Origin of the sequence: Trichocoleus sp. AS-A1, assembly GCF_039962015.1 — a bacterium.
In the GTDB taxonomy this organism is placed as follows: Bacteria; Cyanobacteriota; Cyanobacteriia; order Cyanobacteriales; family FACHB-T130; genus FACHB-T130.
This window is the reverse complement of the sequence record NZ_JAMPKG010000025.1, coordinates 1-57671: the sequence shown is the minus strand read 5'-3', so window position 1 is coordinate 57671 and position 57671 is coordinate 1. Positions and strand designations below refer to the sequence as shown.

General features: G+C 45.3%; 54 protein-coding genes, 1 tRNA gene and 1 pseudogene (1 of these 56 running past the window's edge). 29 read left to right on the top strand and 27 right to left on the bottom strand.

What is annotated here, in order from left to right:
- On the bottom strand, positions 1-52 hold the 5' portion of the coding sequence (locus tag NC994_RS18745; protein ID WP_190414855.1) for a hypothetical protein. Its footprint begins 104 nt before the window's first position; the window shows 52 of its 156 coding nt (coding positions 1-52); its start codon is at positions 50-52; its stop codon lies beyond the left edge, outside the window.
- Positions 53-71: 19 nt separating this feature from the next.
- Here NC994_RS18745 and NC994_RS18740 point away from each other — a divergent pair, with 19 nt between their 5' ends.
- The 4 genes from NC994_RS18740 (at position 72) to NC994_RS18725 (ending at position 5123) form a co-directional block, all read left to right on the top strand.
- The gene (locus NC994_RS18740) at positions 72-653 is read left to right on the top strand and encodes a PAP/fibrillin family protein (RefSeq protein ID WP_190438285.1); all 582 of its coding nucleotides are present in this window, start codon (positions 72-74) and stop codon (positions 651-653) included.
- Between the two features lie 211 nt (positions 654-864).
- Complete coding sequence (locus NC994_RS18735; RefSeq protein WP_190438283.1) at positions 865-1689, top strand: PD-(D/E)XK nuclease family protein; 825 nt, start codon at positions 865-867, stop codon at positions 1687-1689.
- A 21-nt stretch (positions 1690-1710) separates the two neighbouring features.
- Positions 1711-2385, top strand: a complete 675-nt coding sequence (locus tag NC994_RS18730) for a GNAT family N-acetyltransferase (RefSeq protein WP_190438281.1) — start codon at positions 1711-1713, stop codon at positions 2383-2385.
- Positions 2386-2594: 209 nt separating this feature from the next.
- Positions 2595-5123, top strand: a complete 2529-nt coding sequence (locus NC994_RS18725) for a sigma 54-interacting transcriptional regulator (protein ID WP_190438280.1) — start codon at positions 2595-2597, stop codon at positions 5121-5123.
- A gap of 146 nt (positions 5124-5269) precedes the next feature.
- On the opposite strand, the gene NC994_RS18720 is transcribed toward NC994_RS18725, so the two are convergent.
- The 15 genes from NC994_RS18720 to NC994_RS18650 form a co-directional block, all read right to left on the bottom strand.
- A complete protein-coding gene (locus tag NC994_RS18720) occupies positions 5270-6730 on the bottom strand; it encodes a serine/threonine-protein kinase (RefSeq protein WP_190438278.1) in 1461 nt (486 codons plus the stop codon).
- Between the two features lie 145 nt (positions 6731-6875).
- Positions 6876-7646, bottom strand: coding sequence for a hypothetical protein (locus NC994_RS18715; protein WP_190438276.1), 771 nt, complete (start codon positions 7644-7646; stop codon positions 6876-6878).
- Between the two features lie 327 nt (positions 7647-7973).
- Complete coding sequence (locus NC994_RS18710; RefSeq protein WP_190438273.1) at positions 7974-8174, bottom strand: hypothetical protein; 201 nt, start codon at positions 8172-8174, stop codon at positions 7974-7976.
- A 175-nt stretch (positions 8175-8349) separates the two neighbouring features.
- The gene (locus NC994_RS18705) at positions 8350-9750 is read right to left on the bottom strand and encodes a serine/threonine-protein kinase (RefSeq protein ID WP_190438272.1); all 1401 of its coding nucleotides are present in this window, start codon (positions 9748-9750) and stop codon (positions 8350-8352) included.
- A gap of 120 nt (positions 9751-9870) precedes the next feature.
- Positions 9871-11256: a serine/threonine-protein kinase gene (locus NC994_RS18700; RefSeq protein WP_190438269.1), complete on the bottom strand. Its 1386-nt coding sequence runs from the start codon at positions 11254-11256 to the stop codon at positions 9871-9873.
- A gap of 262 nt (positions 11257-11518) precedes the next feature.
- Positions 11519-14209, bottom strand: coding sequence for a tetratricopeptide repeat protein (locus tag NC994_RS18695; RefSeq protein WP_190438267.1), 2691 nt, complete (start codon positions 14207-14209; stop codon positions 11519-11521).
- A gap of 210 nt (positions 14210-14419) precedes the next feature.
- Positions 14420-16609 (bottom strand): caspase family protein, encoded by a 2190-nt coding sequence (locus NC994_RS18690; RefSeq protein WP_190438265.1) that lies wholly within the window; start codon positions 16607-16609, stop codon positions 14420-14422.
- Positions 16610-16722: 113 nt separating this feature from the next.
- The gene (locus tag NC994_RS18685) at positions 16723-19293 is read right to left on the bottom strand and encodes a CHAT domain-containing tetratricopeptide repeat protein (protein ID WP_190438264.1); all 2571 of its coding nucleotides are present in this window, start codon (positions 19291-19293) and stop codon (positions 16723-16725) included.
- A 95-nt stretch (positions 19294-19388) separates the two neighbouring features.
- The gene (locus NC994_RS18680) at positions 19389-20150 is read right to left on the bottom strand and encodes a DUF928 domain-containing protein (protein WP_190438262.1); all 762 of its coding nucleotides are present in this window, start codon (positions 20148-20150) and stop codon (positions 19389-19391) included.
- Positions 20143-22608, bottom strand: coding sequence for a CHASE2 domain-containing protein (locus tag NC994_RS18675; RefSeq protein WP_199299721.1), 2466 nt, complete (start codon positions 22606-22608; stop codon positions 20143-20145). Before NC994_RS18675 ends, NC994_RS18680 begins: the two co-directional genes overlap by 8 nt.
- A gap of 64 nt (positions 22609-22672) precedes the next feature.
- The gene (locus NC994_RS18670; RefSeq protein WP_190438260.1) at positions 22673-24028 is read right to left on the bottom strand and encodes a DUF1822 family protein; all 1356 of its coding nucleotides are present in this window, start codon (positions 24026-24028) and stop codon (positions 22673-22675) included.
- Positions 24025-25404 carry a hypothetical protein gene (locus NC994_RS18665; RefSeq protein ID WP_190438258.1) on the bottom strand — a complete coding sequence of 460 codons (1380 nt, stop codon included), beginning with the start codon at positions 25402-25404 and terminating at the stop codon, positions 24025-24027. Before NC994_RS18665 ends, NC994_RS18670 begins: the two co-directional genes overlap by 4 nt.
- A 199-nt stretch (positions 25405-25603) precedes the next feature.
- Positions 25604-26584 (bottom strand): HetZ-related protein 2, encoded by a 981-nt coding sequence (locus NC994_RS18660; RefSeq protein WP_190438256.1) that lies wholly within the window; start codon positions 26582-26584, stop codon positions 25604-25606.
- A 359-nt stretch (positions 26585-26943) separates the two neighbouring features.
- Entirely contained in the window at positions 26944-27540 is a 597-nt protein-coding gene (locus NC994_RS18655; RefSeq protein ID WP_190414872.1) for a DUF6658 family protein, read from the bottom strand.
- A 100-nt stretch (positions 27541-27640) separates the two neighbouring features.
- Entirely contained in the window at positions 27641-28195 is a 555-nt protein-coding gene (locus NC994_RS18650; protein ID WP_190414873.1) for a DUF6658 family protein, read from the bottom strand.
- Between the two features lie 202 nt (positions 28196-28397).
- Here NC994_RS18650 and NC994_RS18645 point away from each other — a divergent pair, with 202 nt between their 5' ends.
- Together NC994_RS18645 and NC994_RS18640 are read left to right on the top strand one after the other, a co-directional pair.
- Positions 28398-28649, top strand: a complete 252-nt coding sequence (locus NC994_RS18645) for a hypothetical protein (protein ID WP_190414874.1) — start codon at positions 28398-28400, stop codon at positions 28647-28649.
- 37 nt (positions 28650-28686) lie between these two features.
- Positions 28687-29691 (top strand): lysylphosphatidylglycerol synthase domain-containing protein, encoded by a 1005-nt coding sequence (locus NC994_RS18640; protein WP_190438255.1) that lies wholly within the window; start codon positions 28687-28689, stop codon positions 29689-29691.
- Positions 29692-29814: 123 nt separating this feature from the next.
- On the opposite strand, the gene NC994_RS18635 is transcribed toward NC994_RS18640, so the two are convergent.
- From NC994_RS18635 to NC994_RS18625, 3 genes are all read right to left on the bottom strand, one after another.
- Positions 29815-31173, bottom strand: coding sequence for a hypothetical protein (locus NC994_RS18635; RefSeq protein WP_190438250.1), 1359 nt, complete (start codon positions 31171-31173; stop codon positions 29815-29817).
- A gap of 154 nt (positions 31174-31327) precedes the next feature.
- The gene (locus NC994_RS18630; RefSeq protein ID WP_190415030.1) at positions 31328-32302 is read right to left on the bottom strand and encodes a M48 family metallopeptidase; all 975 of its coding nucleotides are present in this window, start codon (positions 32300-32302) and stop codon (positions 31328-31330) included.
- Positions 32303-32496: 194 nt separating this feature from the next.
- Positions 32497-32832 (bottom strand): (2Fe-2S) ferredoxin domain-containing protein, encoded by a 336-nt coding sequence (locus NC994_RS18625; RefSeq protein WP_242030661.1) that lies wholly within the window; start codon positions 32830-32832, stop codon positions 32497-32499.
- Positions 32833-33023: 191 nt separating this feature from the next.
- Between NC994_RS18625 and arsM the strand changes: the two genes are divergently transcribed.
- The 9 genes from arsM to NC994_RS18580 all read left to right on the top strand — a co-directional run bounded on the left by arsM (position 33024) and on the right by NC994_RS18580 (position 39759).
- Positions 33024-33992, top strand: a complete 969-nt coding sequence (arsM, locus tag NC994_RS18620; protein ID WP_190414877.1) for an arsenosugar biosynthesis arsenite methyltransferase ArsM — start codon at positions 33024-33026, stop codon at positions 33990-33992.
- Between the two features lie 59 nt (positions 33993-34051).
- Complete coding sequence (locus tag NC994_RS18615) at positions 34052-34375, top strand: metalloregulator ArsR/SmtB family transcription factor (RefSeq protein ID WP_190414878.1); 324 nt, start codon at positions 34052-34054, stop codon at positions 34373-34375.
- Between the two features lie 87 nt (positions 34376-34462).
- Positions 34463-35179, top strand: coding sequence for an MIP/aquaporin family protein (locus tag NC994_RS18610; protein ID WP_242029176.1), 717 nt, complete (start codon positions 34463-34465; stop codon positions 35177-35179).
- Between the two features lie 13 nt (positions 35180-35192).
- Entirely contained in the window at positions 35193-35606 is a 414-nt protein-coding gene (gene arsC / locus NC994_RS18605) for an arsenate reductase, glutathione/glutaredoxin type (RefSeq protein ID WP_190438247.1), read from the top strand.
- Positions 35607-35678: 72 nt separating this feature from the next.
- Entirely contained in the window at positions 35679-36305 is a 627-nt protein-coding gene (gene arsH, locus NC994_RS18600; RefSeq protein ID WP_190438244.1) for an arsenical resistance protein ArsH, read from the top strand.
- 759 nt (positions 36306-37064) lie between these two features.
- A complete protein-coding gene (gene arsS / locus NC994_RS18595; protein WP_190438230.1) occupies positions 37065-38066 on the top strand; it encodes an arsenosugar biosynthesis radical SAM (seleno)protein ArsS in 1002 nt (333 codons plus the stop codon).
- A gap of 85 nt (positions 38067-38151) precedes the next feature.
- Positions 38152-38871: a TVP38/TMEM64 family protein gene (locus tag NC994_RS18590; RefSeq protein ID WP_242030659.1), complete on the top strand. Its 720-nt coding sequence runs from the start codon at positions 38152-38154 to the stop codon at positions 38869-38871.
- Between the two features lie 20 nt (positions 38872-38891).
- Positions 38892-39020, top strand: a complete 129-nt coding sequence (locus NC994_RS18585; protein ID WP_277879709.1) for a hypothetical protein — start codon at positions 38892-38894, stop codon at positions 39018-39020.
- A 121-nt stretch (positions 39021-39141) separates the two neighbouring features.
- Positions 39142-39759 (top strand): hypothetical protein, encoded by a 618-nt coding sequence (locus NC994_RS18580; RefSeq protein ID WP_190414884.1) that lies wholly within the window; start codon positions 39142-39144, stop codon positions 39757-39759.
- 113 nt (positions 39760-39872) lie between these two features.
- Here the strand turns inward: NC994_RS18580 and NC994_RS18575 are convergent, their stop codons facing one another.
- Entirely contained in the window at positions 39873-40235 is a 363-nt protein-coding gene (locus NC994_RS18575) for a single-stranded DNA-binding protein (protein WP_190414885.1), read from the bottom strand.
- Positions 40236-40532: 297 nt separating this feature from the next.
- On the opposite strand from NC994_RS18575, the gene NC994_RS18570 reads away from it, so the two are divergent.
- The 3 genes from NC994_RS18570 to mreD all read left to right on the top strand — a co-directional run bounded on the left by NC994_RS18570 (position 40533) and on the right by mreD (position 43063).
- Positions 40533-41540 (top strand): rod shape-determining protein, encoded by a 1008-nt coding sequence (locus tag NC994_RS18570; RefSeq protein WP_190414886.1) that lies wholly within the window; start codon positions 40533-40535, stop codon positions 41538-41540.
- Between the two features lie 125 nt (positions 41541-41665).
- Positions 41666-42400, top strand: coding sequence for a rod shape-determining protein MreC (gene mreC, locus NC994_RS18565; protein WP_190438227.1), 735 nt, complete (start codon positions 41666-41668; stop codon positions 42398-42400).
- A 111-nt stretch (positions 42401-42511) separates the two neighbouring features.
- On the top strand, positions 42512-43063 hold the full coding sequence (gene mreD, locus NC994_RS18560; protein WP_190438224.1) for a rod shape-determining protein MreD: 552 nt from the start codon (positions 42512-42514) through the stop codon (positions 43061-43063).
- A 47-nt stretch (positions 43064-43110) separates the two neighbouring features.
- On the opposite strand, the gene NC994_RS18555 is transcribed toward mreD, so the two are convergent.
- Positions 43111-43923 (bottom strand): HAD family hydrolase, encoded by an 813-nt coding sequence (locus NC994_RS18555; protein ID WP_190414889.1) that lies wholly within the window; start codon positions 43921-43923, stop codon positions 43111-43113.
- A 481-nt stretch (positions 43924-44404) separates the two neighbouring features.
- Between NC994_RS18555 and ribD the strand changes: the two genes are divergently transcribed.
- A complete protein-coding gene (gene ribD, locus NC994_RS18550) occupies positions 44405-45481 on the top strand; it encodes a bifunctional diaminohydroxyphosphoribosylaminopyrimidine deaminase/5-amino-6-(5-phosphoribosylamino)uracil reductase RibD (protein WP_347276151.1) in 1077 nt (358 codons plus the stop codon).
- An 85-nt stretch (positions 45482-45566) separates the two neighbouring features.
- Positions 45567-46178, top strand: a complete 612-nt coding sequence (locus tag NC994_RS18545) for a hypothetical protein (protein ID WP_190438221.1) — start codon at positions 45567-45569, stop codon at positions 46176-46178.
- 64 nt (positions 46179-46242) lie between these two features.
- On the opposite strand, the gene NC994_RS18540 is transcribed toward NC994_RS18545, so the two are convergent.
- Positions 46243-46476, bottom strand: a complete 234-nt coding sequence (locus tag NC994_RS18540; RefSeq protein WP_190415034.1) for a hypothetical protein — start codon at positions 46474-46476, stop codon at positions 46243-46245.
- A 637-nt stretch (positions 46477-47113) separates the two neighbouring features.
- Between NC994_RS18540 and NC994_RS18535 the strand changes: the two genes are divergently transcribed.
- Complete coding sequence (locus NC994_RS18535) at positions 47114-47668, top strand: Uma2 family endonuclease (protein WP_190414891.1); 555 nt, start codon at positions 47114-47116, stop codon at positions 47666-47668.
- Positions 47669-47857: 189 nt separating this feature from the next.
- Here the strand turns inward: NC994_RS18535 and NC994_RS18530 are convergent.
- From NC994_RS18530 to NC994_RS18520, 3 genes are all read right to left on the bottom strand, one after another.
- Positions 47858-47930, bottom strand: a tRNA-Ala gene (locus NC994_RS18530).
- A gap of 114 nt (positions 47931-48044) precedes the next feature.
- On the bottom strand, positions 48045-48767 hold the full coding sequence (locus tag NC994_RS18525) for an HAD family phosphatase (RefSeq protein WP_190438217.1): 723 nt from the start codon (positions 48765-48767) through the stop codon (positions 48045-48047).
- Positions 48764-49669: a class I SAM-dependent methyltransferase gene (locus NC994_RS18520; RefSeq protein WP_190438213.1), complete on the bottom strand. Its 906-nt coding sequence runs from the start codon at positions 49667-49669 to the stop codon at positions 48764-48766. Before NC994_RS18520 ends, NC994_RS18525 begins: the two co-directional genes overlap by 4 nt.
- A 245-nt stretch (positions 49670-49914) precedes the next feature.
- Between NC994_RS18520 and NC994_RS18515 the strand changes: the two genes are divergently transcribed.
- Positions 49915-52062: an RtcB family protein gene (locus NC994_RS18515; RefSeq protein ID WP_190438347.1), complete on the top strand. Its 2148-nt coding sequence runs from the start codon at positions 49915-49917 to the stop codon at positions 52060-52062.
- 568 nt (positions 52063-52630) lie between these two features.
- Positions 52631-53548: a hypothetical protein gene (locus tag NC994_RS18510; protein ID WP_199299720.1), complete on the top strand. Its 918-nt coding sequence runs from the start codon at positions 52631-52633 to the stop codon at positions 53546-53548.
- A 54-nt stretch (positions 53549-53602) separates the two neighbouring features.
- Here the strand turns inward: NC994_RS18510 and NC994_RS18505 are convergent, their stop codons facing one another.
- Positions 53603-53986: a hypothetical protein gene (locus tag NC994_RS18505; protein ID WP_190438210.1), complete on the bottom strand. Its 384-nt coding sequence runs from the start codon at positions 53984-53986 to the stop codon at positions 53603-53605.
- Positions 53987-54111: 125 nt separating this feature from the next.
- Between NC994_RS18505 and NC994_RS18500 the strand changes: the two genes are divergently transcribed.
- The 4 genes from NC994_RS18500 (at position 54112) to NC994_RS18485 (ending at position 55457) form a co-directional block, all read left to right on the top strand.
- Positions 54112-54522: a hypothetical protein gene (locus tag NC994_RS18500; RefSeq protein WP_190438207.1), complete on the top strand. Its 411-nt coding sequence runs from the start codon at positions 54112-54114 to the stop codon at positions 54520-54522.
- Between the two features lie 3 nt (positions 54523-54525).
- A complete protein-coding gene (locus NC994_RS18495) occupies positions 54526-54852 on the top strand; it encodes a hypothetical protein (protein ID WP_190438205.1) in 327 nt (108 codons plus the stop codon).
- 165 nt (positions 54853-55017) lie between these two features.
- Positions 55018-55242, top strand: coding sequence for a type II toxin-antitoxin system HicA family toxin (locus NC994_RS18490; RefSeq protein ID WP_190430446.1), 225 nt, complete (start codon positions 55018-55020; stop codon positions 55240-55242).
- Positions 55239-55457, top strand: a complete 219-nt coding sequence (locus tag NC994_RS18485) for a type II toxin-antitoxin system HicB family antitoxin (RefSeq protein WP_190438202.1) — start codon at positions 55239-55241, stop codon at positions 55455-55457. Before NC994_RS18490 ends, NC994_RS18485 begins: the two co-directional genes overlap by 4 nt.
- A 231-nt stretch (positions 55458-55688) precedes the next feature.
- Here NC994_RS18485 and NC994_RS18480 read toward each other — a convergent pair whose 3' ends face one another.
- A complete protein-coding gene (locus NC994_RS18480) occupies positions 55689-56426 on the bottom strand; it encodes an SIMPL domain-containing protein (RefSeq protein ID WP_190414914.1) in 738 nt (245 codons plus the stop codon).
- 6 nt (positions 56427-56432) lie between these two features.
- Here NC994_RS18480 and NC994_RS18475 point away from each other — a divergent pair, with 6 nt between their 5' ends.
- Together NC994_RS18475 and NC994_RS18470 are read left to right on the top strand one after the other, a co-directional pair.
- A complete protein-coding gene (locus tag NC994_RS18475) occupies positions 56433-56609 on the top strand; it encodes a hypothetical protein (protein WP_190425244.1) in 177 nt (58 codons plus the stop codon).
- Positions 56610-56786: 177 nt separating this feature from the next.
- Positions 56787-57557: pseudogene (locus tag NC994_RS18470) on the top strand (cation:proton antiporter); the annotation flags it as partial.
- Between the last annotated feature and the right edge of the window lie 114 nt (positions 57558-57671).

Genomic DNA, 57671 nt, shown 5'->3' with positions numbered 1-57671 from the left:
TGCCATCTGCGTATTGAACAAAAGTTAAGCTGGGGGTAGAGAAGTCACCCACAAGAGAGGTCTAGGAGGAAATGAGGAAAGCAGCACTGTTGGAAGCGATCGCTTCTCAAAATCGCGGACTGCTAGCAACCGAAACCGACAAAATAGCGATTCTCTCAGCGGTTGCCCGATTGGAAGACCTCAACCCTACTCCCCGTCCGGTTGAGGCAACTGACCTACTAGATGGAAATTGGCGACTACTTTACACCACCAGTCGCGGTTTATTAACCATTGACCAACTGCCATTTCTCAAACTCGGTCAAATCTATCAATGCATTCGAGCCAAAGACGCCAAAGTTTACAATATTGCTGAAGTTTATGGTTTACCCTATCTGGAAGGATTTGTTAGCGTTGCTGCTCGGTTTGAACCAGTTTCTGAACGTCGTGTCTTGGTAAAATTTGAGCGGTCTATTTCTGGTTTACAGCGTCTCATTAACTATCAGTCGCCTTCAGCATTTATTCGGCAAATTGAAAGCGGTCAGCGATTTCCAGCTTTGGATTTTGGTATCGACAGCAGCAACCAGCAAGGTTGGCTGGATACTACTTATCTAGATGAGGATTTGCGGATAGGCCGAGGCAATGAAGGCAGCGTGTTTGTCTTAACAAAAGCTTAGGTTAATGGCTAGTGGCTAATGGTTAATGACTATTAGCCATTAGGAAGATAAATTCCTGCAAAATAGGGCGGGGTTAGTCTTTTTTTTACGAACCACTAAGAACGCGAAGGATGCCAAGGAAGAAAAAGAGGATTTGACGAATTAATTGGGATTACTACACATAAATAATATCCAGTTATCTAAAAATCATTAGCCGTTAGCAATTAATCAGATGGAATCTACGCAAGAAGTTTTATTCCGCTTGTCCCAAGGACAATTAAATCTACTACAAACTTGTCCTCGAAAGTTTCAACAAATCTACTTAGATAAACTGAGTTCACCCACCAATCCAGAACAACTAGAACGGCAAAATTGGGGCAGTCGCTTTCACTTATTGATGCAGCAGCGAGAACTGGGATTGCCGGTAGAATCTTTGGTGCAAGAGGACGCCCAATTACATCGTTGGGTGACGGCATTGGTGGATGCAGCGCCAGAAATCTTGAGATCTAACCCGAAAACCTTCCGCCAAAGCGAACATTGTCGCACGCTGAATTTTCAGGGATATTTATTGACAGTCATCTATGATTTGTTCATTGAAGACACGCAATCTGCTGAAATTTTGGATTGGAAAACTTATCCTCAACCAAAAAATCGGCGTTGGTTAGAAAAAGATTGGCAGACTCGCTTGTATCTTTATATTTTGGCAGAAACTAGCGATTATTTGCCAGAACAGATTTCTATGACTTACTGGTTTGTCCAGTCTCAGCCTCAACCAGAAAGCCTCAAATTTACTTATAATGCCGTTCAACACGAGCAAACGAAAAGGGATTTAACAGAACTGTTGACGCAGCTAACCGATTATTTGCAACGTTATCAGCAAGGAGAAGATTTCCCTCAAGTTCCAGAAAACGCTAATCGTTGCCCTGACTGTAATTTTGCGATTCGGTGTCAGCGCGATCGCAATTTTTCAAATGCTTCGCATCTTACCAGTGAAGAAAATTTCTCTCATCAAGATTGGCTACCCAATTTAGCGAATATTCAGGAAGTTTCCCTGTAAACAAATAAAAAATCAAAATTTATGACAAATCCTGATAAAAACGAGCCTGCATCTAACTACTCTTCTATCTATATCCGCGACCTTGAAATTGACGATCTTGCCCCGGTTTACCACTTGGGAGAAGCTGTATTTACAAGCAATTTGTACCCTTATTTATATCGCACTTGGGATGAATGGGAGGTGATTGGACTTTACAATACCGATCCGGAATACTGTCTGGTTGCTGAAATCGACGAACAACTGGCAGGGTTCATTTTGGGAACCGTGATTAGCAAAGCATCCTGGACTTATGGATACATTATTTGGCTGGGTGTGAATCCGAATTTTCAGCGTCGAGGCGTCGGGGACAAGCTCGTTGATAAGCTGGTAGAACGGATGATTGAAGATGGGGTGCGGTTCATGCTGGTGGATACCGATCCCGCAAATGTCCCAGCCGTGAAGTTTTTTAGCCGCAAAGGTTTTGGCAATACTCGCCAGCACATTTTCTTGTCGATGAATTTGAGCAAGCACGAGTATTATGGCAGGCTGATTGCCTACGAGCGCGAAAAAGCTGAGAGGGCTGCTTATAAACGATCGCGCCGCCGTCCTTCCACTCAAACCCAAGGAATTGCTAGCGAAGCAGCGACAAAAGTTATGGTGACTGACACTCCATCAACTCCTGTCGAACCTCCGAATTTCTCCAATCCCGAAAGTTAACCTTCTTTTTGATAAGGATTTTCCTTAGCTACTGCTGCGGCTAAAGAAAATCGCCGCTAAGACTATCAAACCCAATAAGGCTAGGGGAACCCACAGATTGACAAGCTCGCTCATCTCAGTTGTTTTAATCTTGGCAATCAACTTAACTAATTAATATTTTTTATAAAAAATGGCTAAAATGTAAAGCGAAATTTATTTTTAAGGCAACCATGACATCAAAAGACACGGTGACATGGCTACAAGAGAGAACGGCACTGGGTGTACTATCGGCAGAAGTATTAGAAGCGATCGCGCAACTTCTGGAAGAAAAAGTCGTACCAGCGCAAACGACTTTAGTGGCGGAGGAAACGCCCCCCGAAGGACTCTATATTCTCAAACAAGGGCAACTAGAAGGCGACCGCACCAATCAAACAGGTTTAGCCTGGGTGATTAGCTTTCTCCCCGGAGCCACCATTCACTTACAAGAGCTACTGTTAGACCAGCAGGCTCAAAGAACTATCAAGACGCTCAGCGAATGCACGCTGTTGCTTATTCCCGCAGAGCAATTTCGGCAAATAGTCGCTCAATATCCCGAAATTACCCAAGCCTTCTCCCAGCAGTTGGCTCAAGAACTCGCTCAACTATCGTCTCAACTGAACTACGAACAAGAGCGTCAAACCGCCTTGCGCCCTTATCTAGTATCAAAGGCAAGACGCGGGGTGGTGGGAAAAAGCCGCTATGCAGTCCGGCTGCGCCAGCAAATCAAAGAGGCGGCTGAGTCAAGGCGTCCAGTGTTGATTTTCGGGGAACCGGGACTAGAAAAAGACAATACCGCTGCTCTGGTTCACTTCGGTTCTTCCTATCGACGCGAACCGATTGTTAAAGTAGACTGTAGTGCGCTGCAAGCAAGTGGTGCAGAACTATTTGGTCGTGCTAGTGGCAAACCAGGGCTAATTGAATCCCTAGGGACAGGCACTTTAGTCCTCAACAACATTCAAGAACTTCCGCCAGAGTTAACGCCTAAGCTGGCTCAATTATTAGAAACTAATACGTACACCCCCCTCAGCCGTTCGGAAGATCCCCCCGCGCCCAGCCGCACGTGTCAAGCCCGGATTATGATGATTGCGGAAAAGCACCTGCCGACAATTGAGCGTCAAGTTGGTCATTTAATTAAAGTGCCGCCGCTGCGGGTGCGAAAAGCGGACATTGAAGACCAGGTAGAATACTACATTCGCCTGTTCTGTCGAGCCAAGGGCACTCGCAAACCCAAAGTCGCTCCAGAAGCTATACGCCGCTTACAAGCCTATGATTTCCCCGGCAACCTGAAAGAGTTGCAAAGTCTCGTAGAACGGGCACTCGTTCAATGTGCCGGTGTGAATCTGCTCACCGAAGAAGTATTCTGGTCAGCCGAAACCCATAAAAAGCGATTTCGCGTCAATCTTTTAAATGCCTATCCCGACTTGCGGCGATTTCTCCGCAGTTCTTGGTGGCCCGACCGAATTAACTACGGCTTTACTTTGGGTGCTTTTGCGCTTGTCGTCGCCCTATTATTTTTGGGTCCCCAGCATCGCTCCGAAAATGTAGCTCTAAACCTATTTTGGGCGTGGTGGTGGCCTTTGATATTGATCGGTTTTCCCTTTGTCGGACGCCTGTGGTGCGCTGTTTGTCCCTTCATGATTTATGGGGAAGTCACCCAAAAGCTTTCTCAGTGGCTTTTTCCCGGGCGATCGCTGAAGCGTTGGCCCCGACAATCTGCCGAGAAGTGGGGCGGATGGTTTTTGTTCGGGCTATTTGTCCTCATTTACCTGTGGGAAGAACTCTGGCATTTAGAAGATACTGCCTACCTATCCGCTTGTTTGCTGTTATTAATTACCGCTGGGGCAATGATTTTCTCCGCAATTTTTGAGCGGCGGTTTTGGTGTCGGTATCTATGTCCAATTGGCGGGATGAATGGGCTTTTTGCAAAACTATCGATGACTGAACTCAGAGCGCAACAGGGTACTTGTTCGGCGGAATGCACTACCTATCAATGCTACAAAGGTGGCCCTAAAAAAGGGGAAGGTTTAGAAACCAACGGGTGTCCGTTGTACTCTCACCCCGCTCAGTTGGAAGAGAACAAAGACTGCGTTTTGTGCATGACTTGTCTCAAAGCTTGTCCCCACCGTTCGGTCGAGTTAAATTTGCGCCCGCCTGGGATTGAATTGTGGACAACTCATGTGCCCCATGATTCGGAAGTGGCGCTGTTACTGTTGCTATTAGGAGGCGTCTATCTCCATCGGTTGCCGGAATTGCAATCAACTTTGGGATTGCATCTGGATTTAACCCAGTTTTGGCAACATTTCGGATTTTCCTTGGTAGCTTTAATCGTCCCTGCGACTGTGCCGTTTTTAGCTTATAGCGCTATTAAACTCTTTAAGGGTTCCGTAAAGCCTCGCTCGTTTATAGAGTTGGCTTATGGATATTTGCCGCTGGTGCTGGGGGCAAATTTAGCTCACTATTGGCGGCTGGGTTTAGGGGAAGCGGGACGCATTTTGCCGCTAACAATGGCAACTTTCGGTCTTAGCGGTGAAGGGTTGCCTGTGTTGGTCGCACACCCGGCTGTGATCGAGTTTTTGCAAGGTACAACGCTAATTTTCTCACTCCTGTTGACGATGCTATTAACCCAAAAAATCGCTCGTCAATCTTTCCGAGCGCTGTTGCCTCAACATCTGGGCGCGATCGCTCTATTTGTGAGTCTCTGGGCAATTATTGTGAGATAGTCGGCGCAGTAAATCACTCTTATAATTCCGATACCCGACTTCTCTAAGAAGTCGGGTATCTCACCTTGAGGACTCATTTAGGATTGCTATCTATAAAAGCTGCCACAAACTATGTAACTTGTAGTAATTTCAAAAACTTTTTTCTCCTATTCTCTAGTAATTGGTAACTCTAACCAATTACTTAACTCTTGCGCTAACCAATCAAGTTCTTCTGTTTTTAGATAGCCAAAGAAGCGGGTTTCGCTGTCTGTACTTAGCGATTGCCCGATGCGATAGCTAGAACTAGCGTCTGTATAATTGACTCCATCTGTAGCCCAAATCTTTAACTCTGGCGGTACCTCCGTAATGCCTGCTTCAGTATCGCGACGATAGAGGCGCTTCAGGTAAGTCAATTTATAGAGGTTACGGCGACTTGCCTGAAAAACCAGCCGCCGTATTTTCCACGCTATTTGAGTTACCTTTATTGACCGACGATCGATATAGATGTAGGTATTGACATTCGCTGCGAAAAAATATTGCCACAGACCAGAAAGACCCATTCCTAAAAGAAATAAGCTGATCAAGATTAGTAACCCATTACCACTAAACAAAGAGCCAATTAACGCCATCAACGACAAAATCGTAAAACAGAACATGAAGGAAATTGAACAACCCGCTCCTGTATTAGAAGTTTCTGATGGTAAATATATCTCTAGAACTTCTGCATCCTTGAGAAGAGAAATTTTACTGTCATGAGGTTTTTGTAGTATTAGAGGAGTTGATGTCGCTGATGCAACAGATGGGAGTTGCAGAAGAGAAGGCTGCTCTAATGTCGCGAGAGCTGCTTGAGCTGAACTAAATCGCTGCTTGCGGTTGGGATGGGTCATTTGCTTGAGCCATTGCACAAAGCTGGGAACTAGATGCGGCACGGGTTCAAACTGAAGAAGCAAATCTTCTTGTAACAAATCCGCGGGGTGTCTCCCTGTCACCAAGTAGATTAATGTTGCGCCTAAACTATAGAGATCGGAGGCTGGAAAAGCACGTCCGCTAAATTGTTCGGGTGGCATATAACCATAGGTTCCGACAATCGTCATCGTCCCGATTTCTCGGACAGCCGTTTGCACCGAACCAAAATCAACCAAGTAGATATCTCCAACCTGATGAGCAGAGCGATCGCTAGTTAATAAAATATTGCTTGGCTTAATATCCCGATGAATCACCGGAGGGTTGCCAGAGTGCAAGTAGCTCAATACATTCAGTAATGCTTTCGCGATTTGTGTTACCTCTTCTTCGCTAAATGTCCGTCCGCGCTTAATCCATTCCTGCAAGGACGTTGCAGGAATATAAGTTTGCACGAGTACAAATCCCTGACGATCGGGTAAGTGCAATTCAAAGGAATCAAGATAGCGGGGAATTGCCGGATGCGATAGAGATTTGAGGGTTTCTGCTTCTCGTTCAAACAGTTTTAAATCCTCCCAACGGAAGTCACTGTTAAAAGTGAGAATCTTAAGCACAACAAGTTCCTGGGTTTGTAAATCCTGCGCTAATAAGGTACGCCGTCCAGAATTGTGTCCCAATTGGCATTGAATGTGATAGCGATCGCGCAGTATCTGTTCTTCTCCTAGCATGGGAAATTATTGCTCCTGTGTGGTAATCAAGTTTTGCAGCAAGGCTATGTGAATTCCAAATGATGAGGATTCAACAAGGGTTTCATTTTTAACATTTCTGTTGTCTCTAAGGAGAATTGCGCCGAATTTACGGTTGTTGACCAACCTATTTTTCTTCAAAATCCCTTTCATCAATTTGCCTTGTTCGGGCGCTTCCGTGAGGTACAGGATGTAGTGTCGCCCGATACTGCATCCACTCTACTCCCGCCTCTCTTTTAATTTCCTTAAAATCTAAGGGTTTGCTGAATTCCGAGAACGAAGGGTTCTGCAAAAACTTTTGTTTTTTTTGCTCCCAATCTATTCCCATACTGAACTTTAAGCGACAGTTACAAGGGCTAATATTTACAATGTTCGTTTCTCGATTAGCCTGAACGTACACAAAACGGCGCGTCTTCCCAGAGACGCTATCTACAAGTTTTACAGCCGCATCGCGGGTCGTTCCATTAATAATTTTTAGCTTCCCAAATCCCTGCAAATCTTGAGGTGGGATAATATCAGTGCCGTTTGGAAGAGAAACAGGAGGACGGTTTGGGCTTGGTTTCCGTGCAGACTTTAAGGAGACTGGTACGGTAGATAGCTGCGTTCCTGGAGGTTGCGTTCTAGGGAGATAAATCATCATACCTAATAAGCTGGCAATAGATACTGCTGCTAAAACAATGCGTCTGGTCAAAAAAATTGCTGAAAATTGGTTGTAATTCCTCAGAAGAGTAGAGCGACTGTGGATAGTTTTTGAAGAAAATGATGCTAATTTGAGTTGTTCTATCTGAGGAGTTCGACCGCATTTAGAACAAGTCATTTTGTTTCCTAAAGCTCGACCTTTACTGACATAAAGCATTCCGCAATTGCAGTGCAGAATTTGCAACTTATTTTTCTGCATCGTTGGCTCCTTGGTTCTACCTTTCAACACCCGATAAACGATGAGTTGATGCTTCTCGGTTGAACACACAGCAAAGCGAGTTTTATATACAAGGCTGTGCGCTCGCAGAATATATATCTTTGGAGCATCAGCACTTATGCAATAGATGAAGAACGCAACGAAGACAAAAATGTCGAAATCCTTGGGAATCGCAGGATAGGAGAGGTTTTACAAGATAGATACCCATGAAATACGTTTATAACGAACGTATAAAGATTTTTCTTCGACTCCGGACTCTGGACTATTTTCGAGACAGTCACTTCTCGCTGGAATAGCTAGCACTGTTTGTCATTCAGTGTCACTCAGATTTCTTGCAGGCGTTGCGCTGGAATGGAAGTAGCGTGAAGCTGACTCCGAAGGCGTTCCCGTTCCCCGTAATGCTCGCGCATAACCCCAAGGGTAGCGATCGCCTAATTGCGATCGCAAAATATCTATTCTTCTCCTAGCATGGGGAATTACTACTCCTATCTGGCGTAGCAGGTTATGCAACTAGTTAATTCAGAGGAATTACTGGCCTTTCTATTGTTCCGGTAGCTGCTGTTTTAATTTATATGGATTAATTTTATATATACCTTGTCCTATAGTAAATTAGAAAAGCTTTGCAGTATTTATTTAACTTTAATAACCGTTGTATATTTGAAATTTCTTCAAATCGAAAACTCAGCTAATTTTGTCTGATTGGTACATTTAACCACTCACTTAATTCATGGGCTATCCATTCTTTTTCTACATTTGATTTGATACTGCTACTAATTTTTATTTTTTGGTTTTCACCCCAAATTTCTAAAGTATCTGGATATTGCTCTCTGTCTTTATTAATAAATTCGCCTGGATTATAAATTAATTTAGTAATATTTTTGGTTGCGAGAAAAGACTCAAACTCAAATCCTAACAACTCATGGGTGAAGTAAATCAGCTCTGATTCTATACGCAATTGTCGTTTACCCAATAAAGAGTCGATAAGTGAATATGGGAAACATACCCAAAAAATTAATACCCATAAACTTAGAAACATTAATGGTAGCCAGAAGAAGAGTAGGAACAATATAGTTACCAAACCCAGAGAAAAAAACTGAAAAGTTAAAAACCAGGTTAAACCCCAAATAATTGGAGTAAGAAAAAACATACTAGCCCCAGCTTTGATTAAGTCAAAAAAGCCAGATGGAGGAATAAAAATTTCTATACTATGTATGTTTTTGGTTAATTTAATTTTACTTCCGAATGGCTTTTTAACACACTTACAAATGAGATTTAACCGTGGTTCATTAAGCGATTGTAGCGCTAGCTTTGCAGAATCCAGACGCTCTTCCAACCTTGGTTCCGTCATCTGCTGCAACCAGTTGGTAAAGCTTGGAGTAAGATTAGCTTTTTGCCTAAATTGAATGCGAAAATCCTTTTGTGGTAAATCTGCGGGATGGGTTCCGGTTACTAAATAAATTAAAGTAGCACCTAAACCATAAAGATCAGAACTAGCAACAGTGCGTCCGCCAAATTGTTCGGGTGGCATATAGCCATAGGTTCCTACTATAGTCATTGTTCCACCTTTGCTGTCAGAAATAGTTTGCACAGAGCCAAAATCGACTAAATAAACGTTACCAACACTATTACCAGACCTATCGGTTAATAAAATATTACTTGGCTTGATATCGCGATGAATGACAGGTGGGTTTTGTTCGTGCAAGTAAATCAAAATTTCTAAAATAGATAGAGCTATTTCTTTTACTTCTTCTTCAGTGAAAGTTCGACCTGCTTGTAAATATTGCTCTAGAGTTTTTGCAGGAATATAGGTTTGTACTAAAGCAAATCCTTTTAGGTTTTGTAAATTTACATCGAAGTAATTTAAATAACGAGGAATGGAGGGATGATTGAGTTTTTTTAGAGTTTCCGCTTCTCGCTCAAATAATTTAAGGTCATCCCATTCAAAATCACTACTTAATGATAGTAATTTAATAACTACTAGTTCTGACGTATGCAAATCATGCGCTAAAAGGGTTTTTCGTCCGTTTTTTTTGCTTAACTCCTGCTGAATTTGATAGCGATCGTCTAATATCTTATTCACTAGCATAAGCAATATTACTCCTTAAACTTTTCTAATTTCGATTGAAACAAACAGAATATTTACTTAGCGATAGTTCTAGGGATTATTTAATTGTATTGAATACCTGTTCGCCCTAATTTATTTTTTTTAAACTTGCTTATCTGCATATAAAATCGGCAAATCCAACCAAGTGCTTAATTCTTTTGCCAGCCATTGCACTTCTTCTTTGGGTAAATTTATGCTACCACCAGGAAATTTATACTTATAAATCCCAGCCCAAATTTCCAATTGTGCGCCCACAGTGACTGAATATCTATTACCGTGAGAATTTTCACGTTGGTCAACGTATTCGGAGAAATAAACCAATTTGACAATTTCTTCTCGCGGTGATTCTGGAGCTAAATGAAATTTCAAAAATCCAAACAACTCTTTAGTAAAAATAACTTTTTCCTGGTTTATATAAAGTGTTTTACTAATAAAGTACGATGAAAGGAGATATAAGTACACTAATAAAAATATTATAGGTAGCAGATAAGTCATATTGAATTCATCAAACAAAGCGTACAAGAACAGGGTTCCAATTCCTATAGCAAATAAAATAAAAATAAACGTTCCCAAAACTTCAAAAAAATCTAAGTGTTCTGGCGGCATGAAAATTTCTAGAAATTTGCTACTTTTTCTAAGTTGAATTCTCCTGATAAGTGGTCGATTGATAGCTACAAGATTGGGATTTTGATTCAAAGCTTGTAGAGTTTGGTATGCTGAATCAAAACGATTTTCTAAGTTTGGCTCGCACATCCGCCGCAACCAGTCACTAAAAGTCAGACTAAGATCAGCTTTTTGCTCGAATTGAATGCGAAAATCTCTCTGTGGTAAATCTGTAGGATGGACACCTGTTAATAAATAAATTAACGTTGCACCTAAACTGTATAAATCTGAAGCGGGAACTGTACGTCCACCAAATTGCTCTGGAGGCATATATCCATAAGTTCCCACTACTGTGCGAGTTGCGCCTTCTTGGGCGGCGACAGTTTGCACCGATCCAAAATCCACCAGATAAACTTTGCCAACACTATTACCAGACCTATCGCCCAATAAAATATTACTGGGTTTAATATCTCGGTGAATCAATGGCGGATTTTGACGGTGTAGGTAAATCAAAATTTTTAAGATAGCGTTAGCGATTTCTTTAACTTCTATCTCAGTCAAAATCCGACCTGCTTTCACATGGTGTGACAAAGATTGTGCAGGAATATAACTTTGAACGAGAGCGAATCCTTTTAGCTCGGAAGCGTTTATCTCAAAATAGTCTAAGTAACGAGGAATAGCTGGATGTGACAAGTTTTTTAAAGCTTCTGCTTCCCGCTCAAACAGTTTGAGGTCATCCCACTCAAAATCACTGTTAAAAGTTAGTAACTTGACAACCACTAATTCTCCAGTCGCTTGTTCGCTACACAAAAGTGTCCTTCGACCAGCTTTCTTTCCTAATTCCTGGTGGATTTGGTAGTGCGCTCCTAAGATTTGACTATCCATTTGCTTACCTAATATTTTATCTTTTGTTATTTGTTACGTATTTGACGTTGCTACTACCCTCATACCCTTTGAGTCACGTTTATTGGACGAATGACAATTTATAGACAATGTTCCCTATACGTTAACGAACTGCTTGTATATATATCCCAGCGAGGAGAAGTTATGCAAAAGAGGGCAGAGAGTTTCAGCTACTGGATAATAATTAAGACTTTCTTGGTTTGGATATTGCACAGATTTGTCTAAAGTCGAATGTTTTGCAGTGTTACTCGGACTCTCCGATAAGGGTGAAAGCCGCCCATTGTTTAGGATTGGGATATTGTTTCATTGCTGTCAGCATTGCTTGACGGAGGGAAACCGCTTTGTCAGGATTTTGTTGTAAATTGCGATAAAATTCGGTCATCAAAAAGGCTGTAGAATTATCATTAACTGCCCACAGCGAGACCATGACGCTGGGTACTCCCGCAGAAATTAAAGACCGAGATAAGCCAACCACACCATCGCCTGTAATGTCTCCGCGTCCCGTATCGCAAGCGCTGAGAACCACTAAATCGGCGCTTAGTTTCATGTCGAAGATTTCGCCTGCGGTAAGTAAACCATCAACTACGTCGTCAGGTGTACCAGAAGGAGCAAGCGCGATCGCTCCCGGTACAACACCGAAGCCTTTAAAATCATGAAGTAAGCCGTGGGTAGCCAGATGGATGATACGAGCTTTCTGCATTTTCTGCATTACCGCCGTTTTGGTGGCATTGCTACCTGTAAGTGCTTTGGTATTGAATAATTTAGCAATTTGAATTGCTTCTTTTTCTGCACCAGGCAGAGGCTCTAAGTTTGCCTCTAATTTCCCAATTTTAATTTTAGGCATGGTAGGATTACCAACAATTAATACATCCTGTAGAGACGCGTTAGCGAAGCGGCACGAAGTGCAATTTCGCGTCTCCACAATTCGTTTTTGCTTGCGGGTTAAATCTAAGACTTGGATTGAAGGCGCAGTGAGAATGGTATGTTTTTCGATTAAGTATTTGCCTTGCTCGTCTTGTAGTGCGGCGAAGGGGACGAGAAACAACGATTTTTGCGGGATAAAGATGACACGCGCATTAGGGTCTTTTGGGAGCAAGTCTGCAATGGGTGCAATGAGTAGTTTATGAAGTTGTTGTAAATTTTTGGTCGAGTTTTCGCCTTGGGGATTAATAACAGTTACATCAAAGATGTTGCGACCTCTAACACCGATATCATCACGACTGTTGGTAACGAGAACTGATAAGGATTGATTCAGAGATTTAAGGTCTACTTTTTTAAAAGCAATTTTACCCGTAGGTTTAATTATCCAAATGTAGAGTTTTTGTTGCCATTCTCTATTATCTTTTATTTTGAAGGCTTCATCAACAATCGAATACTGAACGAGTGTTGCGTTTTGTTCAAAAGCAACTTGCTTAAGTTCTTGAATTGTTGGAGGTTTTATATCGGGTAGATTGCTAGGGTTTTCTGCTAATTTAGAATCTAATAACTCTACCAAAGCACGACCGCGACTGCGCTCGGCAATTAAGAGTGCTTTGTCAAATTTATTTTGAGCAACCAAGGCTTGTTGCAGAAAGCTATAGGAACCAGATTGTTGTTCAAAAAAAGAGATTTTTTGGTCATCTCTTAATTGTCGCGCTCGTAGAGATTCCAGAATCTTAATAGCTGCGAATAAAGTGGTTTCGGCTTGAGCATATTTACCTTGAGTATTGTACACTCCCCCAATATTGTTGAGCGTCGCACTTTCCCCAGCTTTATCACCAATTTCAGTGCGAATGGCTAAAGCTTGTTGAAAATACTTCAACGCTTGCGGGTACTGTCCCCGCTTGTCATAAGCTGCCCCAATATTGTGGAGTGCCATCCCTTCTGCTGCCTTGTCACTCATTTCTTGAGCAATTGCTAAAGCTTGTTGAAAATACTTCAATGCTTGTGGGTACTGTCCCTGGTTGTGGTTAACGACCCCCATATTGTTGAGCGTTGTCCCTTCTTGTGCCTGATTACCAATTTCAGTGCGAATGGCTAAAGCTTGTTGAAAATACTTCAACGCTTGCGGGTACTGTCCCTGGTGGCGGTAAACTTCTCCAATATTGTGGAGGGTTGTCCCTTCTCCCACCTTGTTACCAATTTCTTGGGCAATTGCTAAGCCTTGTTGATAAGACTCCAAGGCTTGAGAGTCCTGTCCTAGGCGACCATAAACCACTCCCATATTGTTGAGGATTATCCCTTGCGTTACTTTGTTACCAATTTCTTGGACAATCGCTAAGGCTTGTTGATAAGACTCCAATGCTTGTGGGTACTGGCTCAGGTTGTCATACACTACTACCTTGTTACCAATTTCTTGGATAATCGCTAAGGCTTGCTGATAAGACTCCAAGGCTTGTGGGTACTGTCCTAGGTTGTCATAAACTACCCCCATGTTGGTGAGCGTCATACCTTCTGTTGTCTTGTCACCAATTTTTTTAGTAATCGCTAAGGCTTTTTGATAAGACTCCAATGCTTGTGAATACTGTCCCAGGGAGTTGTAAACTTGCCCAATACCGTTGAGCGTCTTACCTTCTGTTACCTTGTCACTCATTTCTTGAGCAATTGCTAAAGCTTGTTGAAAATACGCCAACGCTTGTGGGTACTGTCCCAAGTTGGCGTAAGCGAACCCAATATTGTGGAGGATTGTCCCTTCTCCCTGGCGATGGCCAATTGCTTTAAAAGTGATTAAAATCTGCTCAAACGTCTCTAACGCCTCTCGAAACTGTCCTTTATTTAACTGCTGAATACCTAATTGATACAGCCGTAACGCCTCATCATCGCGTTGTTCTGTTGTCTGCGCCTGCGCCAAAACCGTATTGTTTCCCCAAGTAAGCCCTACCACTTGTAACGGACAACTCAACGAGATGAGCAAGGTTGCAGTAACAACGCTAAGGCGACGCAGATGATAATTCATAGCAGAATTCTCTAGCAGTGGGTTAGCGAACTGCTTATATATATCTCCCATCTTGGGAGGTCATGTAAAAATTCACTCAACTTCTTCCCAAAGATTCCGAAGAGTGCGCTGTTCGTAAATATTTTGACAATTTCCTTGCCTCAGTTGAGGATGAAATTGCTCAACAGCCGTTTCAGATGCTTTTTTCTTTCCCCCTAAATCCGTGAGTCGCTAATCGCTTACCTGAAAGGCGATTGACAAAGTAGCCATCTCTGAAGTGTTCATGGGTATGGCTTCTACAGCAATGCCACCGCGATCGCTACTCAAATCATCAAGTAAATCGCCCATCACCTCAACTGGCTCTTTTAACTCCAACGCTCCTCTATCTTGATTTAGTTCAGCGGCTAGAGATGCTAATGTCTTGACAGCTCTTTCAAGGGGTGAACGGCTGACAATTACTAGCGCTTCTCCGGTTCCGGTTGCGATCGCTCTCAATTTCATCTGTTGCGGGTCGCCAATTAGTTGCGTTTGATTGGGTCGTAATTTCATCGTCTCATTTGACGCAGGCCACTGATAGGGAAACACCACCACTAATCCCCCAGTCGAGTCAATCAGTAGAGTGGTCAGATAGAGGTCGCTAGACTCGTGATTGGTAACTCGAAACTGAAATAGTTTATTCACTGGTAACTTATTAGCATAAGTTTGTTCCAACTCCTGACGAGTGTTTCTACCTCGACTGGAAGTTCTAGCAAGGGTTTGATTGGGTTGTTCTACCAAGTTCATCGAAACTTCTACAGAAAGCTGCGAAGAATCGGCATTCAAAGTCTTTTTAATAATCCGAACTGCTAACAGAGATTTGAGTTTAGCTGCCAGACGCTCCACAGCTGCCGTTACCGTTTCCCCTGGTTCGCCAAAGGATTTCGGCACCAGTTCCAGTCCTTCGGTAAATAAACCAATACTGCCGACGGCTGGAAGATTTGCCCCTTGCTTTTGCAGTTTTTGCTGATAATCTGCCGTCATCCGACTGAAGATGTACTGCACCCCTCCCGGATAGGGGACATTTCCCGGTTGTGCAGGCACCGCTGCAATGCGATTAATCGCGGAGAGTTCCTGTTTAGCCGCGTTCGTCTCTCCTGCTAAAGACGGATCGAGACCAATGCTTAACTTCAAATCTGCTGGCACAACCCGACTTGCTTCTTGCAGCAGCGTCCCTGGTTTTAGAGATGTATTAGTTGCTTTGTCTACCAGTTTCGCTTCTCCCCTTAAGCCGCTACGAGGAGAGATTAATTGCAATTTTCCCGATGTTTGCCCTTTGTCATCGACAATTGCGAATGTGGCACCGGGTTGGAAAGCTTCTAGACTTTCAGAGTCTACTCCTCCCAACCACAAAGTTGCCTTATCGGCTTCTACTTTGGTAATTACGGCATCAGTCGGAGGGAGTTGTTTGTTGATGAAATAAACTGGTTTTTTGGGGTCGCCATCTGCTAAAGGAACTTGACTAGACAGCGAATTTATGCCAGTAGTGATTTGAGCGAGCGCGCTTCCCACCGTATCGTTTTTTTGCCAGAGATACTGCGTCATCAGGTAAGTAAACGCACCAGCAGAAAAGCCATCGAACTCAGCATCTAAAGCTTCTTCTTCTCGTTGAGCAGAGGCAAAAACAACCCCTTTTGCAACACCTGCACAGCGACGACGAGAGAGTTCGGCTTCGGACAGTTGCAGCCGTTCCATCCAGCCTTTTTGATAGGCGATTTCTTCAGGGCTGGGATTGAGTTTATCACCAGGTACGGAACGCACTCGAAAGTTACCACGAGTACCACCACCAGAGTAACAACTATCTAGTACGACTGTGACATTTTCTGTGTTTAAAGCCGACATCAACAAAAACAATGTGCGTCCCATGATGTCCGGTGCTAAACCTTTTTGTCCTTCATCGGCAACGACTAAAGTGCTATTAAATTCATCATTGAATGCCTGATTAGAACAACCTTGGATAGGATTAGGGTCGCGCAATCGAGAACCGTGACCGGAAAAATGGAAAACAACCACATCTCCCGGTTTAGCTTGTTTAATTAAGTGTTCTTCAAACGCTGTCAAAATATTGTTGCGAGTCGGCTGTTGAGCGGGAGCTTGATTGCTCGTCAACTTGACAATATCACTGGGATTAAAACCAAAACGATGAACCAAGAGTTCTTCTTGCAAAGCGACATCCGTAACGCATCCTTCCAGATTTCTAAGAAAGCGATCGTTGGCTGGATAATCATTAATTCCCACTAAAAGAGCAAGCTTGCGGGAGGTATTTTGCGCCAGAACTTGAGCGTAGCGATTTCCTTTGTTGATAATATCTAACTGGCTCAATCCCAAAGTAGTTATAGTTGAGCCAGCGAATTGTAAGAAATGACGGCGAGAAATACGGGACATTACTAATTCCTCCTAGTATCCTATTCGGGAATATTTAAGTAGGGGCGAAGTATACCCTTTGGAAAGGATATGCTTCTCCCTACACGTAAATTCTGATTACTCAACCGATGCTCCTACTCAGCTTCACCAATTAAGGTAAAAGCTGCCCAAGCTCTAGGATTATCGCGGTGTGTTTCCATCATCTTGAGCATTGCTTGGCGCAAGGATTGGGCTTTATCAAGTTTCTTTTGGTAAAGATTAGTATAAAACTCGGTCATTAATTCAGCCGTGGGAGCATCGGGGACAGCCCACAGGGAGACAACAACGCTGGGAGTACCGGCGATAAACAAAGAGCGGGATAGTCCAATTACCCCATCACCCGTGATGCGCCCGCGTCCGGTGTTGCAAGCACTCAGGACAACTAAATCTGCATTTAGTTTCAGATTAAGGATTTCTTCGGCAGTGAGTAGACCGCGATCGCTGCTAGTGGGTGCGAGTGCGATCGCGCTTTGCAATCCCTGGAAATCATCAAATAAGCCGTGGGTTGCCAGATGCACAATTCTAGCTTGAGATATTCGTGATAAAACAGCAGTTTTGGTGGCTGCATTGCCAGTAAGGGCGTTGGTGTTCAATAAAGGAGCAATCTCTTCGGCTTCTCGTTTTGCTCCTGGTAAGGAAGCTAGCTGTTGCGGCTTTTCTCCAATTTTAGGCGCTACGCTGGGCATGGTGGGATTTCCTATGATGATGGCATCTTTGGCGGATGCTTGCTTCACCTTTTCCCGTGAGGCGCGTGTTAGTTCTAGTACCTGAATTGAAGGTGCGGACAAAATTGTATGTTTTTCAATTAAGTATTTGCCATCTTTATCTTGCAGTGCGGCGAAGGGAACTACAAATAATTCACCTTGCGGGACAAAAATTATACGCTGATTTTGGTCGGTGGGCAGAAGGTCGGCGATGGGCGAAATTAATAGTTGATGAAGTTGCTGTAAGCTTTTGGCTGAGTTTTCTTGATTACCTGGATTTACAACTTCTGCTTTAAAAATACTGCGATCGTCTACTCCGATTGAGTCACGGCTAGAGCTAACAAGGTCTTTTAAAGAGGTATTTTTTTGCTGCAATGGTTTTAGGTCAACTTTGCGGAAGGTTACTTCGCCTGTAGGTTTAATCACCCAAATGTAAAGGTCTGTTTGCTTGACTTGCGATTTATTTTGACTTTTAAAGTCATCATCAATAATTGAATATTGAACGAGAGTCGCATTTTGAGCTTTGGCAATTTGTGTAATTTGGGCAATATTTGGTGGTGGTGGGGAAGTAACGTTACCTCTAGTTTCTGAAGATAATCTCTTTACCAATAGCTCCACAAATGCTCTTGCACGCCCTCGTTCAGCAATTTCTAAAGCATCATTAATGTTATTTTGGGCAATAAAAACTTGTTGGAGTAGACGGTAGATACTAGCCTGGGTTTCAAAAATTGATACTTTATTGCTATCACTCAATCCTGACCGTAGAGACTCTAAAGCCTTAATTCCAGCGGTTAGGGTTTTTGTAGCTTCCGCTAGCTTCCCAGATTGATAGAGGTTACTACCCATATTTCTCAGAATTCGTCCTTCACCTGGATAATTCTCTATTTTCCTGGAAATAGTTAAAGCCTGTTGAAAAAGTTTCAGCGCTTGGGAATAATCACCTTGATTATCATAAGTTTTACCCATGTTGTTAATAGCTGTTTCTTCACCACCAAAGCTGCCAATTTTCCTATATATAACTAGAGATTGCTGATAAAAATCTAATGCTTGCGAATATTGACCTTGATATCTATAAAATTCGGCAATATTGTTGAGTAGCGCTGCTTCCAGACCAGTCACGCCAATTTTTCTAGTAATAATTAAAGCTTGCTGATACAAATTTAATGCTTTGGAATAGTCACCCTGGCTCATATAAACTGTTCCCATTGAATTCAGAACAAGAGCTTCTCCATTTTTGTTATTAATTTTTCTGCTTACATTCAAAGCTTGCTGATAAGTTTCCAGTGCTTGATTATATTGACCTAAATCATAATAGATAACTCCCAAGCTAAGGAGGGTTACTACTTCACCTTGAAAATCACCAACTTCTCTACGAATAACTAAGGCTTGCTCGTATAATTCCAATGCTTGAGAATATTGACCCAAACCATGATAAATCGTTCCAAGGTTACTAAGAGTTACCCCTTCGCCTTCGCGATCCTGAACTTTTCGACGAATAGATAAGGCTTGCTGAAAGAAATCTCGTGCTTGAGCATATTGATCTGAGCTTCTATAAACTGAGCCAATGTTGTTAAGTGCAGTTCCTTCGTTCCAGCGATCGCCGAGTTTTCTGAAAATCTCTAAACCTTGCCGATAAAATTTCAGGGCTTCTGGATATTGGCTGAGACTGCGATAAATTAACCCGATGTAGTTCACGGTTAATGCTTCGCCTTTGGTATCTTTTAGTTCCCGATAAATTAAGAGCGCTTCTTGAAAAGACTGTAATGCTTCCTGAAATTGGCTAGTCTTATACTGCTGATTACCTTGCTGATAAAGTTTATCTGCTTGCGCCTTCCTCTCCTCAACCGTCTGCGCCATCACCGCAGATCCACTAAATGTCACCGGAAAATTCAGCCAACAAGTCTGCAACCCAGTCAGTAGAACTGTGCTAGACGCAAGCAAGAAAAATCTTTTTAATTCCATAGCTGTAGGAGTGCGATCGCAGCGTTTAAGATATTGTCCGCTTACATATAATATCCTTGGGCAAGGGGTACTTATGTAAAAACCCAAGCCGTAGCCTATTGAGATGCAGAAACGTTTGGCTCATCTTCTGCACAGAAATCATGAGCTTGAAGAAGCGCGATCGCATTCCTTAATTCCGCTGAGGGATTTGGCACCGAATAGAGTTCCCGCAGCGCATCTGACCAGAGTTCGCGTTCGGCAAAATAGTAGGCTTTCTCCATTGCCAAAGCCTCTGGTGATGGGTCTTTAAGCTGCTGTACGAGTGCTATTGAGATCAATTCGGCTGAAATGCGATCGCGTGTTTCCGGTTCCATCACTTGAAACATGACGCTGGTTTCAATTGGGTACGGCTCTGAAGCAGACAATTTCCATACATAAGACTGTCCAGGTTGCAATGGTTCCCCATCATAAACCGCCCTTGTCTCTCCTTTAATTGGTCGGTTCCAGAATGCCTCTTTATCCCCCTGACGAGATAGCTCAATTCGCGTTACCGTTCCACCTGGGATATTCCAGAGAAACAGAGGGCGATCGCTCCAAATCTCAAGGATTTCCCCTTGTTTTGAATGAAGCGAATCTGCGTCTACCAGTTTAGAGGGAGCGATCGCGCAAATCGCTCCTCCTCTCCCGCCCCCTCCTTTCCTTTTACGACGTAATTTCTTCCAGATATCACCCCATGATAAAGCTAGATATGTCTCATTGCTTTCTGTTAGGACGGGATGCGGTTGTTGTCTGATTGCCGCTTGTAGAGGCACTGAAGAAGAAGTTGTAATCAAGGCAGATATTAACAAAATTGATTGGAGTTTTTTTAAGTTAAACATGAGACTTTTCCCTGAATGCTAAACGAATATAATTCCAAAACAAAACTGTTGGTAAAAACCAAGGTAATAACATCGCCGCCGATATATAGATTTGCAAGGAGGCGATGATATAAATGGTTGTAGCCGTTCCTAACTTCATTACCCAGCGTTGCCGTTGATGAAGATTATCCTGTAACATCAGCGTTACGCCTTTCCCCAGCAATCCTGAAAGTAAAATCATCCATAAATCGGGGATAGGTATCACCAATCGCCGCGTTAATAAATGATGAAGCATATAAGCATGAGCTTCACCGCCAGGAAAATTTTCCTCCTCCCAACCGCGCCAGAAACCGACCGCTAAAGGAATCGCATAATTATCTTCATTTTCTCCTTCTAACCCGGCTCCTTTATATCCACCTGGGGTAATCAACACCACTTCATTCTTAAAGGTGTCTGGTACTTTTCCTTTTCCTAGGCAATCTCCTAGTAACTTACAGGCAGAAATGCGTTCGTAGGCAGATTCGGGGGGAATAGAAAAGTCAATAATTGGATGCAACCACGCTTGAATAAAATTTTGAGAAAAGCGGGTAAGTGAATGAAGGCGAATTTCTTGTAAAAAAGCTATTTTCTGGTTGGGTTGGCTTATTTGATTTAAATAGTTAATCGCTGAGGAATTAAAATTTGTTCGAGCCTGCAAATTGGGTTGCGGTAAATTCAGTGGTAATTCTTGATTCAACACATACGCTATAGCTAAGAGATAAGCAAAAGGATACATCTGTGAACTTTTGGGTTCTGCTGGCAAAAGTTCAACATACCAAGGGAAGAACATGATATCCCCTTCCAAACTCCAATTGAGGTTAGCAATATTCTTGCTTACTCCTGACCTAGGAGTGGATTCTCCCTCTCCAGAACCAAATACCAACCAAGTATTTTTATTAACAATATTCTGTACCGATTGCTTAAGTTTTAAACTGTTATTCGGTTGCTTTTTATCATCTAAGATATAATCAATGCCGACGGTTTTAGCTTCTAATTCAGAAACCCGATTCAACAGTAATGCTACATAACGATAATCGATAGGGTAAATTTGTTTAATTTTATCCGCATCAGCCTTTAGAGATTCCTCATCAATTTGGATAAGTCGCACGGGTGAACTTCCTTTGGCTGGCACTTGGAAGGTGACTTGGCGATAGAAGGCTTGAAGTAAAATGCGCGGTTCTAATAATAAGTTTTGTACGGGTGGCAATAAACTTAAAAACAGGATAGCGCCTAGCCAACAGGCTTCTTTTTTCGTTGGCAACCAGCGGTTTAGTGTGTCAAAAAAGCCAAAAGGTTTAATGCAAAACAGCTCGGCTTCTGGATGCCGAAATAGGGAGGGAACCAGGTAAGCAGAAGGGTAGGAAAGATGCTTTTCCTGTTGTTTAAGAAATAAACTTGCCTCCAGCAAAGCTGAATGAACATCCTTGTATTGAGTCAAACTGGCGAGAAACTGCACCAAAAATTCTTGTGCTACCTGATTGTGAATCGGTTCCCGCATTACTGCTACCTGGCTCAATCCCAAGTTAATCAAGGATTCGGCAATATTCATGCCACTACACGAGTTGAAAATTGCAAACTGAAGTCCCCGTTTTTTCGCCTGTTTCAGTGACTCTTCAATTTCCCAAATCGAGATTGAGGTGTGTGGTGCAATGCCTAATTCTCCACCCGTCAGGACAGTTTCATTACTGTGTCCGGCAAAAAATAAGATATCCCAACCTGGCTCAGATGCGATCGCTTTCTGGATCTCCATTTTGAGTGCATCAGCATCAAAAAATCGAGCCTCTATATTCTTAGGGATATTCAGTTCAGCTTTCCCCTGGTTCCGTTTCCAACCAATCAACTGAATATCTGCAACACGATCAAGCGATCGCAGTGCTTCTCGGTCAGCTTCCAAATTCAAGCCAGTGTCATCCCCTAAAATTGCTAAAACCCTAGCTTTACGGCGAATCGGACGAACGGGTTCATTCAGAATATTGGCGGGAGTGCGAGCAATGCGTATTTGTTGAGTAGCACCCAAATCCGTCCCAATTTCCCAAATTTCCCACGGTAATCGCGCCAGTTCTAGAGGAGTGCAAGTCAGGAACACCTCAACCGTATGATGTTCCGGTTTATGAGCCGCCTTGACAATCTCGCGGCGAATACTAACTAATTCAGGAGTGAGCAACCAGTGTTGAAATTCTTCCCCTAGCTGAACCTCTGCATTCACCAGTTCGCGATGTCGATCAACTGGGAGAGTGCCTTTACCGCTGATGACCTTGTGCCCTCGCAGCCGCCTATAGTAGTTGAGATAGGCGCTTTGCCACTGTTCGTAACTCCTGGTCAGCGAGAGGGGATAATTCAGCTCTACAGAGAGTATTTTTCCTTTCCCCCAAGACAACTCAAAGTCGCAAACAGTGCCAACTTGCTTAACCCTAAGCTTAAAAACTATTCTATCCATCATTTAATTTTGGATTTTGGATTTTGCGGAGGTCGGAGTTGTCCTGCCTCTGATGATTTTCGAGGAGTTATAAAATAAATTCAAACGGCGGCAAAGTTTGGAATTCCCCAGTTTCCGAGGTAATGGTTGCGAGAAATTTATCTTGATAAGTCCCCGCCACTTGAGTAAAAATATAGTCCTCGTCCCCATCTAAGTGCAGTGTATCTTCTGCCAAAACTTCCACGCGATCGCTTACTCGCAAAGTCATCTCATCGTCAGGTTCATTTCCAGAAATCGCCTTCAATATCAGCAATAACGTCCAGCCATCATCATCCGGGAAAGACCAGGTAACAGCATACAGCCGCACCCGATTTCCTAGGGTTAAGTCTCGGTAAGCACGACCCGTATTGGCTGGAATCTCTAACTGATTATTGCGACTAATTTCTATCAAAATTTCATCTAATTCTTGAGATGGGTTTTGTTCGTTTCTGCGGATGGAGAATGATGCTGGCAACTCTCTTAGTGGCTCAGTTCCGCGCAAAGGAGACGGTGCTGGCAAGGCTTCCCAGGACAATTCTTGCATTACTTCATCCACTTGGTTGCGTAACCAGTTCCTGACATTTACTGCTTGCTGAGTCAAGATTTGCAGCAACTCTGATAGATGGTTGGTAACGGTTGCTGTATTCTCAGTTAGCGGCTGGTAGAGCCAATTGAGTAAATCCGGCGTCGTTAGGACTGCTGTTCCCTGCTCCCACGTCAAGACTTGCCACAAAGGACGGTTACGCAGTTGGGGTAATAATGTTAATAGGGTTGACTGCATTCGAGCTAAGGTAGCCTGACGATTCGTTGGGATTTCAGGTAAAGGAATTGCTGATGGAATTAAACATTGCAAATAAAGCAATAGTTCATTAGGCTCTCGATTTAAAAAATCAATCGAAATCTGATAATTCCAATCCACTTCCGATTGTAATTGCGGTTGATAATTAATCAGTTGGTCATGACGCAAAAAACCTCTAATTGCTGAAATTCCTAAGTCTTCCTCAATACCAATAACTACATAAAAATGAGCTGTAAATTCTGGTAAATCTACTACAGCTCTAGGGATAGTGACTTCTTTATCGGTTAAGGTGATAGTAGGGATTAAACAAACTTTAAATTCGCCAACTCTCAAATTAAAAACGGCGTCAATTGCATTAACATACTGAGGTTGCAAAACTGAAGAGTGTTCTCTGTTTAGAGAAATTTCCGGTTCTCGTTTCCGGAGCCATTCCTCAAAACTCAATAAACTTAAAGCTTGAAGATAAATTTGCCATTTTCGGTCTTCTTTCCCTACTTGGTTACTCAATTCTACAGCTTGGTCAAGCTGCTCCGATTCTAAAGGAATTGTTTCTGCCAATTCTTCAAATTCGACCCAATCATCTGTCAAATCTGTTAAGTAATTCATGCTCGTTCTTCTTTCTGGCTATTAAGATGGTTACAAATCGTTGCAGCTAGTTGACTGTTCATCACTCGATTGTGTCCTATGTGAGATTCTTTTTTTGCCTTCTCAATCTCTGTAGAAATCTCTTTATCTAAAATGAGTTGGACTTTTGACTCCAAATTTTGGAGCTGCACGGGATTAACGTAACATTGAGCTAACTTTAAAACGCAAGCTCTCAAGCACAATAATGTTCGGCGTCCGATATCGCTGCGTAAGTTTTTGAGTTCCAGCAGGCGGCTTACTTGAGGCTGGTCTTTTAAGCCGAGTTGGGGAGCAATTTCTTTCATGGGAACTCCCTGACAGTGAAATAAATGAAGTGCCTTGAGGAAGTTTTGCGCTTTCTGATTTTTCTTGGATTGCAAATAGATAAAGCGAGCTTGAATGACCTGCTTGACGGACTGAGCTAAACAGGTATTAAATTGCTGGTGATAACCTGCTAAGAACTCTGATTGCTCATTAGAATCATCCTCACTGGATGTTCTATTTATTTCCGCAGGATTTCCTGAATTATCTAACGGTAAGCCTTTGCGAGTCCGGAGGCGTTCGGCTCTGAGCAACTGCGCGAGTTCTTGCAATTCTCTTAAGATTTGTTCGGGAGATATTGTCCGAGTAGCTGATAATTGTTCAGCCATTTGACGCAATTGCAAGGCGGTTGGGTCTGGATATCGGCTTTTCTCTCCAGCCTTTCGGTGCTGCAAAAGTTGGGTGCGATAAATCTGATGGTAGCTATCAAGTAGCTGAAGTGTTTGGTTGATTTCTGCTGGTGTCCGGTCAAACTCTAATAAAACTCGCTGTAATCGTCCGGGGTTCATGTAACTCAGAATCATCCAGTCAGTTACTTGCTCAATTCCGTGTTCGAGTAAGAATCGTTTGAGGAAGCGATCGCTTTTTACCATCCTGACCGTCCAAGTCGATAATTTACTCTTATCCGGGTCAAAGGTTTGCAAAATTCGAGCGGTTACAGATGGATAGTTTGTCCGGCTTTCATCCATTTCCTGACGCGGAGAACGCAAAGTGCTATCGAGTACCAACGGCAACAGCTCCATACTGGTGAAGTCATGGTTTTTGCCAAACTTCTGCTCTAGTTCTAAGCAAAATTCTTGAATTTGATGAGAGATAAAGCAGCGCAGACACACCTCAGCCATCTGACGGCGAGTGTCATCGTTCTGGAACCACTGCATGAGTTGGCGTTGAATTTCCCGGTCTGGCATATCCTCTCGGTCAGAGAGTTCGGGAAATTGAGTCAAGAAAAAGGCTTTTGCCGACTCAACTTCTTCAGTTCGACACTTGCCGAAACTATCAATTCTCATCAAAAGCCAGTATCTCGATGCCGTACCCATCGTTATTTCACTCAATTGTGCAAATGCAAAGCGACTCTGAAATTCCTCATCCTTGCCTCGCGTAAACCAGGATGCCGATCGAAGTCAATTGAGGCAAGTTTGGGGGAGCTGATTGAACGGCTAAAAACGATAAGGATAACTTTAAACAAAGCGAGTGACATCTTCAAGAAATTCCCGCTTTTCCCCAAACTTCACTCGGCTACTTTTCCATTCCTATCGCCACAAGTTGCTCAGACGTTCTACCTGCTGCGGCGGGTTTTAGCCAGCTTGCGACTAGCTCCGGCTTTGTTTTTCGAGCAAAAATGCGAATTGCATGGTAACTGACTTTTTCCCGCAGACGATAGACTTCCCTAGTCCGCAAATTCAAGGCGCGAGCGATCGCTTGTTGAGAATTGCCAGCGAGGTAAAGTTCCAGCCAAACCGCTGCTTCTCGACTGACATTTTCGGCTAAATAGTTGTAAAACTCCTGCTTTACGGTTGTCCGCAGAAACATTTGTTCTTCAATTGCTTGATTGTCTTGATACTCTGCAACTGCGTGGGTATCGAGGAAACTTACCGGATTGTTTGTCTCGTGGGACACCACTTCCTCAGAAATCAGTCGCACCAGTTCACCATCGGGGATATGAGTCATCCCTCCCCGCCGGGAACGACGTAGATAGTTAAAAAATCTATAAACTAAAAGTGGCTGGTTGCGAATTGGTCTGAGACAGTATTCTTCGATGCTGCTCATCAGTAGAGAGTTGCCTAAGCGAGCGTCTGAAGTACATTTGCTAATCCAGGCAATTTGCTGTTGAATGTAGCGATCGCGATGCAATAATTCCTGAATGACTTCTTGCAACACATCGACAACCGTTGCCGAGCGATCGCGCGATAGCGCCACCCAAGTCCGAATTTTATTCTTCAGCAATACTAAACTCCCCAGCCGAGTCGTCAAGTTGCAATAAGCACGCTCTGGTGCCACGCCTAAGTAGCGTTGCCGTAAAATGCGATAGCGATAATCCATCGCTTGCAAGGCAATTACCCTCTGAGTTGCATTAAACGTTTCAAAACGCTCTCCGTCCTCTCCCACCAGCCACAGAGCAATACTTTCATGGGTTGCTGCGCTATAGCCAGGACAGTCAGATGCCAGCTGCTTCGCCACCTCAGTTGGAGACAGCACAACGGTTAGAAATTTTTTCATTTCAATAGCCGAGAGTGTGTGTTCTATTCGGCTATATCTTTAGTCAGGCTGAGGTTATGTATTTTTGATCCGGTTTCTCCGAAAGGATTCTCCCGGAGAAACCCTGACACGGTAGTATCACAATTTTCTATTCGATGCAGTACGGTTTAACCCCACCCTTGCCCTTCGACCTTTCCTTTAACTAGAGGGGTTCAATATTCTCCCCTCTCCGTGAACGGAGAGGGGCTGGGGGTGAGGTTCCGAGTAGATATAGCACTCAAGTTAGAACCGCTATAGGGATACAAAAGCAAATAGGGGCAGGATTATCCCGCCCCTAGAATCATTGATTGAGTCCGGTGTTTATTTAATTCCAGACGCTGCTAATCAATCGCATCAGCAGCCTTGTCTGCTGCCCGCTTAGCACTCTCAATTACATTTCTGCCTGCATATTTACTATTTTCCTGGACATTGTCAGCTGCCTGCTGCGTTCCTTTACCCAGGTCTTTGGTTGCATCCTGAGTATTGCCCTTGAGATTTTCAATTCCCTGCTTTGTTCCCTTAGCAAAATCACTAGCCGATTTTTGCGCTTTGTCGCCAATTGCGTCGGTATTTTGCTTGACATTCTCACCGAACTGTTTAGCGTTTTCGCCCTTCTTATCCAGAATCCGCTTGGTGTTTGTACCTACGTCATCGGTCTCGTCAATTACGTGGCGCTCAGCATTGTCAATTAGGCCTTTTGCCTTAGCTGCTACGCCTGAGGTGTCTCTTCTGGGATCGGTATCGCTATAGTCGTTCATCCCACCTTTATACTCATTGGTTAAGGCACCTGTAGGAACGTCCTCCCTAATTTGGTCGGCGGTCTTCGCTTGTGCCCCACCATTACAAGCGGTGGTAACAAAAATGATCGTGGCGGACAAAAACACGGTCAGGATTTTGCCCAAGTTGATTTTTTTCAACCAATTAATTACGCTGTTCATCAAAAAAACTCCTTTTTCTGTACGAGTCAATGGTTGTTTTGGTTAGCATTGCAATCCGAGATTTTCGATTGACTGCCAATCGAAAATCTCAATTATTTGCTTATTTGTGCAAAGCAGGGTTGCTTTGCATTTCAGGTCTCTGACCGGCTTCATCTGATTTATCTTTGATGAAGCTGGAAGCCTCTTTGAACTCTTCACCGATACTTTCTAATATCTTGGCATTAGGATCGCTGCGATTGATTATAGGTTGACGACCTCCAGCTCCAGAGACTTCAAAATCCTCTGAAGTTTTTATGGGCAATTCTTTTTCCTTTGCGGCTCGACCTGCTGGTGTCTCAGCACCCGGGTAGAGGATTTCAGAATCGCTGGTAGCAATTAACTGATTGGACAGGATCTGCAAGTCAGCGCGATCGCGTGGATTCGCTGTTTTGCTGACGTTAGGATCGGTAGACATTTTGTAATTCGTGTAGCCATCTCCACCATTGCTGTGGGGATTGTTGTTCCCTCCCATTTGCACGGGGGGATTTTGTGGACGTGCCCCTAAAGAATCGCCATTGTTACAAGCGCTGGTAACAATTAGCAACGCGCCTGCCAAAAAAACGGTCAATATTTGACGTAACCGTAGTTTTTTAAAGAAAGCAGTTAAGTGTTTCACACACTACTCCCAAGATTTTTACGAACTGTCATAAACAATACAAAAGCTACAGTGTTCCTACCTCTAGCGCAGGTCACATTCTGGTTGCAACTAAAAGCAACCTCTCTCTAACCGTAGAGAGATTCCTAAAAAATAAGCAAAACTACGGTGATATTGGTTGGTTCGCGACCATGCCAGCTAAAAACATCGCTCAGCCTAGAACTTGGCTGATTTTTCTCAATCTTTCAGCATCAGATGGGTCTGGGCATCGCTGCCTCAAACGCGATCGCTCACATCAAACTTGCCTCACCATCAGGTAGCGGATCGTTATCCGTATCCCAGATGTGCCAAGCTTGGCTGGGAAATTGTTCGCGAATGTCTGCAAAGTGTAGAAACAGAAGAGCGATCGCTCCCTCTGGCAAAAGTTACAGACTCGCTACCGTTCTCACTTTGGTATTCTCATACTCTAGGATGAGGTATTTGCCTCAACTCGCTACCCAGTGTGAAAGGTCATGAAAAAAATTTGGTCATCCCTGAAGCCGTACTTGCGCTGGGTGATTCTCGGCGGGACGCTATTTTTTTTGGCAAAAGCTCTCAAAGACAATTGGCGGGAAGTCGCAGCCATCCGAATGACTGGTGCGGGATGGACAAATCTAGCGATCGCCTTTTTGATTACTTTACTGGCTCATACTTGGTCTGGATTCGTCTGGAGTTGGATTTTGCAATCGTTCCGGCAACCCGTTCAGCCTCGATGGGCGCTCCAAGTTTACCTGAAAACCAACCTTGCCAAGTATTTACCAGGGAATGTCTGGCACTACTACGGGCGCATCGTGGCGGTGACATCCCACGGGGGTTCTTTCGGTGCCGCGACTCTCAGCGTGTTACTCGAACCCCTGCTGATGGCGGCTGCCGCTTTATTAGTTGCCTTAGCAGGTAGCCAGTTTGGTTGGGCAGGTGTCCCTCAGAATACCCAGACGAGAACCTTACAACTTCTGGGTTTGGGTGTGGTTTTGCTGGGCGTTCATCCCCGAATTTTGAACCCGCTGATGCAGTTGGCAAGTAAATTGAAGGGAAAGAAAGCAAGAGGTGCAGGGGCGCAGAGGCGTGGGGGAGAAGAAAATGCTATCTCTGCTTCAGCTTCTCAACCCCCCACAGAAACGGCAGAAGCTTCTTTTCGACTTGAGCGCTATCCTCTATTTCCTTTGTTGGGAGAAATTGGCTTTTTGTTACTGCGTGGCGCGGGGTTTTTGTTTGCCATGCTAGCTCTGACACCAGTGAATCCCAATCAAATCCCAATGCTGCTGAGTGGGTTTAGTTTGTCATGGCTGTTGGGTTTGATTGTTCCCGGCGCACCTGGGGGAATCGGGGTATTTGAAGCGACAGCGATCGCTCTATTCGGTCAACATTTTTCTGCCGCCATTCTCCTCAGCGTCGTCGCCCTATTCCGCTTGGTGAGTATTTTAGCGGAAGCCGCCGCTGCTGGATTGGCAACTTTGAGCGAGCTGAAGGATCGCTAAAAGGGCTATCAACTACAGCTATGACAACTTTATTCCCCCTCAATCCAGGTTCCCCTCACCGAAAACCGGGGAGGGATTATGGGTGGGGTTCCCCTGTCCCGCTTTCAACGAGTAGCCAGAAACCTAATCCTCTGCAACTTGATCTGACATCGCCTCTGCGATCGCAGAAGTTGCAGCTTTTATATCGCTATCTAACTTCAGTTGAGAAAAAACTCGATACATCTGTGCCGTCCCGTTAGGCAGCTTCTTCGTGCCATTTCCGTTCATCTTGATCAAATTGTATTGAACGTTTTCACCATAGATAGCAAAGGTTATATGAAATATTTCAAAGAAATTCACGACCCACTTGCAATCCTCTTCCGGATAGTGCATATAGTATTTGATTAACTCAGCAATGCAAGTTTCTAAATGGGTGCGAACATTTTTACAAATTAATAAAATTTTCAGCAGTACGATTACTAAAGTCAAAGGATGCCCTTGCGACATCAATAAAATAAATAGAGGCGAAGGTTCCCGATGATTTTCAGTCGTTAAATATTCGATCACCCGATTACAGGTTCTTAACAACAGGGCATCATCTAGCGTTTCTTCATGATGATTTTCATATACAACATCTAGCTTTTCTTCTAATTTTGTTTTCAAGACCTCTACAAATTTTCTGTTTTCCACAGAAAAAATTAAATACTTTTGTAGACTATGCTTAAAATTTTTGTAGAGAAGTCCTTGAGTTTGTTGGAGAAAAATATTTGCCAGATTTGTATAGCTAAATGGCCCCCGTTTCGCAACAATCGTCTTGATCAGACGCAGTACCTCATCCCCTAAACCAGTCGGGTTTTTAGGCAAAATTTCTCTTGGCATCGCCGACTGCGATCGCGTGGTATACATTGCTAGCTCAAACTTAAAGCGATCTTTCAGTTCTTGCGACAATGCTCTGGCGGCTTCCCGCTGTTCGACGGGGTTTGAGAGATTCGCATATTGAGGAACTAACAGATAAGAAGTATAACGATGGCTCCAATGGGTTGCTTCATGTTCTTCGTATCTAGCAGCAAATATCTTTAAATCTTGATAGTCTTGGCTTTTAATAAAATTTACAAGCCAAAGTCTCAACTTACTTAAACTTGGAGACAAGGTTGACTTGCTAATATTTAAATCGCTAAATACTAAAACTAATTCTTTAATTGCTTTATAGCTTCGCGTCGTTTCCCAATTATTGATGAGGATATAACAAGAGCGCTTTAGGGTGTTTTTAAATTCTTCTTCATCATTCGCAAAGATAATGTCTGAAAGCGCTTTGACCGCGTTGGTATTAACAGCGTTAGGACTGTAATAAATAAATAACTGCTTAAATTCTTGCAGAACGGCTTCTGGAGGCCATTGCTGAACAATGTCCACCAAAAAACGATAGATCATATCTCGATCTGGCTGGTTGGAAATGACACGAAACTCGGCCTGATATCCATCTGATAGAATGTCCCTGACCATTCCTTAATTAGGACTATTGAGTCCTTCCTTAGAGTGTGAAGAGAGAAAGTAGATGGCACCCAGCGTCAATGCTAATTGCAGTGTATAGTACTTGACTTGACTGCCCATAGCAATCCTTGAAAATACATACGCTTGGGGAACTTGCTCTCAACCGCTAAGGATCTTCGGATTCAGACCGGAGACGGTTAATTTGTTCTTGCAATTCCTCAATTTGACGCTGTAGCGCATCCACCTCATTAACAGCTGTTTCTGATGGGACATTCACCGCGCCCTGTACAGGGGAACGTTGGTAATTGCCCCGGCGAATCTGACGATATTCCTCTGAGTTTGCCCACTCCTGCAAATGGTGAAGGCGATCGACCGTAAAGGGATGGGTCGTAAACCAACCTTGAGTAAAGTTATTGTAAAGTAAGAACTTGTAGACTTGATTCAACCCGTCTTCGTCCAATTCCTGATATTTTTGCGATTGACGAATAAATTCATCTAAATTTACTTCATTGGCATAACGGGCGCTGCCACCAGCAAATTTCATCATTAAGTGCATCACCGGATTCAGGTCGTCTGTCACCAGGAAAGCGGCTCGATCTGCTGATAATTCCGCTTTACGGCTCCATTCAATAAACGCCAAAACCAAGCCGGTACTGACCAAAGTGCTGAAGCCAAAGGTCGCATTCCCGATAAAGTTGACGGCTTGCAAAGCCCAAACCGCCATCTGACGTAAGGTCGTGTGACCGCATTTAATATGTCCTAATTCATGTGCAATGACTGCCCGAAGTTCCGCTTCGTTGAGCAGGTCTAAAAGTCCAGAGTTCAGGATCACATAAGGGCGTTCTTGTCCGAGGGCGCTGGCATTAACCCAAGGCGCTTGGGAAACGAAAAGCGTTGGTTCTGGGTAAACGTCCAGATCGCGCAAGCATTCCCGGAAAATGCCATAGATGCTAGCATACTGACGCGGCCCGACCTGAATGCTATTGCCCATGTGGTAGACAAACTGGGGACGCTCAGAGGCAAATTCCACAAATTTACGGGCAACCATATCAAATCCAGGCACGCTGCGTAAGGCTTGCTCGGCTTGTCGGTCGAGGGGATGTCTAAAAGCTTCACTGGAAATTCCGGTATAAGTAGGCATATTGATGAGCCTTATACAGCGTTCTACTGAACTATTAAAGCCTAGAAATACAACGAGCGGCTTTTGATCTACATCACAGGGATGCGCGATCGCCGTGTCGTTCAACTGCCACAAAAACTGCTTGATTTAAGCAAGTAACCAACCTACATCTGAGAAAACTTGACACGGCGGCAGTTATCGGAGTGAAAATCACTTCAAAAACTGATTCTCATGTGAATTCTGGGATTCAGCTTTGCTTCTATTGGTTCCCCTTTTTGTAAATGTTGTTCAACGATCGTCTGGACATCGCTGGGTTGAACTCGGCAGTACCAAGTTTCTTCCGGGACAATTCGCACTGTAGGACCACAGCTGCACTGTCCCTGGCAACCGCTCCCCGTCACCATGACTCCGGGAATATCAGCACTCTCAAAAGCGGCAAGTACCTCTGCGCTTCCATTTACCAAACAGGAACGGTACTGGCAAACGATGACGCAACGCCGATCTTGCTCCAAACACTTTTCTTGCGAACCAGTTTCCACTTTTGAGTCCAGCACAGTATAAATTCCTATGGCTCTATGTTAACTTCGCCTTAGCAGACCAGGGGAAAAGTTGGTAGCGCTGGGGAGAGTCCTTTTTCAGGCAATGCTCATTTATTAGGGATTTGATAGCCTTATAGATTGGAATCAGAGTATTTTTAGCAATTTGCTAAAAAGTCGCAACGCCAATCTAGGAGAATATTTGAGTGAGCTATCTCGAAACTGCTGCTGAGTTTTATAGTGAAGTAGCGCAGACGCCACAAGTCGGACTTTGTTGTGTCCAAAGCAGTCCCCTGCAACTGCCAGGACTAAAAATTTCGCCTCAGATGCAGGAGATGAACTACGGTTGCGGTACTACCGTCCATGCCGCTGAACTCGCTAATGACCCGACGGTGCTATATGTCGGCGTTGGCGGTGGTTTGGAAGCGCTGCAATTTGCTTATTTTTCTCGCCGTCCGGGTGGGGTGATTGCCGTCGATCCAGTGGCGGCGATGCGCGAGGCAGCGACTCGGAACTTAGCGATCGCTGCCCAAGAAAATTCCTGGTTTGACCCCAGTTTTGTGGAGATTCGGGAAGGCGATGCCTTCTCCCTCCCAGTGCCAGACGCCTCTGTAGATGTGGTGGCGCAGAATTGTCTATTTAATATCTTTGAACCCGCTGACCTGCATCGGGCGCTTCAAGAAGCTTTCCGGGTGTTAAAACCAGGGGGTCGTCTACTGATGAGCGACCCGATCGCCACTCGTCCCATCCCACCACATCTGCGGCAGGATGAACGGTTACGGGCAATGTGTCTGTCAGGTGCTTTAACTTACGAGCAATATACTCAGCATCTTATTGATGCTGGATTTGGGCAGATAGAAATTCGAGCGCGGCGTCCTTACCGACTGCTGGATTGCGCTAGCTACGGGTTGCAGGAACCATTGCTATTAGAAAGTTTGGATTCTGTTTCTTTTAAAGTGGCAATTCCTGAAGATGGTGCTTGTATTTTTACTGGCAAAACGGCGATTTACACCGGCACCGAAGAGTTTTTTGATGACTCGAACGGGCATATCCTTCCACGGGGTTTACCAGCCGCGGTGTGCGATAAGACAGCAGGAAAGCTTGGTGCATTGATGCCAAAAGACATCCTGATTACTGATTCAACCTGGTACTATACGGGCGGCGGTTGCTGTTAAGTGACGAATTTGTTGGGTGCTTGGATAGGATAGCTGAAGAGATTCTTCAATAAAACTTGATGGCTAAACTACCTGCGATCGCACCTCCTTCAGTTTCTTCTGGCTTTCATGCCCTGTCTGACCCCCTACGGATTCAAGTGCTAGAGCTGCTCCGCGAACAAGAGCGCTGCGTCTGCGAACTCTGCGAACAGTTGGGGGTCACTCAGTCTAAACTTTCCTTTCACCTAAAAACTCTCAAAGAAGCCGCTTTAGTTTGCTCCCGACAAGAAGGACGCTGGATTTACTACAGCCTCAATCTGCCTCAATTTGTTGTTTTGGAGCAGTATTTGGCAGAGTACAGTCGCTTCAGCCCGCTCTTATCAGCGCTTCCCTGTAAAGACTAGGCTTGACACATCAATTTTTTTTGAAATATGCTTAATTCATCAACTTTTTTTGAAATGTAAGTTGCAGAAAATTCTTTGGTACTGGGGATGGTCGTGAAATCAGTGTCGCGGATGGCGCGTTGGAACTCAGTTTTCCAATCGTGCAAGCAACAAGCGATCGCTGAGGGAGTGGGTACATTCATCCTGGTGTTTGCCGGTACGGGTGCCGTGATGGTAAACCAAATTAGCGATGGCGCGGTGACTCATCTCGGCATCAGCTTTGTGTTTGGCGCAGTTGTTGCCGCTTTAATTTACGCCTTGGGACACATTAGCGGCGCTCACTTTAACCCGGCGGTAACGCTGGCTTTCTGGACAAGCGGCTTTTTCCCGAAACGCCAAGTATTGCCCTACATCTTGGCGCAGTCTTTAGGAGCAATTGCCGCCTCAGCTTTACTCTGGATGGCTTTAGGGCGCGTTGGCAATCTGGGTGCGACGGTGCCGCTAGAAGGGAATTGGCTGCAATCCCTGGTGCTGGAAACGGTTCTCACCTTTATTTTAATGTTTGTGATTTTTGGTTCCGGTCTCGATCGCCGCGCCCCGATTGGCTTTGCGGGGTTAGCGATTGGCTTGACGGTAGGGTTAGAGGCAGCGTTTATGGGGCCAATTACCGGAGCCAGTATGAATCCAGCGCGATCGCTCGGCCCCGCTTTAGTGGGCGGCATTTGGCAGCACCACTGGGTTTATTGGGTTGCACCCATCTTAGGGGCGCAATTAGCCGTGTTGATTTACAGCCAACTTTCCAACGGATTTCGGGACATTAAGTAAGGGAGAAAACCTGATGAAACGAGTGATGTTTGTTTGCAAGAAAAATTCTGCCCGTTCCCAAATGGCAGAAGGCTTTGCAAAAACACTGGGTAAGGGAGAAATTGAAGTGATTAGCTCTGGATTAGAAGCCTCTCAGGTTAGACCGGAAGCGATCGCTACCATGAAAGAAATCGGCATTGACATTACCAATCAACACTCGAAACCCCTTAGCGACTTCAAGGGTGAAGACTTTGATGTGGTAATTTCCCTGTGCGGTTGTGGAGTTAATCTGCCGACAGATTGGGTACTTCGGGAAGTCTTTGAGGATTGGCAGCTTGACGATCCGGCTGAACAGCCTGAAATTTTCCCCAGAGTGCGCGATCAGATAAAAGAACGGGTGACTAAACTCATCGAATCGCTAAAGGAAGAAGCGACACCTGTTGGATAAGGTTTCAATGACAAACCAAACACCGATAGAGCAACCAATTCAGCAGGTTCTTGAGCAAAAGTTATCCTTCTCATGACAACTTTCGAGCATCCACCCAGAATTTTATTCTTGTATGGCTCTTTAAGAGAGCGTTCTTACAGCCGTTTATTAGCAGAAGAAGCCGCCAGAATCATCGAAGGTTTTGGTGCAGAAACCAAATTCTTTGACCCGCGTGAATTGCCGATTCACGGTAGCGTAGAGGCTGACCATCCGAAGGTTCAAGAATTGCGGAATTTAAGCTTGTGGTCTGAGGGTCAAGTTTGGTCTAGTCCAGAGATGCACGGGAATATTACCGGCATTTTGAAAAACCAAATCGACTGGATTCCTCTAACTTTAGGGGCAGTAAGACCGACTCAAGGTAGAACTTTGGCAGTCATGCAGGTCAGCGGTGGTTCTCAGTCGTTTAACGCCGTCAATACTATGCGAATCTTGGGACGCTGGATGCGGATGTTTACCATCCCCAATCAGTCTTCCGTTGCCAAAGCGTACAACGAGTTCAATGAAGACGGAACGATGAAGGATTCCGCTTATCGCGATCGCGTTATCGACGTAATGGAAGAACTTTACAAATTTACGCTACTACTCCGAGATCAAGTAGACTACCTGACGGATCGCTACAGCGAACGCAAGGAAAAAGCAGCGACTCAGCCGAGGTTATAACGACACCTCGCTTTTTAAAAACCTACCCTTGAAAGACCCCAGCCCAGCCCCGTGACCGGGGCTGGGTTCAATATTCCCCTCCCGTGGAGGTCGAGGCGTTGGGGGTGGGTTACGAGTGTGTACATTGCACTAAGCGTGAGAACCGCTATATACCACTTCTAAGATTGTTCTCAACTGATACTCAGCTTGCCAAGATTTAATAATATCTAAGCTTAATCCCTGACCCCTGTAATTTTAGTCACACGAGAGTATGCAGGTTACATCCCTCTATCTTTTGGGCAAGTTCGGCAACAGCCGACGCATCTTGCCGAGGGTCAATGTACTGAGCTACAGCCAATGATTAGGATAGGACGATGAGTTATCAGAGTATCGCTGTATTTCAGAAAAAATCAGAACAAAAAAATCCTGGCACTTATGCTAGCATCTACTGCGACAGCAGCAGTGCTTAAAGTTGTACTTAAAAATTTAATACCATAAAACAGTGTTTTTGTCACTTCTTTTTAGGAGATTAGCGGCAATTAGACTTGCTCAATCCAACATTGAGTTGTCTGCGTACTAATTTATTAGAAGGTTCTCCATAAAATGTCTGCTGGCGTTACGGCAACTAATTTTCTGCGTGCCGCTTATGCCTTCTCCGGGTTCTACAAGATATTCATCAAGATGAGGCAAACAATCGTTTAGGCAGGGAATTTTTACTGCTGACATTGTTATGACCAACCTGACCTTCGATAACCATGTTTCCCTGTTTAGGACTACCCCATGATTAATCTCGAATCAACTCGTTCAAACGTAACACCTTTTAAAGAAAAAATTGGTGCCCCTTTAACTAAAAGTAAAATTAGCGTTTTACAAATCAATTTGGGGAAGCGCTGCAACCTTGCCTGTACTCACTGTCATGTAGAAGCAGGACCAAAACGAACTGAAGAATTAACCCCAGAAGTTTGTAATCAGCTGATTGAACTAATCTATAGATTTCCCCAAATCAAGATTGTTGACTTGACAGGGGGTGCCCCGGAAATGAACTATGGTTTTAAACCGCTGGTAGAGGCGGCACGGGATGCAGGTAAACAAGTGATTGTGCGGTCTAACCTCACCATTTATTTTGAAAAAGGGTTTGAGACTCTTCCAGAATACTGTGCCAAACACCAAACGAGAATTGTTGCTTCCTTGCCATGCTATTTGGAAGACAATGTTGATAAAATGCGCGGTTCTGGGGTCTATAACGACTCAATTCAGGCACTGCAATGTTTGAACCAGCAAGGGTATGGTCTTGACCCTAACTTAATCCTCGAGCTGGTATACAACCCTCCAGTTCCAGCTACAGAAAATTTTTCTTTAACCCCCAATCAGGTAAATCTGGAACAAGATTACAAGGCTTATCTAAAAGAGCATTTCAACATTGTTTTTAACAGCTTGTTCACGATTACAAATTTACCAATTGGGCGAACCAAGTTTCATTTAGAACACAGAAAATTAATCAAGCCTTATTTACACTTCCTAGAGTCAAATTTCAATGGCAGCACCCTTGAACATTTAATGTGTCGGGATGAACTTTCAATTGACTATCTGGGAAATGTCTATGATTGCGACTTTAACCAGATGGAAAATTTACCTGCGAAAACCCGCAATGGTGAAAAGCTGACAGTTGCCAAGATATTGGAAGCTGGCAGCTTAGACATTATTGAAGAAATACAAACTGCATCTTACTGCTATGGTTGCACGGCTGGATGTGGTTCTAGCTGTGGGGGTGCCCTGATTTGAAACTAGCAAAAAAAGTAGGATTCTGCCTCTTCTCAGTCAAGGCAAAGTTTGTTCGGAAAATAAAATTTTGCCTGGATTTTATCGGATGAGAAATAAGACCAACCAAAGTGCTTCCCCGATGCCGAAACGTTACAGTCAGTGGGTCAGAACGCTCAAAAGTCCCCCCTTGTGGATAGCGATCGCACTCTCGATCGGCATCCTGCTGTGTATCTTTAGCCCATTGAAACTTTTGTTGGATAAATCTTTCCTGGTTAGTCAGTTGGAAAGATTCGGTAGCTGGGCAGTCTGCCTGTTTATCCTGGTTTTTGCCGTGTCCAGCGCCATCGGCATCCCTGGAATTATGTTTCCTGTTGCGGCTGGTGCGGTTTTCGGTTTCGTCTGGGGAAGCCTTTGGTCGGTCATCGGCGCAACGCTGGGGGCAATTGGCGCATTTTTGGCGTCTCGCTACCTGCTGCGCGACTGGGCGGAACGCCGATTTGGTCAACATCAAGCGTTGATGCGGTTCAATCAAGCCGTGACCCGTCAGCCTCTGGCTTTTGTGCTGGCGATCCGCTTTGCGCCAATCTCCCCCTTCACGGTGGTTAATTTCTTGTTGGGACTCACGCCTATCAGCTGGGTACCTTATTCAGTTGGCACGTTTATCGGAATTATTCCAGGGACGCTGGCTTACGCTTGGGTGGGGGTTACGGGTGAGCAAGCTTTGCAGGGAGGCGATCGCTTGCCCTTGCTACTAGCGCTCAGTTTTTTAACTTTCCTATGTGTATTGCCTATTTTGGCTCGTAAAAAGACGCAACCCATTAACTGACGAATAAATTCAACCAATTTTTGGTTTTATTTCCCTTAATTTTTGTTTTCACCGGCTGTGCCGGATACTCGCAGTCCGCTGATGCCAAGAACGAAGCGATCGCAGCGCCACTGCTGCCGGACGCTGCACGGCAACAGATTCCGTTATGAGATCAACTGATAACTTCTTCCACAACTTGGGAAAATTGCTTAGCTGGGAACCTAATTAGCTCCAATCAGTTCTGAAGAGTTAACAAGATTACGTAAATAGCAATAGGGAAGAGACAAACCGATGAAACGGGCAATTTCTGGCGCTTTATTAACTATTTTGAGCTTTAGCCTTCCAGCAATGGCTGCCACTACAGAGAAATTCCAGGTCAAAGGGCAAAACGCTTCCGCCTCTTTTTACCAATCTGACGACTGTAGCTCAAGCGGTGTCAGTGTTTGGGCTGCCGATAACGTCAGCCGTAGCGCACCAGGAGCACCGACTTCGGAGAAGGGAGCCAACGTCTCTTATTGGAACTCGAATTGGTGTACCGGCAAGTATTCCTATGGTTACGGTTACGCTCCAAATGTCACCTTCACCGCCAATAACCAGCTCAGCTCAGCTAGTTTGAAAGGCACCTTCAAAGTTGACGAATATTCGTCAGAGAATCCCGACTCAACGACTGCCAAAACGGTTGACGTAGCGCTAAATTGGACGGGAACAGGCGAGACATTCCGGGGTCACAGCAGTTCTCACTATCAGTGGATGGGCGGTATGTCGCACTCTCGCTATGTTGGCTCTTATCGGACTGCGGACGTATCGGGTAGCGTCACGATGGACGGCAAAAACCTGATTACGAATATCCCTGGCTTTGGCGATCTGAACTCGTCTAGCAGCGGCTCGGTGCAAATCACCAAGAGGTAGACTGTCGTTAAAGATTTGGGGATTCTTCGTCTTTCCCGCCCAAATACAATCATTAGCCATCAGTTCTCTGGGGACTGATGGCTTGTCGTTAACAGCTAACAATTCGCACCGAATTAAAATTCGGTGTCGTTATAGCCATTTACTGCACTGGGGTCTGTATCCTGTTTAGAACCGAGTAAATCTAGGCGATCCACCTTAATAACAGGTTTAGATCGGTTGGATGCCTTATTATCGCTCCAAGTCTCTATTTTCAAGGAGCCTTGTACCCCTATCAAACTGCCCTTTCTCACATAGTTCGCAGCCACTTCCGCTGTCTTCCCCCACAGTTCCAGGTTAAACCAGTCAGGCTGGTCGCTATTGCGAGTTCGACGATCCACTGCCAGCGTCAGATTGCACTTAATTTTACCTGACTCGAAATACTTGACATCAGGCTCTGTACCCACACGACCTACCAAGTTCACAACATTCAGGCTCATAAAATTGATTAGTACAAATGTACTGAACTACAGTGAATATACTTTAACGAATTTAGATAGTAGGCTCAAGTCAACTTTATCCTGATTTGCTCTTCAACTACCAGAATGATGCTTGGAAATGGCCTTGAGGCGTTTTCACTGGATAAATTCGTCTACCTGACTAGACTCTGGATAGAAAACGTAATAGAATCCACCTCGGTTCCATTTCCGTTAGAATTCCATCTCACACAACAGCATTTCATTTTGGGGGCGTAGAAACGAGTGGGTCTTTTCAGTCGCTTTTCCTTATCCCGGGACATGGGTATCGACCTGGGCACTGCTAACACCCTGGTTTATGTGTCCGGCAAAGGCATTGTTCTCCAAGAACCCTCTGTGGTTGCTATGGATATGGACACAAAAACCCCGCTAGCCGTGGGCGAAGATGCCAAAAAAATGTTGGGAAGAACTCCCGGCAATGTGGTGGCCCTGCGCCCCCTGCGCGATGGTGTCATTGCAGATTTCGATGTCGCTGAGCTAATGCTTAAGCATTTTATTCAGCGAGTACATGAGGGAAGAGCCTTAGTTTCACCTCGTGTTGTCATTGGCATTCCTTCGGGTGTCACTGGCGTAGAACGACGAGCCGTTATGGAAGCAGCATCTCAGGCAGGTGCCAGGGATGTGTACTTGATAGATGAGCCGGTCGCTGCTGCCATTGGCGCTGGACTACCAGTGGCTGAGCCTACGGGCAACATGATCATTGATATTGGTGGCGGCACCACAGAAGTTGCCGTGCTTTCTTTACAAGGAACGGTTTTAAGTGAATCGGTGCGCGTGGCTGGGGATGAGCTTTCGGAAGCCATCATGCAGTACATGAAAAAAGTCCATAACTTGGTGATTGGGGAACGCACGTCTGAAGAAATCAAGATTCAGATTGGTTCTGCCTACCCCACCAGTTTTGATGAAGAAGCCATCATGGAAGTGCGAGGCTTGCACCTGCTCTCTGGCTTGCCGCGCACTGTCACCATCAAGGGACCGGAAATTCGGGAAAGTATGTCTGAACCGCTTTCAGTAATTGTGGATGCGGTGAAGCGAACCTTAGAGCGCACGCCTCCCGAACTCGCAGCCGATATTATCGACCGGGGCATCATGCTGGCTGGCGGCGGTGCTTTGTTAAAGGGGCTGGACACGCTCATTAGCCACGAAACTGGCATTGTCACCCACGTAGCGGCAGATCCGCTCTCGTGCGTGGTGCTGGGAACCGGGCGGGTGTTGGAGAATTTCAAACAGCTAGAGCGGGTGTTCAGCGGGCGATCGCGCCAGATGTAGCAGTCATTAGTCGTTAGTCATTAGTCATTAGTCATCGGCAGTAGACGATGAACTAAAGGCTAAGGCTAGGGACTAGGGACAAAGACTAAAAACTAAAGGACTCAAGACGAATCCCTGATACCTAAATGTTTACACTGCGTCGCTGGTGGGTTCGGCACGGAATACAAGTTATATTGGCTGGGCTAACCATTGGAAGTGCCTGGGCGATCCGGGAGACTCAGGGAGCTGCTCTTTATGAGACTTACCAGTTGCTCACCCGTCCTTTTCAAGGGGAACCCACGTCACAAGAGCGCATCGAGAATGCCCGCGTTCTGGAATTACAGGAGCGGTTAGTTGAACTCGAAAGCCAAAATCAGAAGTTACAAGAGCTGTTGGGCTATGTTAAACAGAAAAAACAGCCAGGGATAGTCGCTCCGATTGTGGGACGTAGCGCCGATCATTGGTGGCAACAGATAACCCTCGGTCGAGGAAGTCAAGACGGTATCAAAGCAGATTTCGTCGTGATGGGTACGGGTGGCTTGGTCGGTCGCGTAACCAACGTGACTCCCCATAGCAGCCGGGTCTTACTGGTCAGCGATCCCAGCAGCCGGGTAGGGGTTGCGATTAGCCGCAGCCGTTATATGGGCTATCTTCGAGGACAAGGTTCTAACCGAGCAGTGATGCAGTTTTTTGATAAAGTTCCTGATGTCCGTCGGGGCGATGTCGTGGCAACATCATCTGTCAGTAAACTTTTTCCGTCAGGGTTGCCGATAGGGCGAATAGAATCTGTAAATTTGGACAAAACTCCAGCTCCTGAAGCTGTGATTGAGTTGACAGCACCGATGAGTTCCTTGGAATGGGTGGTTGTGTACCCGAAATGAGGAATGAGCGGTTAGCTGTCATTAGGAAATAGCAATAGTAAATAGTGATTAGTCATTAACCACAGACGATGGACTAAGGACTAATCACGGATGACCCATGACCCATGACCCATGATCAATGTATCTGACTTGTCACCTTGGCCTCGTCAAATGCTTAACTGGGCAGTAACCATTGGTTCTGTCCTGTTGTGCTTATTGGTCTTGCCGATGCGCCTACCGGGAATGGAATTGTTGGGAATTGGCCCCAACTGGTTGTTAATTTGGGTGGTTGCCTGGAGTTTGAAGCGATCGGTTTTGCAGGGTGCGATCGCTGGGTTGGTGTTGGGACTAATCCAAGATGGAATGACATCTCCCGATCCCAGTCATACCCTGAGCTTAGCATTGGTAGGAATTTTGACCGCTCGGATTCAAAAGCAGCGGTATATTGAGGAAGATTTTATTTCGGTGGCGTTAATTGTTTTTGGGATGGCGGTTGTGGGGGAGACGGTGAGTGCCCTTCAGTTCACGCTACAGGGCGATCGCGATCTGGGAGCAATTTGGACATATCACCAGCGCATTGCCCTCTCCAGTGCCATCCTGAGCAGCCTTTGGGCACCCGTTGTTTACTATCCTCTAAATCGCTGGTGGCAGCAGATGAACCTGTTAGGGCAGTCTTCCAAGTAGTTTCTAGCCAATCGTCAATACTCAGTCTTCTGAGTATTGAGTGAGGACTATTGACGATTGACCAATGAGTGATGACTCACTCCCAGCAGGTAATGAGCAACAGAAAGTAAATCGCTATGAATGCGGGTTGGTTGGAACTGTCGCAACCTTTGGGGGCTACGAATGCCACAAGTCAGCGCGATGGTGGGAATCGAAAGCGCTTGTCCTGCTAAAATGTCTGCTTCCGTATCCCCGACCATCCAACAATCATCGGCAGTTTGCCAAGGCGAACAATGTTCTGCGATCGCTGTGGTGAGAAGTTGCGTTTTCACTTCAGCGTAGTTTTGATAGGCGGCATGGCTGTCTTGAGTCCCGTAAATGCCACTAAACAAACGAGCCAAACCGTGATTCTGCAAGATTTGCAGAGCTTGGGATTGACATCGTAACGTCACTAACACCAGCTTGATGCCCTGAGAATGTAGCAATGCAAGCGCCCAGTTCACTCCTGGCTGCATTTTGTCTTTCTGTAACAGCGCTGGTTGATTGACGATGCTGACGACACGCTGCAAAAATACATTAATTTGCTCACCCTGTAAGCCCGATCGCATCGCAATTTCCACATCTGGGACGCGATCTTGCTTCATTTGCCAGAATTGCTCTTTAGTCAATACCTGAAGATGCAGGATTTCTCCTTGCTCCTGATATATCTCCTGAGTATCAGCGAGTCCTAGCTGATAGGTACTGTAATAGCGGTGGGAAACGTCCACAAGTGGGCCGTCAAAGTCGCAAAACACGGTCAGTTTTTGTAAATGAGGGGCAGCGGCTTGACCCCGGTAGGGCTGAGGTGGTTGCAAATCTGAGGCGGCGGGGCAGCAGTTCATAGGACGTTACGAATCCGAACTTTTTGATACGTTTATTTACATTAACAGGTGCAACATAAGTTGTCATGGGATTTAGCCATCAAAATATATTAGACCTATTTATAGGGATATGTAGCGATCGCCTAACTATAGGGGTGAAAATTGGGGTGAAAATCAATATAACTTTTGAAGGCGGGTAATCGCAAACTTAGTGATTGGTTCCCCGACAGATGAATTCCTCAAAGTGAAGTACCATGAAACGGTGCTTATCGGCTCATACGATCTCCCAATATTCCGCTCTTCACAGGTAAACACGCGATCCTCTTTTTTTTGCAGGGATAATCCACCTAGCATCCCTCCCTAAGCCTGCTCCTGCTAAAGTAGGCTGGCTATTACACTCAGGTGTAGCCAGGACAGCAGCAAACTCATGGACAACTTTTCCGCAAACACCCAATCGGATGCACCCCAACAGGAGTCCCCTTTTACCTCCTTCGACCGCGCGATGATGCAGCGGTGTATAGAACTAGCCCGTCGCGCCTTAGGACAAACCGCGCCCAATCCCCTAGTGGGTTCTGTCATTGTCCAGGATGGGCAGATTGTGGGGGAAGGGTTTCATCCCGGTGCCGGTCATCCCCATGCAGAAGTCTTTGCGCTGCGAGACGCCGGTGAACGAGCCAAAGGAGCCACAATTTATGTCAATCTGGAACCTTGTAACCACTACGGACGGACGCCTCCCTGTTCGGAAGCGTTGGTAGCCGCAGGGGTGAGCAAGGTGGTGGTGGGCATGGTAGACCCCGATCCGCGCGTGTCGGGAGGCGGGATTGAGCGGTTACGAGCAGCAGGAATCGAAGTTGTGGTGGGCGTGGAAGAAGACGCCTGTCGGCAGCTGAATGAGGCTTTTATCCATCGAATTCTCTACCGGCGTCCGTTCGGCATTTTAAAATACGCCATGACTTTGGATGGCAAAATTGCCACAACGACCGGACACAGCGCCTGGATCACCAGCCCTGATGCCCGCAATGAGGTACATCGAATGCGGGTGGCGTGTGATGCGGTGATCGTGGGCGGCAATACGGTGCGTCTGGATAATCCCCACTTGACCAGCCATCAGACAGAGGCACACAATCCCTTGCGCGTAGTCATGAGTCGCACGCTGGATTTGCCCGTAGAGGCTCATGTGTGGGAGACAGCAGAGGCTCCCACTTTAGTGTTAACAGAGGTGGGAGCTAATCCGGATTTTCAGCAGATGCTGCTGAAAAAGGGTGTGATGGTAGTGGAGCTGACTCCACTGACACCGACGAAGGCAATGGCGTACTTATATGAGCGTGGATTATCGGGCGTGCTGTGGGAATGTGGCGGCACGTTAGCAGCAAGTGCGATCGCAGAAGGGACAGTGCAAAAAATTCTGGCCTTCATTGCTCCCAAAATTGTCGGCGGCAGGTTGGCTCCTTCTCCTGTTGGGGATTTGGGGTTTGCAAGCATGACAGATGCACTCACTCTAGAGCGCGTCCGTTGGCGAGCTGTCGGCTCAGATTGCCTGGTTGAAGGTTATTTACCCTTAGCAGTCAGTAGTCAGTAGTCAGTGGTTATTGGTCATTCGTGAATGGCGAATAGCTAATTGTCAATTGCCATTCGCCATTCACAAAACTGATAGCTATCAAAATATGGTCGAAGTGATTGTATGGAGCCTGTTGGTTGGAAGTTTTGGTCTGGAGGCAGTCATGGTAAGCGGATGGATGCGCTGGCAGCAGGTGAGTGCAGGTCAGCAATATGAGGAAGAGGAAGAAACTTTGACTCGTTATGAATCTAAACAAGACCTGGCACCCGCAGAGCTGCCTTCTAATGGTTCCTCTGCCCAAACGTTCAAAGATCCGCGACTGATGGGCTGGGAATTTAAAATTGTGCGAGCTAAAGGCGATTTATTTCGCAATCCAACGGTTTTTCAAAAGCTGTGTGAAGAAGAGGCACAATCCGGCTGGATTTTATTAGAAAAAATGGATGACCGGCGGGTGCGGTTCAAGCGACCGACTGCCATGAGGGACATGATTCCATCAGAATCTCTCGCTTATGACCCCTATCGCAGCCATTACGGGCCTGTCTTGACGCGGCGTACCATCACAGCAGCGATCGCTGCTGTGATGGCGATAAGTTTACCGGCTTATTTGGGCTATGCCCTGGTGTCGGCAACGCTTGCGAATTCTTCACAGATTAATACACCTGCGGCACCCCCACCGGAGCCGCAGTCTTTCCCAAAGCGTCCCTTGGCACCCAGGTAGCTTTTGGCTTCTAACAATTGGCACTTTAGAAAGTAGAGACGCGATGTAAATCGCGTCTCTACTGTTAATGGGTTTCTTGCCAGACAGACTGACGCTCTTGAGCGAGATCCCGGATCAGGGATAGCTTTGAGTGCAGATAGTCAGTCATAATATTTGTTTCGTCGGAATTGAGCGATCGCTGTTGTTTCAGTTGCTTCAGCAGCCACTGTACTAGGCTGGCATCGTCTAGCTTCAATAACATATTGGCCTGAGTAGTTTCAATTAAAGCCCAAAGCTGACGCAGCATTGTGGGAGTCATAAAACCTCCTATAAGCGGATAGCTGTTCTGAGTGCCGAATTGGCTGGGAACGGGTGTTATGTGGGTGGTGGGAGCAGATGGGTACGGCACACGGCCTCTTATTTAATTATTCCTTTAGTTTTCCACGATAACTTATCTGGTAATACCAAAATCGCGATCGCACAAGTTGCAACAAGAGTTACCAAATACTTAACAAAGCGAACAATAACTTGACAGGGACTAAGGCGGAAAGTTAAAACTGGTTCCGGATTAACGATGGAAGGGAGCCGCTCAAGGCTTGTAGAGACCTCTGAAACCCCATCCCAACCCTCGTGAAAAAATTTAGGCTCAATAGGCGTTTCAGGAAAATTGAGCCAAGAAAGAGGCTAAAAGACTCAGGCTGCAAGTGTTGTAAGCGGAAATCAATCAATTGAGTCGTTAGTTTTGGGTGACAAAGGCGCAAGTAAAGAGCGAGTCGTTACCGTCAGATTGAGCAAGATAAGCCGTTTTATGAGTCGCCATAGGTGACGAGCGATGCAAAGGTTACTGAAGTTAGAACAGGTCATGGCGGAGGAAGTGCGAGAATTCAAGAAACTATTACAGGCACGATCCCTCCTAACCCGCTGAGAAGCGGAATGGCGATCTACTGAGTGAGAAGATGAGTATAGTCACGCAGCCCTTAACTCTGGAGGAGTTCTTAAAACTCCCAGAAACTAAACCCGCATCTGAGTTTATTGACGGAGAGGTTATTCAAAAACCCATGCCTCAAGGTGAGCATAGCCGATTGCAGTTTAAATTTTGCGCGGTTGTTAACGAAGTCGCCGAACCGCAGAAAATTGCGATTGCATTCCCAGAACTACGCTGTACGTTTGGGGGAGACTCGATTGTTCCAGATGTTGTGGTGTTTCGGTGGGAAAGAATTCCGCTTCGTCCTTCTGGAAGGATTGCCAATCACTTCGAGATTTATCCCGATTGGTCAATTGAAATCTTATCCCCCGATCAGAGCCAAACGAAAGTATTAGGGAAATTGCTCCATTGCTCCCAGCATGGTACAGAGTTAGGGTGGTTAATCGATCCAGAAGAGGAGAGTATTTTAGTTGTGTTTCCGGAGCAGCGAGTACAATTGCTAAGGGGAACGGCTGAGTTACCTATTCTTAGTGGGATTGGGTTAAAACTGACGGTTGAGCAGGTTTTTAGTTGGTTAACGCTCTAAGACGGATAAGGATTTGCCTGTAAGCGATCGCAGATACTAAGGTGACAGGCGATGTGCAATTTATCAATCTGCAATTAAACCATCGAACTGTAGAGCTTCCTACAGCTAAGAAGACCAAAATCTCCATATAGCTACTCATTCTTAGTAGAGTTTTAGTAGACTTTAGATTAATTACCTTGCTGATGTTAATGGAGAATAGGGAACTCGAATCCCTGACCTCTGCGGTGCGATCGCAGCGCTCTACCAACTGAGCTAATTCCCCAAGCTGTGAGCTAATAGCCATAAGCTATGAGCTATTGAACTTCAATATTCTAAAATATTCTAGCATCCAGCCAGAAACAACTAATTATCGCGTTATCCGTACAGAGTCAGTGGTTTATCCGATCGTTGCCTGGGGTGTACTTCGAGAATAGACTTGTTCCACCCGCTCTAATTCTAAGTCGGAAAACTCATCGACAGCCCAGTTTGCCCAGCGTTGCAGCATATGAAACGGGTAAGTATGCGCTACTCCCACTACTGGCACACCAGCAATCTTTGCAGCTTGAATTCCGGCTGGGGTATCTTCAATCGCCAGACACTCCGATGGCAGTAGGTTGAGATGAGGATATTGCTGATTGAGGCGTTCCACTGCCAGAAGATATCCATCGGGTTCTGGCGAACTCGCGCTGATGTCGTCACCAGCAACAATGACGCTAAAGAACTCAGCCACCCCGGTGCGAGTTAATACCAGTTCTACCTCAGAACGAATGGAGCCACTGACTACACCCAGTTTCAATTCTCGCATCCGCAATCGGTTAATGAAGTCTTCCAAGCCTGGATAAATAGGTAGCTTTTCCAGCGCCTCTAAGCGTTGCTGGTAGGCTTGCGCCTTGCGGTTCACCAATTCGGTTAAATAGTTTTCAGTGACAAACCTACCGCGATTTTTCAGCAGCTGATTCAGGCAGGCGCGATCGCTCCTACCTAAACAAAATTGCCGGTAATCTGTTGGTTTAGACCGCAGATTCTCTGAAATTAGAACTTCATCAATTAGTTCTCGGTGAATTGCCTCATCGTTAATAATGACACCGTTAAAGTCAAACAAAACTGCCTTCAAAGTCATGCCGTTGTGCCAAAAGCTGGGGCACCAAAGCCCTCCAAATCCTGATTATCTGCCGTGCTACTGGTCGCTATACGGGATGTTGATACCGAGCCAGGATTTTGAACTGGGATGGGTTTGATGCCTCTAGTGACTTGGTGTATCCACAACACATCCTGAGTTTGCACCGCTTCAAATCCTGCTGTTCCCATCCAGGCATCTACGCTATCACCGGCGTAAGCTCTGATGTACGGCTCCTCAAAAATATCACTTAGCCAATCTACTTGGCGAATCGTTTTCTGATTGCCATCGAGAATCAACACCTCTCCCCCAGCCTTTAGCAGGCGGAAGCTTTCCCGCAAGATGGCGCGAGATATCGGAGGTGGTGTCTCGTGAAACAACAAAGAAGCTGTTACCAGGTCAAAGGACGCATCAGGAAAGCCAGTTTCTTCAGCATTCCCGTGCAAAAATTGGATGTTTAGCGGTACTTTTTTGGCTTTGTAGTCAGCCATCACCAGCATATAAGGCGACAAGTCTAGACCAATGACTTCCGCTTGCGGGAACGCTTGCTTTAACATCAGCGTTGTAGAGCCGGTACCGCAGCCTAAGTCTAAAATCCGTCGCGGTTGCCCTCCAATCGCATTAATTAAGCTTTGGCGTACCCAAGTTTCGTTGGGAGGCAAGGCGTACTGGGTAATCGGGTCGTAGGAAACTGCCGCACCGGAGTTGAGATAACCGCGCTCAATGCCGTGGAAGTTTTGGCTACTGTAGTAGGAAGGATAGGAAAGATTGGGTTTACGGAAGCGATCGCCCTCTTGCTCCCAATCCACACTCTCATAGAAACTCCGCAGCTTCTCTTCATCAATCAACAGCCGAACCACAGGTGCTAAGAAGCGCTCATAGATTGAGTTCTTGCCAACCGCCATAGGATTTTATCTGCGTTGTTGTAGATTACCTGAGGAGCGTTCTCCTCTTTACAAATCTTAATGCTATTTATAACGCAGAAACTCTTCCTGCGGATGTCTTTGGGAGATGACAAACCCGCACTCCTTTATGTATTATAAGAGTAATACATAAAGTATTATTGCCAGAGCTACCTCAGCGCAGATTGCGATCGCGACCGGGAGTAGGCTTGCAGCATCATGGATCTTTATATCAGCGGCAAACGTTTATGCCATACGAAAAACTAGAAATTTCAACCTCAGTGCCAGTGCTATCTTGGGCAAACCATGCCCTCGGTTCTGATGAAACCAAGATGGCAAAGAATGTCGCCTCCCTACCATTTGTATTCAAACACGTAGCGCTGATGCCAGACGTTCACCTTGGCAAAGGTGCCTTGGTAGGTTCTGTTGTGGCGACTAAAGAAGCAATTATGCCAGCTGCTGTCGGTGTGGATATTGGTTGCTTTACTGGTGACACTCTGGTTCCTTTAGCTGATGGTAAATCCTACCCAATCGGAGAACTAGCCAAAGCTCAGCAAGAGTTTGTTGTCTATTCCTGCACCGAGACTCAAAGAATTGTAGCCGCGAAAGCTACGGCTAAGCTAACTCGTCGTAATGCAGAACTCTTAAAGGTAGTTCTCGACAACGGAGAGGAAATCAAATGTACCCCTGACCATCAATTCATGCTCAGAAACGGCACTTATCAGGAAGCTGGCGACCTCAAAGCTGGTGCTTCGTTGATGCCTTTTTATTCCCAAGTAGATAAAGATGGATATATTTTAATCCAGCAACCCTATTCAGGTAGATGGCAAAAAGCGCACTGGGTTATTGCTCGGTCTGGGTTATTAGAGAAAGTTCCTTCATTTAACGGTCAGAGAACTGTTATTCACCACAAGAACTTTGAGCAAGCTGACAATCGTCCAGAAAATCTAGAGTTTATGGGTGATAAAGATCATTCTGCCTATCACCGCTCATTAGTAGACAGGAATACCCATTGGGAATCGTTAGAGTTTGAGGAAAAAAGAAAGCAAGCGATCGCGGCTAAAGCCACTACTCCGGATGGATACAGATATTATTCTGAAAGAGGGACGAAACATATTCTTCAATATATGCAGGAATGTCCAGAACATTTCAGGGCATCCGTATCGGGAAAGGGGGCCAGAGGAAAGCAGTTTTTAATTCAATACAACACCAGCGAAAAGGGAAGATACAAGAGCAAGGAAATTGCTAATCGGATTTACATCTGTGAAACTTGTGGAGATGAAGTCAAAAGTCCAATCGGGCTTCATAATCACAGAAAGAATCAACACAGCTACAACCATAAAGTAGTCGAAATTATTCCCTTGGCAGAAAGAGAAGATGTTTACTGCTTGACAGTGCCAGAATATGGTAACTTTGCCCTAAGTGCTGGCGTTTTTGTCCACAACTGCGGGATGATGGCAATTAAAACACCCTTTACTGCCGAACAATTGGAGGGTAAGCTAAAGCAAATTCGTCTGGATTTAGAAGCAGCGATTCCGGTTGGTTTCAATGAAAACAAAGATGTTGAAAAAGCTGTTTTAAACTGGCAGGGTTGGCGAGATTTCAAGGAATTGCATTCAGGGGTAAAGCGCCTGGAAAGTAAAGCCATGAAACAGATGGGTTCTCTCGGTGGCGGGAATCATTTTATAGAAGTTTGTCTGGATACGGAGAACTCTGTCTGGTTAATGCTGCACTCTGGTTCGCGCAATATCGGCAATATGCTGGCGCAAAACCATATTGGCACGGCTAAGGAACTCGCGAAACTAGCAGGCGATCGCTTACCCGATCCAGACTTAGCTTACTTTGTCGCTGGTACGCCTGAATTTGCCACCTACTGGCACGATTTACAGTGGGCGCAAGACTACGCCCGTTTCAACCGTGACGTGATGATGGCGCGTTTCAAGCGGATTGTAGAAAAGCATCTCGCTGGTGGTAAACAAACAAAGCCGCTGCTATCAGTGAACTGTCACCACAACTACGTCGAAAAAGAAGTTCATTTTGGCGAAGATGTGTATGTCACTCGTAAAGGTGCAGTCCGGGCGCGTGAAGAAGATTATGGCATTATTCCCGGTTCAATGGGGGCAAAATCCTTCATTGTTAAGGGTAAAGGTAATGCTGAAAGTTACTGTTCTTGTAGTCACGGTGCTGGACGTTTGATGTCTCGAAATAAGGCTAAAAATGTCTACACATTGGATGATTTGATTCAGCAAACAAATGGTGTAGAGTGCCGCAAGGATGAGGGGGTTTTGGATGAAATTCCGGGCGCTTATAAACCGATCGAGCAAGTCATGGCTAATCAAGCGGATCTCGTTGAAGTTGTGGCGACGTTGAAGCAGGTTGTCTGTATTAAGGGTTAGTTTATGTAGGGTGGGCAATGCCCACCTTTTTTGTTTTTTAACGCAAAGGTACGCAGAGTTTAATTAACTTAAAATGTAGTTGGATAATCTTCCACGGATTAGTAAGAATTTCTGACACAAGCGATCGCTTATGGTACTTCTCATCGATAAAAGTACCCAGGAGAACTTGCTGAAACCCTTGCCTATTCTTCCTCTTCTACCATCTGTTCAATAAATTTTTGCACTAAAGGCACAAAAATGCGAACTGACAAGTTAGTGCTTCGCTATCGCCTTGTTGATGCAACACTTCTTTCCTAACCAGTTTTCGGACAATCCTGGGATTTTAGTTTGTGGGAGTTTCTCCTGAAACTAGACACCGCAGGAAGTTGCGATCGCTATCTTACAAACTTCTTCACAATTCCCGATAATACTCGCTCTAAATGGAGTAAGTCCCTCAGGTGCTACCCCGAAAAACTAATTTGCTGGTATTGCCATGTCAATAATGCCTCTCAAATTCCCAAAAAAATCTGAACTTGTCACGAACTAAATATACAGATGTGATTAAGCATTCGGATACCAATTGCGGAACATGAAGAAGACATTGGGGACGCGGCTTCAACAAAATCAACTCTCGAAACGACAAAAAATGGCTCTAAACCAAGCGTTGTGGGGAGGAGGGGCTTCCGTTTCTAAGGATACCGTTTTTGCTGCCCGCCTCAAGCAATTGCTGCTGCGGGCTTTTATCATTCACAAGTATCGCCAACACCTACCGGCTAGCACTCTACAAGAATATCGCTGTGACCTAAAACGCCGCTTAAAGCAGTGTCTCGGCTCACAGGCGGATAACAAGCTAGGGTGGAGATTGAAAAAGCGCTATTCTGAAGTTCCTTATTACTTGTTTCTAGTTCTGGACGAAGCTTGTAGTCCGACCCTTTCCAGCACTGACACGCCAACACCAGCCACAGGGAAAGTCTCTCAAACTCCCAACCGAGTTTGTGCTGACAAGAAACACAAATTTGGTTCATTTGGCGATCGCACTTTTCGAGTTACCTTCGTGAGGTTGTACTTCAGCTATTGCGTAAACAACCCCAGAATCGTCAGCCTCAAGAAAATGCTGGGTTGTATCAGCCTAATTCTGGTCAAAATCGGCGATCAGCCTGTCCGAGTCCGAGATAGGTGGATTCACTACCACGACTTATATCACCTTGAGGTTAGCCTATTGGAGAGAATTCTGATGGGAAGAGACTGGGTGAGTGGTATTCATGGCATTAACGCTGGCGTGTTCCATGAATCTACGATTATTGGGGAGTATGACAGTTTTCTTGATGAAGCCCGAATCGCTATCCATGAGGCGCTAACCCGACCGACACCTTTCAGTCAACTCAAGGCTCTGTGTTGGATGACTTTGCTATTGTTACAGGGAATCAATCCTTTGGCTGTTCTCCTTCGTCATCTTAGGAGTATGAAGAAAAAGCAACAAGAATTATGGGATTGGTTAGACATCTGAGATGGGTTATTTCAACCATAAGGATGCTGACTTTGCTATAGGGTTGAGAAGATATCAAATTTCCATCACTACACGTTTGATAAACTTCTCTACTAAAGGCACTTGGAAGCAGTAGCCATCCTCTGTTGTCTGCAAAAGCGTTGTGTCTTGCAGTGCGATCGCTTCTTTGTAAACTAGACTTTGTAGTAAGTTGCGATCGCTATCTTTCAAACTTCGCCACATTTCCCAGAAATCCTCACCTCCGCAGCGAGTGAGATGAATAATGGTATCTACAGCAGCGCGATCGCAAATATTGGTGAAGTCCTCTACAGGCTGTAGGATTAACTCACAGGCGGATTCCTCTTCTAAGTAGATCACCCGCAAGCTACCAGTGTTAATCAAATAGTCGCTCCAGTAGTTGGAAAGCTCTTTCGGCTCGTGGGAACCACTGAACAGCAAAGTTCAAAAGGTAGATGTTTGCACTACGTTAGGTGAATAAGCTGTAAGCTTTCAGTTTATCCACCTCAATCGGGGAAATATACAGAAATTTTCTCCATAATTAACGATTTATACCAATTACCTAAATGGCAGAAAATATGAGCGAAGAGTTGCAATGGCGGATCACGAGTTTCTTTAATTATTGGAGAGAACGACACGCATTTATCCGTGATTTAGACTTCAGCAAGCACAGCCATGAAGCTAACGTGTTGCTCTGGGGAGAACTTGACCAGCTTTCCAACCTATGGGCAGGCAACATCGGAAGTAAGCAATGCGGCAAGAAAATGGGTAAACGCAATATTTTCGACGCTTTCCTTGCACGCTACGGTGGTGAGCTATTCCAGCTTGTCTCATTACCGGACATCTGGAACCGAGTCGATAAAGGGAAAGCTGCGGATCTACCTGAGAATATACGCACATTTTTGGGCACAGTTGGGGGACGCTGTACTCCAACTGTGCTTCAGGAACAACGGGTACGTTGTTCCTCGGAGGACTAGAGTTTGGATGCGACCATCACTAGGACTCTGGCAAATTACCCGGAAATGGATCGCACTAAGCTTGAGGAATGGCTAACTTTTTCTCGATACGGCGCGATCGCCTACAAGCAAATGCGGTGTGCATACATCCATGAGGGGCGACCGGGAAAGGGTACGCACAGCTTCAAGTTACACGGATTCGCCGAAAGACCCACATACCGTAGCGCGATCTATGCTACGCCCCCGATAATGGGCTTCGATATTGAGTTCATGTTACGTGTATTGGGGTTCTGCATCGACGAGTTTGAAGCTGATGCACTAGCGTTGCAGGCAGATCCCGTTCCCGAATAATGATGTACCATCATCGGTTGTCTGTAAGGCGTTTCGAGGGGTTCGTTGTCAGCACAGGACCCTAAGTTTCTGCTAGAGCGGACGCGCAGTCTCTTAAAAACCCGGTACGATTTCAAAGAACTCGCTTATCAATGAAGATTCAATGGATCGGCGTAAACAAAATCCATGCCCCGGAAAATTCGAGAGTTAAAAGCTCAGATTGCGCGTGAAGGGTTTGTATATCTGCCCAAGCGCGGCAAAGGTAGTCACGAGCGTTGGCGACATCCTTTACTTAGAAAAACACTGACAATTCCAGGTAAGGATGGAGACGATGTACCCCTCTATTTAGAGAAGCAGTTAGCGCGATTATTAGCTGAACTGGAGGAGTTAAGAGAGGACGAAGATTCATGAATCGATACAGCATGGTTATTCAGTGGTCAGATGAAGATCAACTTTTCCTAGTCACTATCCCAGAGTTTGGCGATCGCGTTGTCATGCCTTGCACTCACGGCAAAACTCGTGAGGAAGCAATTCACAAGGGCGAAGAAGTGATTGAAATGTACTTAGAAGCATGGCTTGCAGAAGGTGAATCCATCCCTGAACCCAGTACGCTTCAAATTGCCTGATTACCTTTTTAGAAGTCCTACTCTGTAGTCAGTTCACCCAACTTGAGAACGTGACCTAGGTTGAAAAACAAGCATAGACAAAGCGATACTCACTTGCGTAAACACTCAGTTCCTTGCGGGATACCAGCACCAGCATTAAGGCGTTGTTGGTGAGGAGCGATCGCAAGTTGTCCTAAAATCCGTTATCGAATTCCTCAGAAATATCAAGTGGGCAAAAGCCCACAGATATTCCTAATAGGTAATTTGTAGAGTCACGGATGCCTCTACCTGTTGTTCGCCACCAATCACGGGTGTAGACGCCTCTACTTTTCCAGATCGCAAAGCCATGTCAGCTAGGGGCATTGGGGGCGGCGGCGTCGTAGAAGCACCATTAACTTGAATGTTTACCACTTCCCGGCGAGTAAGATTTAGGGCACTCAAAACAGCATCCGCTTGCTCTTGGGCATCTTGAGTCGCTTCGCGCAAAGCTTGCTTTTGAGCGGTCGCGATCGCACTATCAGCAGCAATAAAACTAATGCCGTCAATTCGCGTCGCCCCAGCTTTCACTGCTTCATCCAGAAGCGTTCCGGCTGTTTGATTATTGACCCGAAAGCTAACGATGTTGGTGGCCGTATACCCAGTCAGACGCTGGACGTTATTTTCATAGCTGTAAGTCGGGTTGAGGCTAATGCCAGTGGTTTGTAATTTTTCGACATTGCGAGATTTTAGCAAATCCACCACTGCGCTAGAGCGTCGTGCTGCTTCCTGCTGCACATCCGCCGCCACTTTACCCTGAACCTCAACCCCCAGCCGCACCAGCGTTAACGTTGTTGCAATCGATTCTTCTCCCCTGCCAGTGACAGTGATGGTTCGCAACATTTTCTCTTGGGCGATCGCTGGATTCGTCATGATTACACTTAAAAGACCCACGGCGAAAGATATTGCCTGACGCTGATACCAGGAACTTGCGAAAGATGGAGTTCGATTCATTAGATCGTGTTGTCTCATACTAGAACTGCACCAGCTGCTTTTCATTGTGCCGGTGGAATGTTCCTAATCTGCCACTACCACAGCCAAAAAATCTCAGCAGTTACCGTTTTAGCAACTCAGGCGATAGTGCTAGTTGTAATGCAAGGGGTATCGCCCGATCGCCAGTCCTATCGGGGATGGTAAGTATTTATACTTTGCTTTCAGGGATTAGATTCAACTATGCGATCGCGCCGCGAAATTGACTGCGCCCCTTTTAAGCCATCATCTTGACAGGTCTTTGACTCTTGTTAAATCCCCAGATAAAAGCTTGATTTTGTAAAGAAGCTTGTACATTGAAAAGAATGATTTTGTGCAGAACTCATGCCGATAGATGCAGCTCACTGGCTTAGTTTACTAAGCCCAACTTTCTCACTCTCACTTTCGAGCAAAACCATTCCTGTCTTAGCGACAGCAACACAAGAAGCAGAAAAAAGTCCAGTGGTCTTAGCGGCAGTGTTACTGACTTTAGTCATCATTTACTTCGCTAGCAAAATGGGGGCGGAGATATCAAACTGGATGGGCTTCCCGCCTGTATTAGGCGAATTGGTCGGCGGTGTAGTGGTGGGTATTTCTGCCCTGCATCTGCTGGTATTTCCAGAAAGCGGGTCAGTCGCTTCTGATTCTGTCCTGATGTCCTTCTTGCAACGCACTTCTGGCTTAAGTCTCGACACGATTGGTGAAGTATTTCAAACCCAGAGCGAAGTCATTTCCGTTTTAGCAGAACTGGGCGTAATCGTACTGCTATTTGAAATTGGTCTGGAGTCGAACTTAAAGGAACTGATGGCAGTCGGTATCCAGGCAGTCGTCGTCGCAGTGGTGGGGGTAGTGGTGCCCTTTGCAGCTGGCACTGCGGGGCTGATGCTCTTTTTTGGCGTGCCAGCGGTTCCGGCGATTTTTGCGGGTGCGGCTTTGACTGCAACCAGCATTGGGATTACTTCCAAAGTTCTCTCAGAATTGGGGCGTCTCACTTCTAGAGAAGGTCAGATTATTCTGGGCGCTGCGGTTATAGACGATGTTCTGGGTATCATCGTCTTGGCAGTCGTGGCAAGTTTGGCAAAAACGGGTGAAGTAGATGTCAGCAACGTCATTTATAGCGGTTCTCACATGAGAGGAATACACTCTGAGGTATCAGGAGCAACGTAGTAACAGCAATGAGTGAACCAGCCAATCATGTCTTTAATGGTGACTGAATTGAATGCTTCTGTA

Coding starts and splice junctions, on each gene's coding strand:
- NC994_RS18555 (WP_190414889.1), bottom strand. CDS start 43,923: ATGAACTGCTGCCCCGCCGCCTCAGATTTGCAACCACCTCAGCCCTAC.
- NC994_RS18525 (WP_190438217.1), bottom strand. CDS start 48,767: ATGACTTTGAAGGCAGTTTTGTTTGACTTTAACGGTGTCATTATTAAC.
- NC994_RS18720 (WP_190438278.1), bottom strand. CDS start 6,730: ATGCTAGGAGAAGAACAGATACTGCGCGATCGCTATCACATTCAATGC.
- NC994_RS18685 (WP_190438264.1), bottom strand. CDS start 19,293: ATGGAATTAAAAAGATTTTTCTTGCTTGCGTCTAGCACAGTTCTACTG.
- ribD (WP_347276151.1), top strand. CDS start 44,405: ATGATGCAGCGGTGTATAGAACTAGCCCGTCGCGCCTTAGGACAAACC.
- NC994_RS18615 (WP_190414878.1), top strand. CDS start 34,052: ATGGCTAAACTACCTGCGATCGCACCTCCTTCAGTTTCTTCTGGCTTT.
- NC994_RS18655 (WP_190414872.1), bottom strand. CDS start 27,540: ATGAACAGCGTAATTAATTGGTTGAAAAAAATCAACTTGGGCAAAATC.
- NC994_RS18515 (WP_190438347.1), top strand. CDS start 49,915: ATGCCATACGAAAAACTAGAAATTTCAACCTCAGTGCCAGTGCTATCT.
- NC994_RS18545 (WP_190438221.1), top strand. CDS start 45,567: ATGGTCGAAGTGATTGTATGGAGCCTGTTGGTTGGAAGTTTTGGTCTG.
- NC994_RS18735 (WP_190438283.1), top strand. CDS start 865: ATGGAATCTACGCAAGAAGTTTTATTCCGCTTGTCCCAAGGACAATTA.
- NC994_RS18660 (WP_190438256.1), bottom strand. CDS start 26,584: ATGAAAAAATTTCTAACCGTTGTGCTGTCTCCAACTGAGGTGGCGAAG.
- NC994_RS18480 (WP_190414914.1), bottom strand. CDS start 56,426: ATGAATCGAACTCCATCTTTCGCAAGTTCCTGGTATCAGCGTCAGGCA.
- NC994_RS18630 (WP_190415030.1), bottom strand. CDS start 32,302: ATGCCTACTTATACCGGAATTTCCAGTGAAGCTTTTAGACATCCCCTC.
- NC994_RS18640 (WP_190438255.1), top strand. CDS start 28,687: ATGAAAAAAATTTGGTCATCCCTGAAGCCGTACTTGCGCTGGGTGATT.
- NC994_RS18635 (WP_190438250.1), bottom strand. CDS start 31,173: ATGGTCAGGGACATTCTATCAGATGGATATCAGGCCGAGTTTCGTGTC.
- mreD (WP_190438224.1), top strand. CDS start 42,512: ATGATCAATGTATCTGACTTGTCACCTTGGCCTCGTCAAATGCTTAAC.
- NC994_RS18520 (WP_190438213.1), bottom strand. CDS start 49,669: ATGGCGGTTGGCAAGAACTCAATCTATGAGCGCTTCTTAGCACCTGTG.
- NC994_RS18700 (WP_190438269.1), bottom strand. CDS start 11,256: ATGGATAGTCAAATCTTAGGAGCGCACTACCAAATCCACCAGGAATTA.
- NC994_RS18680 (WP_190438262.1), bottom strand. CDS start 20,150: ATGTTTAACTTAAAAAAACTCCAATCAATTTTGTTAATATCTGCCTTG.
- NC994_RS18485 (WP_190438202.1), top strand. CDS start 55,239: ATGAATCGATACAGCATGGTTATTCAGTGGTCAGATGAAGATCAACTT.
- NC994_RS18675 (WP_199299721.1), bottom strand. CDS start 22,608: ATGATGGATAGAATAGTTTTTAAGCTTAGGGTTAAGCAAGTTGGCACT.
- NC994_RS18590 (WP_242030659.1), top strand. CDS start 38,152: ATGAGAAATAAGACCAACCAAAGTGCTTCCCCGATGCCGAAACGTTAC.
- arsH (WP_190438244.1), top strand. CDS start 35,679: ATGACAACTTTCGAGCATCCACCCAGAATTTTATTCTTGTATGGCTCT.
- NC994_RS18510 (WP_199299720.1), top strand. CDS start 52,631: ATGAAGAAGACATTGGGGACGCGGCTTCAACAAAATCAACTCTCGAAA.
- NC994_RS18535 (WP_190414891.1), top strand. CDS start 47,114: ATGAGTATAGTCACGCAGCCCTTAACTCTGGAGGAGTTCTTAAAACTC.
- NC994_RS18670 (WP_190438260.1), bottom strand. CDS start 24,028: ATGAATTACTTAACAGATTTGACAGATGATTGGGTCGAATTTGAAGAA.
- arsS (WP_190438230.1), top strand. CDS start 37,065: ATGATTAATCTCGAATCAACTCGTTCAAACGTAACACCTTTTAAAGAA.
- NC994_RS18580 (WP_190414884.1), top strand. CDS start 39,142: ATGAAACGGGCAATTTCTGGCGCTTTATTAACTATTTTGAGCTTTAGC.
- NC994_RS18500 (WP_190438207.1), top strand. CDS start 54,112: ATGGCAGAAAATATGAGCGAAGAGTTGCAATGGCGGATCACGAGTTTC.
- NC994_RS18705 (WP_190438272.1), bottom strand. CDS start 9,750: ATGCTAGTGAATAAGATATTAGACGATCGCTATCAAATTCAGCAGGAG.
- NC994_RS18740 (WP_190438285.1), top strand. CDS start 72: ATGAGGAAAGCAGCACTGTTGGAAGCGATCGCTTCTCAAAATCGCGGA.
- NC994_RS18725 (WP_190438280.1), top strand. CDS start 2,595: ATGACATCAAAAGACACGGTGACATGGCTACAAGAGAGAACGGCACTG.
- NC994_RS18695 (WP_190438267.1), bottom strand. CDS start 14,209: ATGAATTATCATCTGCGTCGCCTTAGCGTTGTTACTGCAACCTTGCTC.
- NC994_RS18665 (WP_190438258.1), bottom strand. CDS start 25,404: ATGGGTACGGCATCGAGATACTGGCTTTTGATGAGAATTGATAGTTTC.
- NC994_RS18490 (WP_190430446.1), top strand. CDS start 55,018: ATGCCCCGGAAAATTCGAGAGTTAAAAGCTCAGATTGCGCGTGAAGGG.
- mreC (WP_190438227.1), top strand. CDS start 41,666: ATGTTTACACTGCGTCGCTGGTGGGTTCGGCACGGAATACAAGTTATA.
- NC994_RS18575 (WP_190414885.1), bottom strand. CDS start 40,235: ATGAGCCTGAATGTTGTGAACTTGGTAGGTCGTGTGGGTACAGAGCCT.
- NC994_RS18690 (WP_190438265.1), bottom strand. CDS start 16,609: ATGTCCCGTATTTCTCGCCGTCATTTCTTACAATTCGCTGGCTCAACT.
- NC994_RS18610 (WP_242029176.1), top strand. CDS start 34,463: ATGGTCGTGAAATCAGTGTCGCGGATGGCGCGTTGGAACTCAGTTTTC.
- NC994_RS18730 (WP_190438281.1), top strand. CDS start 1,711: ATGACAAATCCTGATAAAAACGAGCCTGCATCTAACTACTCTTCTATC.
- NC994_RS18570 (WP_190414886.1), top strand. CDS start 40,533: ATGGGTATCGACCTGGGCACTGCTAACACCCTGGTTTATGTGTCCGGC.
- arsC (WP_190438247.1), top strand. CDS start 35,193: ATGAAACGAGTGATGTTTGTTTGCAAGAAAAATTCTGCCCGTTCCCAA.
- NC994_RS18540 (WP_190415034.1), bottom strand. CDS start 46,476: ATGACTCCCACAATGCTGCGTCAGCTTTGGGCTTTAATTGAAACTACT.
- NC994_RS18715 (WP_190438276.1), bottom strand. CDS start 7,646: ATGCAGAAAAATAAGTTGCAAATTCTGCACTGCAATTGCGGAATGCTT.